The sequence below is a fragment of the Candidatus Bandiella woodruffii genome, from assembly GCF_034359465.1.
Classification (GTDB): Bacteria; Pseudomonadota; Alphaproteobacteria; order Rickettsiales; family Midichloriaceae; genus NDG2.
On record NZ_CP110820.1, the window covers coordinates 837557 to 894106 of the forward strand.

At 36.7% G+C, this 56550-nt stretch carries 64 protein-coding genes, 2 tRNA genes and 2 pseudogenes (1 of these 68 running past the window's edge); 32 read left to right on the top strand and 36 right to left on the bottom strand.

Translation table 11 applies throughout. The features are described 5' to 3' along the window. Window positions 1–40: 40 nt before the first annotated feature. Window positions 41–604, top strand: a complete 564-nt coding sequence (locus tag Bandiella_RS05140; protein WP_323732658.1) for a cell cycle transcriptional regulator TrcR — start codon at window positions 41–43, stop codon at window positions 602–604. A 91-nt stretch (window positions 605–695) separates the two neighbouring features. On the opposite strand, the gene Bandiella_RS07575 is transcribed toward Bandiella_RS05140, so the two are convergent. Further along, window positions 696–1076 carry an IS1 family transposase gene (locus tag Bandiella_RS07575; protein WP_407651267.1) on the bottom strand — a complete coding sequence of 127 codons (381 nt, stop codon included), beginning with the start codon at window positions 1074–1076 and terminating at the stop codon, window positions 696–698. Then, window positions 989–1414, bottom strand: a complete 426-nt coding sequence (locus Bandiella_RS05145) for an IS1/IS1595 family N-terminal zinc-binding domain-containing protein (RefSeq protein ID WP_323732659.1) — start codon at window positions 1412–1414, stop codon at window positions 989–991. The genes Bandiella_RS07575 and Bandiella_RS05145 overlap by 88 nt, the downstream gene beginning before the upstream one ends. A gap of 139 nt (window positions 1415–1553) precedes the next feature. Between Bandiella_RS05145 and Bandiella_RS05150 the strand changes: the two genes are divergently transcribed. Together Bandiella_RS05150 and gltX are read left to right on the top strand one after the other, a co-directional pair. Continuing rightward, window positions 1554–1630 (top strand) — tRNA-Ile (locus Bandiella_RS05150). A 143-nt stretch (window positions 1631–1773) separates the two neighbouring features. Continuing rightward, the gene (gene gltX, locus Bandiella_RS05155) at window positions 1774–3108 is read left to right on the top strand and encodes a glutamate--tRNA ligase (protein WP_323732660.1); all 1335 of its coding nucleotides are present in this window, start codon (window positions 1774–1776) and stop codon (window positions 3106–3108) included. Between the two features lie 312 nt (window positions 3109–3420). Here gltX and Bandiella_RS07580 read toward each other — a convergent pair whose 3' ends face one another. Next, window positions 3421–3801 (bottom strand): IS1 family transposase, encoded by a 381-nt coding sequence (locus Bandiella_RS07580; protein ID WP_407651267.1) that lies wholly within the window; start codon window positions 3799–3801, stop codon window positions 3421–3423. After that, on the bottom strand, window positions 3714–4139 hold the full coding sequence (locus Bandiella_RS05160; protein ID WP_323732464.1) for an IS1/IS1595 family N-terminal zinc-binding domain-containing protein: 426 nt from the start codon (window positions 4137–4139) through the stop codon (window positions 3714–3716). The genes Bandiella_RS07580 and Bandiella_RS05160 overlap by 88 nt, the downstream gene beginning before the upstream one ends. Before the next feature lie 177 nt (window positions 4140–4316). Between Bandiella_RS05160 and Bandiella_RS05165 the strand changes: the two genes are divergently transcribed. Further along, window positions 4317–5768 carry an amino acid permease gene (locus Bandiella_RS05165; RefSeq protein WP_323732661.1) on the top strand — a complete coding sequence of 484 codons (1452 nt, stop codon included), beginning with the start codon at window positions 4317–4319 and terminating at the stop codon, window positions 5766–5768. 407 nt (window positions 5769–6175) lie between these two features. Here Bandiella_RS05165 and Bandiella_RS05170 read toward each other — a convergent pair whose 3' ends face one another. Further along, window positions 6176–8344 (bottom strand): heavy metal translocating P-type ATPase, encoded by a 2169-nt coding sequence (locus tag Bandiella_RS05170; RefSeq protein ID WP_323732662.1) that lies wholly within the window; start codon window positions 8342–8344, stop codon window positions 6176–6178. Between the two features lie 180 nt (window positions 8345–8524). Beyond that, entirely contained in the window at window positions 8525–10423 is a 1899-nt protein-coding gene (locus tag Bandiella_RS05175) for a DUF3857 domain-containing protein (protein ID WP_323732663.1), read from the bottom strand. Window positions 10424–10613: 190 nt separating this feature from the next. Here Bandiella_RS05175 and acpP point away from each other — a divergent pair, with 190 nt between their 5' ends. Beyond that, a complete protein-coding gene (gene acpP, locus Bandiella_RS05180) occupies window positions 10614–10868 on the top strand; it encodes an acyl carrier protein (protein WP_323732664.1) in 255 nt (84 codons plus the stop codon). A gap of 24 nt (window positions 10869–10892) precedes the next feature. After that, window positions 10893–12155 (top strand): beta-ketoacyl-ACP synthase II, encoded by a 1263-nt coding sequence (gene fabF, locus Bandiella_RS05185; RefSeq protein ID WP_323732665.1) that lies wholly within the window; start codon window positions 10893–10895, stop codon window positions 12153–12155. 43 nt (window positions 12156–12198) lie between these two features. Here the strand turns inward: fabF and xseA are convergent, their stop codons facing one another. From xseA to Bandiella_RS05205, 4 genes are all read right to left on the bottom strand, one after another. Then, the gene (gene xseA, locus Bandiella_RS05190) at window positions 12199–13626 is read right to left on the bottom strand and encodes an exodeoxyribonuclease VII large subunit (RefSeq protein ID WP_323732666.1); all 1428 of its coding nucleotides are present in this window, start codon (window positions 13624–13626) and stop codon (window positions 12199–12201) included. A gap of 97 nt (window positions 13627–13723) precedes the next feature. After that, window positions 13724–14884: a cation:dicarboxylate symporter family transporter gene (locus Bandiella_RS05195; protein ID WP_323732667.1), complete on the bottom strand. Its 1161-nt coding sequence runs from the start codon at window positions 14882–14884 to the stop codon at window positions 13724–13726. A 303-nt stretch (window positions 14885–15187) separates the two neighbouring features. After that, on the bottom strand, window positions 15188–15574 hold the full coding sequence (locus tag Bandiella_RS05200) for an IS1 family transposase (protein ID WP_323732668.1): 387 nt from the start codon (window positions 15572–15574) through the stop codon (window positions 15188–15190). Continuing rightward, entirely contained in the window at window positions 15540–15905 is a 366-nt protein-coding gene (locus Bandiella_RS05205; protein WP_323732669.1) for an IS1/IS1595 family N-terminal zinc-binding domain-containing protein, read from the bottom strand. The genes Bandiella_RS05200 and Bandiella_RS05205 overlap by 35 nt, the downstream gene beginning before the upstream one ends. Before the next feature lie 159 nt (window positions 15906–16064). Here Bandiella_RS05205 and Bandiella_RS05210 point away from each other — a divergent pair, with 159 nt between their 5' ends. Together Bandiella_RS05210 and Bandiella_RS05215 are read left to right on the top strand one after the other, a co-directional pair. Continuing rightward, on the top strand, window positions 16065–16538 hold the full coding sequence (locus Bandiella_RS05210) for an IS1/IS1595 family N-terminal zinc-binding domain-containing protein (RefSeq protein ID WP_323732418.1): 474 nt from the start codon (window positions 16065–16067) through the stop codon (window positions 16536–16538). Then, on the top strand, window positions 16442–16810 hold the full coding sequence (locus Bandiella_RS05215) for an IS1 family transposase (RefSeq protein WP_323733407.1): 369 nt from the start codon (window positions 16442–16444) through the stop codon (window positions 16808–16810). The genes Bandiella_RS05210 and Bandiella_RS05215 overlap by 97 nt, the downstream gene beginning before the upstream one ends. Here the strand turns inward: Bandiella_RS05215 and Bandiella_RS05220 are convergent. After that, window positions 16807–17094: a DUF2497 domain-containing protein gene (locus Bandiella_RS05220; protein ID WP_323732670.1), complete on the bottom strand. Its 288-nt coding sequence runs from the start codon at window positions 17092–17094 to the stop codon at window positions 16807–16809. The genes Bandiella_RS05215 and Bandiella_RS05220 overlap by 4 nt on opposite strands. 523 nt (window positions 17095–17617) lie before the next feature. Here Bandiella_RS05220 and Bandiella_RS05225 point away from each other — a divergent pair. From Bandiella_RS05225 to Bandiella_RS05245, 5 genes are all read left to right on the top strand, one after another. Further along, complete coding sequence (locus Bandiella_RS05225) at window positions 17618–18829, top strand: DEAD/DEAH box helicase (RefSeq protein ID WP_323732671.1); 1212 nt, start codon at window positions 17618–17620, stop codon at window positions 18827–18829. 74 nt (window positions 18830–18903) lie between these two features. Continuing rightward, window positions 18904–19107 carry a hypothetical protein gene (locus Bandiella_RS05230; RefSeq protein ID WP_323732672.1) on the top strand — a complete coding sequence of 68 codons (204 nt, stop codon included), beginning with the start codon at window positions 18904–18906 and terminating at the stop codon, window positions 19105–19107. A gap of 278 nt (window positions 19108–19385) precedes the next feature. Then, entirely contained in the window at window positions 19386–20006 is a 621-nt protein-coding gene (locus Bandiella_RS05235) for a uroporphyrinogen-III synthase (RefSeq protein WP_323732673.1), read from the top strand. Next, window positions 20006–20899, top strand: a complete 894-nt coding sequence (gene miaA / locus Bandiella_RS05240) for a tRNA (adenosine(37)-N6)-dimethylallyltransferase MiaA (RefSeq protein ID WP_323732674.1) — start codon at window positions 20006–20008, stop codon at window positions 20897–20899. The genes Bandiella_RS05235 and miaA overlap by 1 nt, the downstream gene beginning before the upstream one ends. A gap of 72 nt (window positions 20900–20971) precedes the next feature. Beyond that, a protein-coding gene (locus tag Bandiella_RS05245; protein WP_323732675.1) for an IS5 family transposase occupies window positions 20972–21735 on the top strand; the annotation gives its coding sequence in 2 pieces (ribosomal slippage) (window positions 20972–21344 and window positions 21344–21735; 765 coding nt in all). A gap of 217 nt (window positions 21736–21952) precedes the next feature. Here the strand turns inward: Bandiella_RS05245 and rplQ are convergent. From rplQ to thiL, 5 genes are all read right to left on the bottom strand, one after another. Beyond that, complete coding sequence (rplQ, locus tag Bandiella_RS05250) at window positions 21953–22315, bottom strand: 50S ribosomal protein L17 (RefSeq protein WP_323732676.1); 363 nt, start codon at window positions 22313–22315, stop codon at window positions 21953–21955. Between the two features lie 15 nt (window positions 22316–22330). After that, window positions 22331–23368 carry a DNA-directed RNA polymerase subunit alpha gene (locus Bandiella_RS05255; RefSeq protein ID WP_323732677.1) on the bottom strand — a complete coding sequence of 346 codons (1038 nt, stop codon included), beginning with the start codon at window positions 23366–23368 and terminating at the stop codon, window positions 22331–22333. A 17-nt stretch (window positions 23369–23385) separates the two neighbouring features. Beyond that, window positions 23386–23778 (bottom strand): 30S ribosomal protein S11, encoded by a 393-nt coding sequence (gene rpsK, locus Bandiella_RS05260; RefSeq protein WP_323732678.1) that lies wholly within the window; start codon window positions 23776–23778, stop codon window positions 23386–23388. Window positions 23779–23797: 19 nt separating this feature from the next. Then, window positions 23798–24175, bottom strand: a complete 378-nt coding sequence (gene rpsM / locus Bandiella_RS05265; RefSeq protein WP_323732679.1) for a 30S ribosomal protein S13 — start codon at window positions 24173–24175, stop codon at window positions 23798–23800. A 115-nt stretch (window positions 24176–24290) separates the two neighbouring features. After that, window positions 24291–25334: a thiamine-phosphate kinase gene (gene thiL / locus Bandiella_RS05270; RefSeq protein ID WP_323733408.1), complete on the bottom strand. Its 1044-nt coding sequence runs from the start codon at window positions 25332–25334 to the stop codon at window positions 24291–24293. Window positions 25335–25601: 267 nt separating this feature from the next. Between thiL and Bandiella_RS05275 the strand changes: the two genes are divergently transcribed. Beyond that, a tRNA-Gly gene (locus Bandiella_RS05275) sits at window positions 25602–25675 on the top strand. A 41-nt stretch (window positions 25676–25716) separates the two neighbouring features. Beyond that, a complete protein-coding gene (tuf, locus tag Bandiella_RS05280) occupies window positions 25717–26895 on the top strand; it encodes an elongation factor Tu (protein ID WP_323732500.1) in 1179 nt (392 codons plus the stop codon). Window positions 26896–27363: 468 nt separating this feature from the next. Here tuf and recF read toward each other — a convergent pair whose 3' ends face one another. The 4 genes from recF to Bandiella_RS05300 form a co-directional block, all read right to left on the bottom strand. Continuing rightward, window positions 27364–28482 carry a DNA replication/repair protein RecF gene (recF, locus tag Bandiella_RS05285; RefSeq protein WP_323732680.1) on the bottom strand — a complete coding sequence of 373 codons (1119 nt, stop codon included), beginning with the start codon at window positions 28480–28482 and terminating at the stop codon, window positions 27364–27366. Between the two features lie 5 nt (window positions 28483–28487). Further along, window positions 28488–29612 (bottom strand): DNA polymerase III subunit beta, encoded by a 1125-nt coding sequence (gene dnaN, locus Bandiella_RS05290; protein WP_323732681.1) that lies wholly within the window; start codon window positions 29610–29612, stop codon window positions 28488–28490. Window positions 29613–30021: 409 nt separating this feature from the next. Then, a complete protein-coding gene (locus Bandiella_RS05295) occupies window positions 30022–30570 on the bottom strand; it encodes a c-type cytochrome (protein ID WP_323732682.1) in 549 nt (182 codons plus the stop codon). Between the two features lie 178 nt (window positions 30571–30748). Next, window positions 30749–31060 carry a hypothetical protein gene (locus Bandiella_RS05300; protein ID WP_323732683.1) on the bottom strand — a complete coding sequence of 104 codons (312 nt, stop codon included), beginning with the start codon at window positions 31058–31060 and terminating at the stop codon, window positions 30749–30751. A gap of 93 nt (window positions 31061–31153) precedes the next feature. Between Bandiella_RS05300 and Bandiella_RS05305 the strand changes: the two genes are divergently transcribed. From Bandiella_RS05305 to Bandiella_RS05315, 3 genes are read left to right on the top strand one after another with little or no spacing between them, the layout of a single operon-like run. Beyond that, entirely contained in the window at window positions 31154–31546 is a 393-nt protein-coding gene (locus Bandiella_RS05305; protein WP_323732684.1) for a transposase-like zinc-binding domain-containing protein, read from the top strand. Then, the gene (locus Bandiella_RS05310; protein WP_323732528.1) at window positions 31495–31626 is read left to right on the top strand and encodes a hypothetical protein; all 132 of its coding nucleotides are present in this window, start codon (window positions 31495–31497) and stop codon (window positions 31624–31626) included. Before Bandiella_RS05305 ends, Bandiella_RS05310 begins: the two co-directional genes overlap by 52 nt. Continuing rightward, the gene (locus Bandiella_RS05315; protein ID WP_323732685.1) at window positions 31575–31898 is read left to right on the top strand and encodes an IS1 family transposase; all 324 of its coding nucleotides are present in this window, start codon (window positions 31575–31577) and stop codon (window positions 31896–31898) included. Before Bandiella_RS05310 ends, Bandiella_RS05315 begins: the two co-directional genes overlap by 52 nt. Window positions 31899–31934: 36 nt before the next feature. Here Bandiella_RS05315 and Bandiella_RS05320 read toward each other — a convergent pair whose 3' ends face one another. Next, window positions 31935–33665 carry a heme lyase CcmF/NrfE family subunit gene (locus Bandiella_RS05320; protein ID WP_323732686.1) on the bottom strand — a complete coding sequence of 577 codons (1731 nt, stop codon included), beginning with the start codon at window positions 33663–33665 and terminating at the stop codon, window positions 31935–31937. A 165-nt stretch (window positions 33666–33830) separates the two neighbouring features. On the opposite strand from Bandiella_RS05320, the gene Bandiella_RS07585 reads away from it, so the two are divergent. Next, the gene (locus tag Bandiella_RS07585; protein WP_407651240.1) at window positions 33831–34175 is read left to right on the top strand and encodes a DUF6765 family protein; all 345 of its coding nucleotides are present in this window, start codon (window positions 33831–33833) and stop codon (window positions 34173–34175) included. Here the strand turns inward: Bandiella_RS07585 and Bandiella_RS05325 are convergent. The 3 genes from Bandiella_RS05325 to Bandiella_RS05335 all read right to left on the bottom strand — a co-directional run bounded on the left by Bandiella_RS05325 (window position 34137) and on the right by Bandiella_RS05335 (window position 35482). Continuing rightward, entirely contained in the window at window positions 34137–34385 is a 249-nt protein-coding gene (locus Bandiella_RS05325) for an IS1 family transposase (RefSeq protein ID WP_323733409.1), read from the bottom strand. The genes Bandiella_RS07585 and Bandiella_RS05325 overlap by 39 nt on opposite strands. A gap of 86 nt (window positions 34386–34471) precedes the next feature. Then, window positions 34472–34936, bottom strand: a complete 465-nt coding sequence (locus Bandiella_RS05330; protein ID WP_323732687.1) for a transposase — start codon at window positions 34934–34936, stop codon at window positions 34472–34474. Between the two features lie 183 nt (window positions 34937–35119). After that, entirely contained in the window at window positions 35120–35482 is a 363-nt protein-coding gene (locus tag Bandiella_RS05335; RefSeq protein ID WP_323732688.1) for an IS1/IS1595 family N-terminal zinc-binding domain-containing protein, read from the bottom strand. Between the two features lie 165 nt (window positions 35483–35647). Between Bandiella_RS05335 and rpmH the strand changes: the two genes are divergently transcribed. Genes rpmH through Bandiella_RS05375 form a run of 8 tightly spaced genes read left to right on the top strand, consistent with a single transcriptional unit; the run spans window position 35648 to window position 44464 of the window. Next, entirely contained in the window at window positions 35648–35788 is a 141-nt protein-coding gene (rpmH, locus tag Bandiella_RS05340) for a 50S ribosomal protein L34 (RefSeq protein ID WP_323732689.1), read from the top strand. A 15-nt stretch (window positions 35789–35803) separates the two neighbouring features. Next, window positions 35804–36175, top strand: a complete 372-nt coding sequence (gene rnpA / locus Bandiella_RS05345; protein WP_323732690.1) for a ribonuclease P protein component — start codon at window positions 35804–35806, stop codon at window positions 36173–36175. A 13-nt stretch (window positions 36176–36188) separates the two neighbouring features. Then, window positions 36189–36407, top strand: a complete 219-nt coding sequence (yidD, locus tag Bandiella_RS05350; RefSeq protein ID WP_407651280.1) for a membrane protein insertion efficiency factor YidD — start codon at window positions 36189–36191, stop codon at window positions 36405–36407. A gap of 20 nt (window positions 36408–36427) precedes the next feature. Beyond that, window positions 36428–38083, top strand: coding sequence for a membrane protein insertase YidC (yidC, locus tag Bandiella_RS05355; protein WP_323732691.1), 1656 nt, complete (start codon window positions 36428–36430; stop codon window positions 38081–38083). Beyond that, window positions 38080–39180 carry a tRNA 2-thiouridine(34) synthase MnmA gene (mnmA, locus tag Bandiella_RS05360; RefSeq protein WP_323733411.1) on the top strand — a complete coding sequence of 367 codons (1101 nt, stop codon included), beginning with the start codon at window positions 38080–38082 and terminating at the stop codon, window positions 39178–39180. The genes yidC and mnmA overlap by 4 nt, the downstream gene beginning before the upstream one ends. Before the next feature lie 6 nt (window positions 39181–39186). Further along, on the top strand, window positions 39187–40188 hold the full coding sequence (gene lpxK / locus Bandiella_RS05365) for a tetraacyldisaccharide 4'-kinase (RefSeq protein ID WP_323732692.1): 1002 nt from the start codon (window positions 39187–39189) through the stop codon (window positions 40186–40188). Beyond that, on the top strand, window positions 40181–41191 hold the full coding sequence (gene nuoH / locus Bandiella_RS05370; RefSeq protein WP_323732693.1) for an NADH-quinone oxidoreductase subunit NuoH: 1011 nt from the start codon (window positions 40181–40183) through the stop codon (window positions 41189–41191). Before lpxK ends, nuoH begins: the two co-directional genes overlap by 8 nt. A 24-nt stretch (window positions 41192–41215) precedes the next feature. After that, on the top strand, window positions 41216–44464 hold the full coding sequence (locus tag Bandiella_RS05375) for an FAD-dependent oxidoreductase (RefSeq protein ID WP_323732694.1): 3249 nt from the start codon (window positions 41216–41218) through the stop codon (window positions 44462–44464). 32 nt (window positions 44465–44496) lie between these two features. On the opposite strand, the pseudogene Bandiella_RS05380 reads toward Bandiella_RS05375, so the two are convergent. Together Bandiella_RS05380 and Bandiella_RS05385 are read right to left on the bottom strand one after the other, a co-directional pair. Next, a pseudogene (locus tag Bandiella_RS05380) lies at window positions 44497–44685 on the bottom strand (P-type DNA transfer ATPase VirB11); the annotation flags it as partial. Window positions 44686–44764: 79 nt separating this feature from the next. After that, complete coding sequence (locus Bandiella_RS05385) at window positions 44765–44953, bottom strand: IS1/IS1595 family N-terminal zinc-binding domain-containing protein (RefSeq protein WP_323732695.1); 189 nt, start codon at window positions 44951–44953, stop codon at window positions 44765–44767. Between the two features lie 240 nt (window positions 44954–45193). Between Bandiella_RS05385 and Bandiella_RS05390 the strand changes: the two genes are divergently transcribed. From Bandiella_RS05390 to Bandiella_RS05400, 3 genes are read left to right on the top strand one after another with little or no spacing between them, the layout of a single operon-like run. Beyond that, window positions 45194–45865: a phosphatidylserine decarboxylase gene (locus Bandiella_RS05390; RefSeq protein WP_323732696.1), complete on the top strand. Its 672-nt coding sequence runs from the start codon at window positions 45194–45196 to the stop codon at window positions 45863–45865. Between the two features lie 4 nt (window positions 45866–45869). Continuing rightward, entirely contained in the window at window positions 45870–46646 is a 777-nt protein-coding gene (gene pssA, locus Bandiella_RS05395; protein WP_323732697.1) for a CDP-diacylglycerol--serine O-phosphatidyltransferase, read from the top strand. Then, a complete protein-coding gene (locus tag Bandiella_RS05400) occupies window positions 46636–47331 on the top strand; it encodes a transglycosylase SLT domain-containing protein (protein ID WP_323732698.1) in 696 nt (231 codons plus the stop codon). Before pssA ends, Bandiella_RS05400 begins: the two co-directional genes overlap by 11 nt. A 361-nt stretch (window positions 47332–47692) precedes the next feature. On the opposite strand, the gene Bandiella_RS05405 is transcribed toward Bandiella_RS05400, so the two are convergent. The 5 genes from Bandiella_RS05405 to Bandiella_RS05425 form a co-directional block, all read right to left on the bottom strand. Further along, entirely contained in the window at window positions 47693–48277 is a 585-nt protein-coding gene (locus tag Bandiella_RS05405; protein WP_323733405.1) for an IS6 family transposase, read from the bottom strand. Between the two features lie 215 nt (window positions 48278–48492). Further along, a complete protein-coding gene (locus tag Bandiella_RS05410) occupies window positions 48493–49992 on the bottom strand; it encodes a peptidoglycan D,D-transpeptidase FtsI family protein (protein WP_323732699.1) in 1500 nt (499 codons plus the stop codon). A 194-nt stretch (window positions 49993–50186) separates the two neighbouring features. Continuing rightward, the gene (gene ftsL, locus Bandiella_RS05415; protein ID WP_323732700.1) at window positions 50187–50462 is read right to left on the bottom strand and encodes a cell division protein FtsL; all 276 of its coding nucleotides are present in this window, start codon (window positions 50460–50462) and stop codon (window positions 50187–50189) included. Continuing rightward, on the bottom strand, window positions 50459–51370 hold the full coding sequence (gene rsmH / locus Bandiella_RS05420) for a 16S rRNA (cytosine(1402)-N(4))-methyltransferase RsmH (protein ID WP_323732701.1): 912 nt from the start codon (window positions 51368–51370) through the stop codon (window positions 50459–50461). The genes ftsL and rsmH overlap by 4 nt, the downstream gene beginning before the upstream one ends. Beyond that, window positions 51357–51827 (bottom strand): division/cell wall cluster transcriptional repressor MraZ, encoded by a 471-nt coding sequence (locus tag Bandiella_RS05425; RefSeq protein ID WP_323732702.1) that lies wholly within the window; start codon window positions 51825–51827, stop codon window positions 51357–51359. Before Bandiella_RS05425 ends, rsmH begins: the two co-directional genes overlap by 14 nt. 474 nt (window positions 51828–52301) lie before the next feature. Here Bandiella_RS05425 and Bandiella_RS05430 point away from each other — a divergent pair. Together Bandiella_RS05430 and Bandiella_RS05435 are read left to right on the top strand one after the other, a co-directional pair. After that, window positions 52302–52787 (top strand): annotated as a pseudogene (locus Bandiella_RS05430) (IS6 family transposase); the annotation flags it as partial. A 73-nt stretch (window positions 52788–52860) separates the two neighbouring features. Further along, the gene (locus tag Bandiella_RS05435; RefSeq protein ID WP_323732703.1) at window positions 52861–53247 is read left to right on the top strand and encodes an IS1 family transposase; all 387 of its coding nucleotides are present in this window, start codon (window positions 52861–52863) and stop codon (window positions 53245–53247) included. Here Bandiella_RS05435 and Bandiella_RS05440 read toward each other — a convergent pair. The 5 genes from Bandiella_RS05440 to ribD all read right to left on the bottom strand — a co-directional run. Then, window positions 53234–53761: a thioredoxin domain-containing protein gene (locus tag Bandiella_RS05440; protein WP_323732704.1), complete on the bottom strand. Its 528-nt coding sequence runs from the start codon at window positions 53759–53761 to the stop codon at window positions 53234–53236. The genes Bandiella_RS05435 and Bandiella_RS05440 overlap by 14 nt on opposite strands. Before the next feature lie 29 nt (window positions 53762–53790). Further along, window positions 53791–54510, bottom strand: a complete 720-nt coding sequence (rph, locus tag Bandiella_RS05445) for a ribonuclease PH (protein WP_323732705.1) — start codon at window positions 54508–54510, stop codon at window positions 53791–53793. Further along, on the bottom strand, window positions 54507–55211 hold the full coding sequence (locus Bandiella_RS05450) for a protein-L-isoaspartate O-methyltransferase family protein (protein ID WP_323732706.1): 705 nt from the start codon (window positions 55209–55211) through the stop codon (window positions 54507–54509). The genes rph and Bandiella_RS05450 overlap by 4 nt, the downstream gene beginning before the upstream one ends. A 160-nt stretch (window positions 55212–55371) precedes the next feature. Beyond that, window positions 55372–56220, bottom strand: a complete 849-nt coding sequence (prmC, locus tag Bandiella_RS05455) for a peptide chain release factor N(5)-glutamine methyltransferase (protein WP_323732707.1) — start codon at window positions 56218–56220, stop codon at window positions 55372–55374. After that, window positions 56217–56550, bottom strand: partial view of a bifunctional diaminohydroxyphosphoribosylaminopyrimidine deaminase/5-amino-6-(5-phosphoribosylamino)uracil reductase RibD gene (ribD, locus tag Bandiella_RS05460; protein WP_323732708.1) — the final stretch only. 719 nt of this gene lie beyond the right edge of the window; only the last 334 of its 1053 coding nucleotides appear in the window; its start codon lies beyond the right edge, outside the window; it ends in the stop codon at window positions 56217–56219. The genes prmC and ribD overlap by 4 nt, the downstream gene beginning before the upstream one ends.

Genomic DNA, 56550 nt, shown 5'->3' on the forward strand with positions numbered 1-56550 from the left:
GCTATAAAAGTGTAGTCATAGATTTTTTATAGCTAATAAAATGAATTATCCTCTAATGCCTAAAGCAACGGCAGTGTGGTTGGTTGAAAACACAACGCTTACATTCAAGCAAATTGCAGATTTTTGTGATTTGCATGTGCTAGAAGTACAGGGTATAGCGGATGAAGAGGTAGCTAAAGGTATCAAAGGAATCGATCCAGTTGCGCATGGGCAGCTGACCAAAGAAGAGATCCAAAGATGCGAAGCTGATAGCGCTGCAATGTTAGTCCTGTCAAGGGAAACGGTTAAGCTAATGAAAGAGCAGGAAATAAGTGGTAAAAAAGGCAAATATATCCCCGTGGCAAGAAGGCAAGACAAACCTAATGCCATTGCTTGGTTGCTTAAAAATTGTCCTGAGATGTCTGATTCTCAAATATCCAAGTTGGTTGGTACCACTAAAAGTACGATCAGTCTCATCCGTGACAAGGCGCATTGGAACTATGCTAATTTACGCGCTAAAGACCCAGTTCTTTTAGGGCTTTGTACGCAAACAGACCTTAATTATGCTAACGAGTTAGCCAAAAAAAGAGCTGAAAACAAAAAAGACTCAAAGACAGTGCAGTAAGAGCTTGCAACTGCGAATACTGTGGGGTTTTCTGGGTAGCTGGATTGTGTTGCCGCTGTATTTTGAGTAGCGACCGTAATTTAGGGAGTGTTCATAAATAGATAGAAAGAGCTAAAGCTTTGTTAAAAAATAAAACAAGGGATAATCTTAGCATTTCAGAACACTTGCTAAAGCGTTTAGTCTTGCGATTTAATCTAGCAAGCATATCCCTTAAGGAGGAATTGAAGCTCTCAACCAAACAAGTTTCAGACTTTGTCTGCAGATGTATTTGAGCAATTTTATAATGACAATAGACCTCATACCCATCTGTACACATATAACGAATTTGGTATTTTTCTCCTAGCTCACGAGCTAAATCTACGTAATTTTCTTTATCACCTGAACCTACTTTAAACGCAACAGTTTTGAATCTGTCCCTATCGACAGCAGTCCATATTCTTGTTTTATTCTCTTTTTTTTGACGTATGTATATAGCTCATCCATCTCTAATATCTCTATACGCCTCTTATCTCCCTCTATCTTTTGATTCGTCACCATCTCATCTACTACTTTCCCTGCTTGTTTGATCCAATAAAATACTGTACTTAACGGGATATTTAATATGTGAGCTATCCTCCTAATTCCGCAGTTATTTAGATACATCTTTATCACCATGCTCCTCTCTTTATTACCATATTTCCAATTCTTCCTACCATCTCCTTCTGTAAAGTTTTTATTACAACTCTTACATTTGTATCTCTGCTTTTTCCTTGCATATCCATTTTTTGATACCCCTTTCCCTTTGCAATATTTACATTCTATTTTCTCCATTTTTCCCTTTCTTTTTTTTCCTTCCCTCTCCTTATATCACATTCTTTTCTTCTTTCCTATCCCTTTTAAAACACTCCCGTAATTTATGTAATTTTATTCTGGACATCGTAGCCACTTGTTGTTATATATGGAGTGGGTTGGGACTTTAGCTCAGTTGGTCAGAGCACGCCGCTCATAACGGTGTGGTCGCAGGTTCAAGTCCTGCAAGTCCCACCATCTCCTTATTATGTTATTTTATGGAACACAGATTTGATGGAGCAAACGTGCCTTTATCTCTCGAGAAATAATCAAGATGATTTAACATAGGAAGAGGTTAAAAGGTGAAATGTTTAGTTCTTAGAAATTAAAATACAGATTTTATGACCACAGTAACAAGGTTTGCACCATCACCAACTGGATTATTGCATGTTGGCAATTTAAGGACCGCCATCATGGCATGGATATATGCGAGAAAAAAAGGTGGGCAGTTCATATTGAGAATCGACGATACCGATACAGAAAGGTCTAAACAGGAGTATATAGATGCCTTAAAAGAAGACCTGGTTTGGCTGGGTATAAACTGGGATTTATCATTCAATCAATCAGACAGAATGGTCAAATATGAGGATGCAAAACAAAAACTTATTCGGTCTGGAAGGTTGTACCCATGTTACGAAACGGAAGAGGAGTTAAACTTAAAAAGGAAAAACCTGCTTAGCAGAAACTTGCCGCCAATTTATGATAGAGCAGCATTGAAGCTGACTTCGGGAGAAAGGCAAGATTTAGAGCAAAAAGGAATTATGCCTCATTGGAGATTTCTGCTAAAAGATGAAGACATAGTTTGGCAAGATAAAGTAAGGGGTGAGTTGAAATTTAGTGCAAAATATTTGAGTGATCCCGTTCTTGTGAGGGCAAATCAAACCCTAACTTATAGCTTAGCATCAGTGGTAGACGATGCGGAATATGGGGTGACAGACATCATACGTGGAGAAGATCACATTTCAAATAGTGCAGTTCACATACAGTTGTTTGAGGCAATGGGAGCTAAAGTTCCAGAATTTTCGCATATATCATTGCTCAGTACTAAAGAAAAAAAGTTATCCAAAAGAACAGGGGGGTTTGATGTAAAAAACCTAAGAAAAAATGGTATATTACCACTAGCGTTATTAATATTCCTCTCTAGGATTGGAACCTCTGATGCTGTTGATCCTGAAAAAAGAGTGCAGGACATAATGAAAGATTTTGAGTTCTATAAGCTGAACAAGGCGACTGTGCAGTATGATTATGAGGAGTTGGCGGGGTTTAACGTCAAGGTTATTCATTCACTGAGATATGAAGAGGTGAAGAATAAGTTAAATGATTTAGGTCTTAATGAGGTTTATGAAGAGTTTTGGGTTTTTATAAGGGGAAACATAGACAGATTGGAGGAAGTTGGACTATGGTGGAGTGTGTGTAAAGAAGATATTCAGACAGAGATATTAGATAAGGAATTAATCCAACTGGCAGCGGAGCAATTGCCGGAAGGGGAGTTGAAGAGTGAAACTTGGGATTTATGGATCAATAACATAAAAAGCTGTACTAAAAAAAGAGGGCAGGAGCTTTTTTTGCCAATGAGAGTTGCCTTAACAGGTCAGAGGAAAGGACCAGAACTCAGGGTTCTGCTGCCATTCATGGACAAATCACTCATTCTAAAAAGGTTAGGTGTTGCTAAATAAACATATATATACTCCGATAACTTGAAAAATTGGCCTCAAAATACTTCGGATTTCGCATAACGTTTAGGTACATATGTACGCGCCTCATGCTCATCGCTTGTATTCCTAGCTCTTTTCCAAGTTCTCTGTCGTCTATAAATTTGCCAACCCTTGATTTACTAGAGGTATATACAGCGTGTCTTTTAAAAGTTGGCGCCGTCATCTTCGCGTTCTCGCATTTAGTTGTGTACTTCTTTGTATGCTCATCATGATCGCCACTCAATTCCTTGCCAAATTTTGATTTACTGAGGTATGCTAAATTTTAGGGAGTGTTCATAAATAGATAGAAAGAGCTAAAGCTTTGTTAAAAAATAAAACAAGGGATAATCTTAGCATTTCAGAACACTTGCTAAAGCGTTTAGTCTTGCGATTTAATCTAGCAAGCATATCCCTTAAGGAGGAATTGAAGCTCTCAACCAAACAAGTTTCAGACTTTGTCTGCAGATGTATTTGAGCAATTTTATAATGACAATAGACCTCATACCCATCTGTACACATATAACGAATTTGGTATTTTTCTCCTAGCTCACGAGCTAAATCTACGTAATTTTCTTTATCACCTGAACCTACTTTAAACGCAACAGTTTTGAATCTGTCCCTATCGACAGCAGTCCATATTCTTGTTTTATTCTCTTTTTTTTGACGTATGTATATAGCTCATCCATCTCTAATATCTCTATACGCTTCTTATCTCCCTCTATCTTTTGATTCGTCACCATCTCATCTACTACTTTCCCTGCTTGTTTGATCCAATAAAATACTGTACTTAACGGGATATTTAATATGTGAGCTATCCTCCTAATTCCGCAGTTATTTAGATACATCTTTATCACCATGCTCCTCTCTTTATTACCATATTTCCAATTCTTCCTACCATCTCCTTCTGTAAAGTTTTTATTACAACTCTTACATTTGTATCTCTGCTTTTTCCTTGCATATCCATTTTTTGATACCCCTTTCCCTTTGCAATATTTACATTCTATTTTCTCCATTTTTCCCTTTCTTTTTTTTCCTTCCCTCTCCTTATATCACATTCTTTTCTTCTTTCCTATCCCTTTTAAAACACTCCCCAAATTTTATGCAGCAAAGTACAATTTCGACATTTTGTCTTGAATTTATGGGTTATTCCTCTATACTCTTGGCAATCGATATATTGACGCATTTAATAAATGAGTAATAAGAATAGAAGTTTAAACAATTTATTTAGAAAGAAACCAATAGATGATTTAGTAAAAGAGGCATCGTCATCTGGTGGTTTGGTAAGAAATTTAGGGGCGTTCCAATTGGTACTCTTGGGTATAGGTGCGATCATAGGGGGTGGAGTTTTTGTATTCACCGGAACTGCTGCAGCTCTACATGCTGGCCCCGCGGTTACGCTATCATTTGCTTTGTGTGGCTTTATTTGTATATGTGCTGGCTTGTGCTACGCTGAATTTGCCTCAATGCTCCCCGTTGCTGGCAGTTCCTATACTTATGCTTATGCCACCTTGGGAGAATTTCCTGCGTGGCTTATAGGTTGTTCTATGGTGCTGGCTTATTTTTTAGCAGCAGCATCTGTGGCTAATGGGTGGTCAAGTTACTTTGTTGGCCTTTTAGAATATTACGATATTTATTTGCCAGCAAGGTGGGTTCATGTAACAGGGGAAGAGATTCAGCAGGCGAATGGGGAAGTGACATACGCATTATTTAATCTGCCTGCATTTTTAATATCGTCGATCACGATGTTGGTATTATACAGAGGGACGCGTGAATCTGCGGTTATAAACGCTATTATGGTCACAATTAAGATGGTCGTTCTTTTTGCGTTTATTTTCGTTGGTCTCACAAAAATAGACTTTAGTAATTGGGTTCCGTTCATTCCAGAAAATAATGGAAAATTTGGAGAGTTTGGTGTATCTGGTATTGTTTCAGGGGCTTCGATACTATTTCTGGCTTTTAACGGGTTTGATTCCGTATGTACTGCTGCCCAGGAAACAAAAAACCCACAGAAAAATTTACCTATAGGGATAATTGGAGCTATATTGGTTTCAACTATTACTTATGTGCTTGTAGGAGCGCTGCTTACCGGAGTAGTAAATTATACTGAGCTAAATACAGCGCAACCCATTGCTATTGCAGCTCAAAAAATGGGAATCCCTATATTTACGATACTAGTAAAATTTGGAGCGGTCGCAGCGATTGCTTCTGTGGTACTAGTCCACCAGTATGCAATTATCAGAATGCTTTACTCTATGACAAAAGATGGGTTCTTACCAAGTGTTTTTAACAAGATTCACAAAAAATTTCACACTCCTTATATAAGTACTGTTTTAATAGGGTTATCAATGGGAGTTATAAGTGCAACTATAACGTTAGAAAAAATGGTAAAAATGAGCACTTTCTTTGTATTGATAACTATTGCGGTCATATGTTTTAGCACAGTATATCTGCGCTATAAACAACCTAATTTGCCTAGAAAATTTAGATGCCCTTTTGTTCCTTGGGTGCCAATAGCAGCGATATTGGCTGTGTTGCAGATTTTGTCCAGCTATTCAAGCGCGATATTATTGTATGCTGCTATGTGTCTATTTGCCTCTACGCTTCTTTATTTCTATATGAGTAGTAGGAAAATAGATTTCTAGTTCAGTGATTGGGTGATTACGTCAAAAGTGAGAAATTTGGAAAGCGCTCTGTGTAGAATTTTTCTAAAAAAATTGGCAAAATTTATTGCCGTGGTCGATTTTTACAAAATATACTCCGATAACTTGAAAAATTGGCGTCGTCATACTTCGGATTTCGCATAACGTTTAGGTACATATGTACGCGCCTCATGCTCATCGCTTGTATTCCTAGCTCTTTTCCAAGTTCTCTGTCGTCTATAAATTTGCCAACCCTTGATTTACCAGAGGTATATATTTAAAAAATAGGTTGGAGAAGGGGGGGATTGGAAATTTTGACAAATTTTTTGCGTAATTGGTCGTTGCCTGCTCTATTCTTCTCCACTTCTTCTTTCTATTATGCAGGAGTTTTTAGTGGTCGTATCTTTTGATCAATACCGTCTTAATGAATTGAAAATTACTGTAATGGACGACAAGGACATGAATATGGCTGCAATGATTGGGTTTGCCATTCCCATCATCGCTATGGGTATTGCAAGACAGTTGTAAATAACAGAAAGCACAAAGTTCTGCTTGATACGTATTATTGAGCTTCGAGCAACTTTTAAGATAGTTGAAATGCTATTTAAATTGCCATTGTACAAAGCATCAGTTGCGTTTTGAGATATAGCTATTGATGTTTTTGGAGAGATTGAAGCAAATGCAGTTTTTAATGCAAGAGCATCGTTTAGTCCATCTCCAACCATTAGCACTTTCCTGCCCTCAGAAGTTAGTTTCGCTATAAAAGCGTGTTTATCTTGGAAGTTCTTCTCTCCCCAGAATTGCTTTATACCAAGCACATTTGCAGTTTGTGTAACATTAAAATTTCTATCTCCTGAAAGCAGTATCACATCATATCTTTCTTTTAGAGCCTCTATTACTTTTTTCACCTCTTTTCTTAACTCATCTTTAAAAATTAATCTTCTTGGCTCTTCCTGATTTTTCCGATACCAAATTTCTAAATAGCTATCTTTGTTCTGTCCTTGATCTTCTATTTTACACCAGCTCTTCTTCCCCAACCAAAATTCATCATTACCACTTTTAGCGTATAGCCCTTCTCCCTTAACTTCAGTGACTTCCAGATCGAATATATCTTCATCAAATTTATCTGTAATGGCTTTGCATAAAATATGATTGCTTTTTGCTGCCATAGAAGCAACTATTCTCCTTGCTTCATTGCTGAAGTCATCGAAATTCAGTAATGTTGGAGCGCCAGCGGTTAGAGTGCCGGTTTTGTCAAAAACAATGGTATTAACCTGATTAAATCTTTCTAACGCATCAGAAGTTTTTAGAAATATCCCTTGTTTGATAAGCTTGGAGAAACTAACAATCTGTACCATCGGCACTGCAATGCCAATTGCACATGGGCACGTGATGATCAACAATGAAACCGCGTGGAGTGTTGAGTTAAAGAAATTATCATGATACTGAAAAAACCATATGCAAAATGTTAAGATTGCCAAAGAAATTATGGTGGGAGTGAAGTATTGAGAAATTTTATCAGCGATATTCACAAATTTTGATTTACTTTTCTCTATATTCTCAATCAATCTTAATATTTCAGCAACTGTGGTTTGGTCGCCAGTTTTTTCCACCTTGAGTTTAATACTGCGATTGAGGTTAATTGTTCCGGCATAAACATATGACCCTCTGCGGACATGGATTGGAGATGTTTCACCTGATATCAAACTATTGTCCACCTCACTTTCACCTTCTGTTATGGTTCCATCAACAGGAAACTTCTCTCCTGGCTTCACTAGGACTATGTCGTCCTCTTTAACAGCGTTAGCAGCTATACAAACTATATTTCCTTCTCTTACCACATATGCTATATTTGGTTGCTGGAACATAATCGCCCTAATGCCAGCCCTTGCTTTGTTTTTGGCTTTGAGGTCAAGATATCTGCCAACAAGCAATAAAAATGTTAGGCTCGCAGCTGCGTCGTAATATGCGTAGTTACTCATCCTTAGTGTCTCTTGCACACTAATTAAAAGCGTCGTGATAATACCGATTGAGATTGGGATGTCTATGTTCATTCTACGCTGCTTTATGCCGTTTAATGCAGATTGAATAAATGTTCTTGATGCATAAAGAATAGTTGGGATGGCAATAATCCCAGACACTATGTGTAAAAAACAACGGAGATACTCACCCATACTATGATTGTAGTTACCTATCCATACAGCCAGAGCCAAAGCCATGATTTGCGCGGTTGCAAAACCTGCTACCGCGATGGCTTTCAGCATATCTTTTTCTTTTTGCACCTCTTGATCATTTACCAATTCCAGATTGAATGGAGACACTTGATACCCAAGACGTGCGACTAGGTTCGCCATTTCCGTAACCAATTCTTTACTACCATCCCAGAGGATTTCTAGCCTATTGGTTGAAACTGTAATTCTTGCTGCTTTTATATATGGAATGGAGTTTAACGCATTTTCTATTAACCAAACGCAAGAGCCACAAAAAATCCCATCAACTAGAAGGTAAATCTTATGCCCACCCCCTTCGAGGTCAATGACGTTCTCTGCATAATTAATTTCATTTTTGTAACTTACCACTTTTGGCGGAGCAGTGTTATATGTTAGACGACAATATTGATAATACTCAGTGAGATTTAGTTTGTGGATTAAACTGTAAGCTGCTTTACAGCCTAAACAGCAGAATCTTTCGCCGATGATAACCAGACCTTGACCACAATGTAAGCATAAACTATTACTCATACAACCATATGTACAATATTAATCTTTTATTAGGGGGCTAAACAATAAAGCAACATTCTTATAATTCTTCTCCAACGCGGATTTTAGTGCCTTGTAATTTTCGCCATTTAGTTCTTCATTCGCTACGTATGATTTTAGTATCTCAAATTTATCGAAAATTTCCACTCCATCTCCAGCAGTTTTGCACTTTCTGGATAATTTGATCCAAGGTGTTGTCATGTCAAAATTAAGAGAGTTGATGTTTTTGATTTTTACCCCTTTTATTAGCGTCTTTTGTATTCTGGTCCTCTCATTGCCAATAAAATTATCTTGCACATTATTGTAAGAGGAATCCGTGAAATCTTTTAAGGTCATATAGGGGAAAGAAATTCCCTTGCCCAAATTGGTAATTAGGAAGTTATCTTTCTGATCATACTCAACTTCAAATCTCAAATTTTTTACTATTCTTGAATCAAGTTTTGGAATCACAGCTTTTTTCCTGTCAGAATCATCTACATCCTTACCTTCAACTGCACGATATAGTAAATCCACAAGAGCTTTGTCAGAAAGATAAAACCCCATACCGGTAAATGGCATTGCTTGTTCTCCAGAGAGATCGATTCTTATTTTTTTGTTTATACCGTCGGCATTTATGGTATAAACCCTATCTACAAAAGTCACTGAACTTTTATAATTTATCGCAGGGATTTTAGTATATTTTGAGTCTATCGTATCCAAAATTAATGCCCATCGATCCGCAATATCAGGGAAAATATACCCAGCCATACTCACCATATTAGTTGGATCAATCCAATATTCTTCACCACCCTTTCCAATTGCATGCACAATCGCATGATTAAAAACACGTGGTGAAGGCAAATTGATTTTATCGTTATCCACTATTAAGCCTCTTTCCACAATTGCAACTTTGGCTTGATATCCCAGTTTGCTTAGAATCGCAACTGTGCTAACAGCCATATCTTTACAATCTCCTAACTGTGTTTTTTCTATTGTTGCAAGGTCTCTTGGGTATACCCTTCCATTTACTGTTTTCCAATCCCCTAAATACTGAATTGCATCTTGTAAAAGTGAAGTAACCTTGTTAATCTGTTCTTTTTCACTTTTTTCTTTCGCGGCTAAATCTACAATGTTTTGAAACCTAAGCGGCAGTTCTGATGAAATTACCTTGTTATACCCCTTTGCAATTTCTTTACCAAGCTCAGACCAGTGGCTTAAACTTGAAACGGCAACCCAGGTTAAATGCTTGTCCTTGACTATACCGGGTCCAACCTCGTCTATGGGTTTGCTTGAAAATTCTTTCTTCAAACTAAGTTCAATACGCTTCGATAGTTTATCCCCATCTTTCTTAATATTCAAAACATGTTGCGGGTCATTTACCAAGATATGAAGAGGAATATCTGAATCTATTCTGACCATAACATTTTTTTCGTCTCCACTGGAACCAAAGTCATAAGCGCTAAAAAATTGGTTATCTACGGCAACTTTTTTTACTTTTAATTTAAATTTTAAATATATTTTGCTTCCTACCTCAACATTGGTGAATGGAATGAGTATTTGCCTTTTTTGATCGAATCCCTTAGTGCTACTTGCCAATGGCTTGTCCTCTATCTTTTTGTTCTCAACTTTATATTCTTCCCCCTTACTAATGGATTTTGCCTCGATGATCTTCACCTCATCACCGCCTTCATTATAACCAATCTTATACACCGTTAACTCCTCTCTGGCAGCTTCTTTTAACAATTCTTGTTCAAACTCGAAGATGGTTTCGTACGTTCCGTCTTTATTAATTTTTGTTACTTCATTATAAAAATTATAACGTTTCGTCGCATCTTCTTTCGTTGCCCATCTAGCTAAGGTTACTTGCGTCAGCAGAAAATATGCACAGATACAGCACAAAGATGTTTTGATAAGATTCATTGCGTCTATTAATGGATGTAGATTATAAGTTGATTGTACTACAAAGGGTTAAACATGCCAATTCTTTGTTTTTTATTCGTTAATTTTATTGCCTAATGGTCATATGGTTAAATTATGCTTTGAAAAAGTAAAAGTTTGTGATATTAAACATCAACAATCTTTAATTTTATAATTAACACAGGTATTTTTTATGAGTGATGGTATTAAAGACAGAGTACTCAAGGTAATAGACAAACAACTTAATAAGGATACTTCTAAGATTAAGTTGGATAGCAGCTTCGCTGAAGATCTTGGGGTTGATAGTCTAGATAGAGTTGAGTTAGTAATGGCTCTAGAAGAAGAATTTGGGGTAGAAATCACAGATGAAGAAGCCGAAAAAATCAAAACAATCCAAAACGCTATCGACTATGTGGAGAAACGCGCTGCTAACTCTCCTTCCTCCTAAGCAAATCAAAAACAAACGCTGTTTATGTATAAAGTTGCCGTAACAGGTGTTGGTTTAGTCACTCCTTTAGGAGTTACGGCCAGCCAAACGTGGAACAATATAATTAACTCTAAATCCGGGATACAAAAAATTCCGCATGACTTATTCCCCACAGAAGATTTAAAATGTAAGATAGCGGGATTGATCGCTTCAGGTGGAGAGGATGGGTTTGATATAGGGAAGTTCTTAGACTTCCCCGAGATCAAAAAAATGGATAAGTTCATTCATTACGCAATCGCTGCTGCTGAAGAAGCAATTGCAGATGCTAATTTGAAAGACTTATCTGATGAGACAAAGGATAACACTGGCGTTTTGGTAGGTTCTGGTATTGGGGGGCTTGCTACAATTGAAAGAAATGCTCACATTCTATCGAATGAAGGAGCAAGAAAAATTAGCCCCTTTTTTATTCCAGCAAGTTTGATTAATTTGGCTTCTGGGCATATCTCGATCCGACATGGTTATAGAGGACCTAATCATTCAGTGGTTACAGCTTGTTCAACGGGAACTCACGCTATAGGTGATGCAGCAAAAATGATCAGAGACGGTGACGCTAAGGTAATGATCTGCGGAGGCGCAGAGGGGGCAGTTTGTAGATTGGGGATTGCTGGGTTTGCCGCTGCTAGGGCGTTGTCTACAAATTTCAACGATCATCCAGAAGAAGCTTCCAGACCTTGGGATAAGGATAGGGATGGGTTTGTGATGGGAGAGGGGGCTGGTATATTGGTCCTTGAAGAGTATGAACACGCGAAGCAAAGAGGCGCGACTATTTATGGAGAAGTAGTAGGGTATGGTCTTTCTGGTGATGCTTATCATATCACAGCACCGGAACCTAATGGTCTTGGCGCTATAAAAGCCATGAGGATGGCATTGGATAAAGCTGGAATTAATTGTGAAGAAATCGATTATATAAATGCTCATGGAACTTCAACCCCCCTTGGTGACGTGATAGAAATCAACGCAACTAAGAAGGTTTTTCAAGGTCATGTTAATAATTTAGCCATTTCTTCTACTAAATCTGCTGTAGGTCATTTGCTTGGCGCAGCTGGCAGTGTTGAAGCGATTATATCTCTTTTAGCAATGCGAGACAGCGTATTACCTCCAACACTTAATCTGAATAACACAGATGAAAACTGCCAAAATATTAATCTTGTTCCACTTACTGCACAAAGTAAGCGAGTTAGGTATGCTATGTCCAATTCTTTTGGATTTGGTGGTACAAACTCTTCCCTAGTATTCAAAAAAACATAGACCTACGGAGTAACTTAGAAATATCTCTCTACCTCTGATAAACTTATAAAGGGAGTTTGTTCTGTTCCAAATTGTTCTCTGGTCTTGGTTTGGTAGGAGCTTTGGTATTTTTACTAAACATCCCCTTCACTTTCCCATTATAGAATTCTATTTGAATTAATTTGCTCTCTAGAATTGCATCTTTAGAGCGAATCAACTGGTTTTTATCATCACGTACGATTGAAAACCCACGTTTTAATATGTCTTGATGGCTGTACGAGATTAATAATTTTTTTAGTAATTTCACCTTGTTTTCCATGTTGGCAGCTTTGTTTTCATATAAACTTTTTATTTTCCATAAATGGTTGTCTAGCTTTTCGTGATTGATTTGTACAAGACGTCTTAAAGTCAAGACCGATAAATTCAAAGAACTGAGCTTCATTACGTTTTTTTGATATACATTGTTGAAACGTAACTTAAGCGTTTCTTTTAAGTTTTGTATCTTCATTTTCTGTTCCTGGAAGAACATCATTTTTTTATGCAACTGCATTGAAAGTCTTTCTAAATTCATCTGTTTTTGATTCACAAATACGGATAAAAACGTTTTCAAGGTGTGTGTTACTTTGGTCAACGCAGTTTTTTTCATTTCAATTCTGTCTGGAGTCGCAAATTCAGCTGCTGCTGTTGGTGTTGGTGCTCTTAAATCAGACACCAAGTCTATTAACGTGGTATCAGTCTCGTGCCCAACTGCTGAAATTATTGGTATTTTTGAATGGTAGACTGCTCTTATCACAAGCTCTTCGTTAAATGCCCATAAATCTTCAATTGAACCCCCACCTCTAGCTACGATTATCACATCAGGAGCCAATATATGTGCTGGTAAGTTATTCAGTCCTTCGATTGCTTCAGTAATATATCCAGCTGCTTCGTTCCCTTGGACTGGTACATCCCAAATTAAAACCTCTGTTGGGAACCTGTCTTCTATCCTGTGTAAAATATCCTTGATTACAGCTCCCTGTAGAGATGTAATTACCCCTATCTTTTTAGGTGTCTTTGGAAGTGGCTTTTTATGCTGTTCATCAAAAATCCCCTCTTTTGACAACCTATTTTTTCTCTCCTCAAGCATAGCAAGAAGCATGCCTTCTCCAGCCAACTTAATGCTTTGAATAATTATTTGATAGTTTGATCGCCCTGGATAAGTACTGATTCCCCCTTCGCAAATAACCTCCATTCCATCCTCTATTTGTACTGGCAGTTTCATTGCAACATTTCTCCAGCATATTGCGTTCAATACCGCATTTTCATCTTTTAGGGAGAAGTATAAATGTCCAGAACTAGCCATTTTTATCCCAGAAACTTCCCCTTTTACCACGATGTTTTTGAATGAAGTTTCTATAAATTGCTTAAGAACCAGAGAGATTTCAGTAACCGTGTAAGGCGCTTCTACCTCACCAGTTTGTTGGTTCACAACGTTTTCTTTTTGTGAAAACATTTGGTTTTAATACATAATTTCACTTATAGCCATACTATCCCTATAACTTATATCCTTCAAGGATTGTTTTTTATCTTAGTAGACCGGAAAATTTTGTTCAGACTTCTTTGCGTCCCAACAGTTTGCTTAAAGCTAAGCATAATGCTCCATTACCAAGCACATTCATAAACGCTAAAAATGGATCTAAAAGAAAGTATATCGTGGTTATCAACGATAACATATCTGGCGTAAAACTTAATTGACTTTGGAGGATCGGCATTATTGTTAAAACACCTCCTCCTGGGATTGTGATCACCGTAAACTTCATCAACACAAAATATGTCAGAAAGAATGCAAAGTCCATATAATCAATTTGGTGATTGAATAATTTAGCAACTATAAAAATACATGCTGGTATAAGAAAACAATCCCCAAGCAAATGCATATTTGTCACAGATGGAACTAAAGAAGTAGCAAGTTTGGAATTACTTTTTGTGTTTTTCTCCACAGCTCTGATTGTATAAGGTAAGGCAGCAGTGCTGGACATGGATATACATGCTGTTAGAGCAGCTGGCATCATATTGTAAACACTTTTACCAAACGCTTTTAAGTTCAATTTGTTGCTAACAAGATATGCGAGCAATATATATACAACGCCAATATATAATGCGTTTTTTATAACATTAAAATGATTCGCAACAATTAGTTCAAATATGTTATCTTGTTGCAATTTAAGTAAGAACCCTATTATGAATACGGGAATAATAGGAACAAAGACTGTATTTATAAACTTCATTACCACCGCAAATATCTTCTCTGATATCTCTTTTTCTTTCCGTCTTAATATATATGGAGCTAAAATCCCCAGCAATACACCTATGAATAAAGCTGTTCTGTTGGAGATAATTTGCTCTATATTAAGTTTCCACAAGGGCTTGAGAGTATCATTTAGCACAATCCCATCGATATTTGATAATCCACCTTCGCTTTGAGAATAAAAACTTAAATTAAAAGAAATAAAGGAAGCTATAAAGTTTGAGGCATAAATTAAACATGCAAAAAAAGCGATGAACTTGAAAGCTCTACCTTCAACAAGGACGATAGCTCTAAAAATAAAAATGACGATTATAAATGGCACAATTAACATTAAAGCACCTTGGATGCTTAGACTTACAGCATATAGGAAAGATTTAATGTCTGCAGGAATATACTGAGAAAATAAAATAGCGAAGAATAGCGATAATATTAACGTAATAGGAATTTTTTTAATTAGCTTCATATCTTTAGGTATTGAGATTGTGATTTAGCTTTTAGCATATTACACAAGTTTTTATTATTTAAAACTGTTGTGATTTTTTATTTTCTGTCCACATAGGAATGATTTAAAAAAACAACTAAATACAAAAAAATTATTGCTAATGCAAAAAAATGTATTTAGGATAGCCTCATAACGTAAATAGTAGTGGGCTTTATGATCTTAAAATTAAAAAACGTATTCTCAATCTTCTTGCTGTTCCTTTCTCTCAATTTGGCTCTGTCGCATCTGTAATATGATGCAAAAACTTTCAAATTATGGGAGTGTTCATAAATAGATAGAAAGAGCTAAAGCTTTGTTAAAAAATAAAACAAGGGATAATCTTAGCATTTCAGAACACTTGCTAAAGCGTTTAGTCTTGCGATTTAATCTAGCAAGCATATCCCTTAAGGAGGAATTGAAGCTCTCAACCAAACAAGTTTCAGACTTTGTCTGCAGATGTATTTGAGCAATTTTATAATGACAATAGACCTCATACCCATCTGTACGCATATAACGAATTTGGTATTTTTCTTCTAGCTCACGAGCTAAATCTACGTAATTTTCTTTATCACCTGAACCTACTTTAAACGCAACAGTTTTGAATCTGTCCCTATCGACAGCAGTCCATATTCTTGTTTTATTCTCTTTTTTTGACGTATGTATATAGCTCATCCATCTCTAATATCTCTATACGCTTCTTATCTCCCTCTATCTTTTGATTCGTCACCATCTCATCTACTACTTTCCCTGCTTGTTTGATCCAATAAAATACTGTACTTAACGGGATATTTAATATGTGAGCTATCCTCCTAATTCCGCAGTTATTTAGATACATCTTTATCACCATGCTCCTCTCTTTATTACCATATTTCCAATTCTTCCTACCATCTCCTTCTGTAAAGTTTTTATTACAACTCTTACATTTGTATCTCTGCTTTTTCCTTGCATATCCATTTTTTGATACCCCTTTCCCTTTGCAATATTTACATTCTATTTTCTCCATTTTTCCCTTTCTTTTTTTTCCTTCCCTCTCCTTATATCACATTCTTTTCTTCTTTCCTATCCCTTTTAAAACACTCCCCAAATTATTTGTATATTTTTCCATTAAGCAGTTAGTGAAAGAAATTTGGGAGTGTTGCCATAAGATAGATAAGATGCTAAAATGAATATAGCGAGCAACAAAGAAAATAGAAATATGAATACAGAGTGTAAAAAATGCAGTAGCAGTAAATACGTTAAGAATGGTAATATTAGGGGTATGCAAAGGTATAAATGCAAAGAGTGTGGATGTAATTTTACAAGCACTAAATTAAGAGGCTGTTCGCCAGAGATGAAGGCTCTGGCAGTGTTATTGTACAGCATGGGAAAAAGTAGCTTTAGATGGCTAGGGAAATTATTTAAAGTAGCTCATACTAGCGTATATAAGTGGATAATACTGTATGCTAAAAAGATACCAAGACCAACAGTGCCGGAAGAATTGAGAGAAGTTGAAATAGATGAGATGTGGCATTTTGTAGATTCAAAAAAAACAAATTATGGATATGGAAAGCCTATAGTAGGGAGCTCAAGAGAGTTGTTGCCTGGGTGGTTGGTAAGCGTAACGTTACAACCTTTAGAAAATTGTGGAAAATCATAAGTAGAGATAATTGCACTTATTACACAGACGCTTGGTCTGTTTATTCAGAGGTTATACCTCGCCATCAACATGTTGTTGGCAAACAACATACACTCTCAATTGAGTCCAATAACTCAAACACAAGGCACAGAATTGCAAGAATGACCAGAAAAACAAAGGTAGTTTCAAAATCTGAAGAAGTTGTCGATCTTACGATTAAGCTCTGGGTACATTTTGAGGATAACAATAATTTCCTAAGTGAGCAGGGCAATTTTATATCTATCTTTGGCTAACACTCTGTAATTTTCTTTATCTCTTGATCAACCGCATTTTTTACAATGGTCGGCAGGTTTTCGTTGAGCCATTTTTTCAACTCAGGCTTTAAAAGCTCTATAACTAGTTCGTTTACTGTTAGGTCTTTACTTTGTTGATGAATTGGCTTTTTATTCTTTGACGGATCAGACGACACCACATCTGTTAAATCCAGTGTATCAAAATTTACATTTTTAAGCTTATTATCAATTAAATAGTCCTTAATATCATCCAACTCTTGGGTAACTTTTCTATTGTTATTCAAATTTAACCTCTGTTTTTTGCATAAACGCTCAATTTGTACATACGATACTTCAAAAATCAAAGGTCTGTGACACGCCAAAATACACTGTGACCTGAGAAGCATAATTTCAAATGACAGCCCTTGAAATTATTTGGAGTATGTCCGCAATATCTTTTAATTATTATCAGCATTGTCGTGTTTAGTCTAGCTTATTTCTGTTATTTAAGAATTGCTATAACAAAAAAAGCCCCCTTTAAACTATTTTATTGTATTTGTACATATTGTTGAATGACACAGTTGACTTTTGCTTGCGCAAGTAGTATAGTCCCGTTTCACTAATCTTGCTGCGCACATAGCTTCGTTTGTTTATAGGTTAATGGGTTTATAGCAGGTGTTGGGAATGTGTTATCAATTTAACATTAAAACAAACGTCCTGCGGCCTTTTATAAAAGATGGTTGCAGTTTTAATAACAACCACTACTACATTCGAGAGTTATTTTTTACATAGCTGCCTTATGTAATAGCTTTTTATATAGGGTATCGTATGCAAAATTTTACATCACTAGATCTGCCTGACTCTCTGCTTAGTTCACTTAAAAGGTTAGGATTCACAACACCCACGCCGATTCAGGCTAAAGCAATTCCAGCAGCGCTTGAAGGGAAAGATATAATAGGTTCAGCTCAAACAGGAACTGGGAAAACCATGGCGTTTTTGATCCCAGTAATTGCCCAGCTTCTGTCATCAAGCAACAGCAAGGCGTTAATAATGACGCCAACCAGAGAACTTGCTGCCCAAGTGCAGAAAGTTATGGATGAGCTTCTTGTTGGAATGGGGAAAATTTCTTCTGTTTTGTTAATAGGTGGGGCGCCAATATTCAAACAAATGCAAAAACTTAAGAGTAATCCACGCATGATTGTTGGTACTCCTGGCAGGATTACGGACCATTTAATTCGTAAAAGTTTAACATTAAAAAACATAAGCTTCCTTGTTGTTGACGAGTCAGACCGCATGTTAGATATGGGGTTTAGTATTCAACTTGATAAGATTGTCGAGTATCTGCCTAAAGAGCGTCAAACATTAATGTTTTCTGCTACTTTTTCTCCAGAAGTTTTGTCTCTATCTAAGAAATACTTGTCTAATCCCGAGCGCATCTCTGTTGGGGAAGTGAATAAGGCTGCTCAACATATCAAACAAGAGACGCTACATACAAATGGCACTAAAAAATATGAGGACTTAATTGCAGAACTAGATAAAAGAGATGGTTCTATACTTGTTTTTGTAAACACCAAAATCGGTGCTGCTAAATTAACAGAGAAACTGGCAAGAAACAATCATAGCGTTGCAACTTTACACGGAGACATTGAACATCGCAAGCGCGAACGTGTGATAGGTGAATTTCGTGCAGGAAACTTCAGAATTATGGTTGCCACCGATGTTGCTTCTCGTGGCCTTGATATCTCTCACATCAAGCATGTAATCAATTATGACATACCAAGAAGCCATGAGGATTATATTCATCGCATAGGCAGAACTGCAAGAGCTGAGAGCACAGGAACAGCGCTGAACTTTATCTTGCCGGAAGAAATAAAGAAATGGAAAATCATTGAGCGTTTAATGAATCCAGGCAGCAATCCTGTAGCCGAGGGTAAACACATGAAGAAGCATTATAATCCATCGAAACGCAAACCTGGAAAGAAGAATTACACCTTCGCAAAACCAAGCTTTCCAAAGGCAAAGAGGACAAGTCATGCCTAGCAAATTTACATATTGACTAAGCTATGCTATTTTTGTTATATGATGAGTGAATGTAATTTTTAATTTTTAGTATTATGGCAGTAAAAAAGGGTTCCAAAAATAACGTCAGCAACCGCGGTAAAGGTGCAGAATTAAAGAAGTTAGATGGCAAAACAGTCAAGCCTATATTGTATAAAGGCGAAAGGTTAGGGCATGGGAATTATATGGCAGCAAAATTTGAGGATGGTAAGCTAGCAAGAGATGGAGAAGGTAGACCAATTCCTTACCAAATGGTTTGATATACTGCCAAAAATCCAAAATCTAGGTCTTTTTAATTGCTCTATTATACCTTACTAGAGGAGCGCATAAATTTAGCATCTTCTCTCTGTTGTGTCCTACTCACGTTGCAGATAGCGCAGAGTGCCTTTGAGATTTATTGATAGAAAATGGTGACACTTCTAATTTGCCAGATGTTGAAGATAAGTTAGCAGATGTTATTACTTACTGATACAATAAAATGACTATACTACTGACAAGGCCTTATGCTCTCTCTATAAACTCAAAACATCGTCTACTAATGCTTGGTAAGAACTCGGTGATTATTCCACTTATAAAGGTACAAAATATAGATATTCAAGTTATGGACGATAACTACGATGTAGTGATTCTTACTAGCCAAAACGCCGTTCATGCTGTTGAAAAAAGTTCCTGGATTAAGCGCAAACCTATATTTGTTGTGGGCAATAAAACCAAAGAAAAATTGCTTCAAATAGGCTGTGGCTGTGTCATGTCGAGCAATGGAACTGCACGTAATTTAGAGGAAACAATCGTAAATAACGTATCAAATACATTAAGAATACTATATTTGTCCGGTGATTATACCTCTTATGATTTGGACATTAAATTAAAATCAAGGGGGTATGATGTTACAAAAAAAACTGCGTATCGAGCGAATGCTGTTCAATCTCTTTCAAAACAGGAAATTGGTGTAATGAACACATCCGATACAATTCTTTTTTATTCTCCCAGAACAGCTAGTGTATTTACCAAGCTTGCATGGCAGTATAGTTTAAGGGGTAATGATAAAGTCGCAATTTGTATAAGCAATAATTGCGCTTCACTTATATCCGAATTAGTTTGGAAAGAGATTAGAATCGCAAATCGGCCTAATGAAAAAGCAATGTTTGCACTATTGTGATGCTGGATTTAAAAAAAGTCGAAGGTAAAATAATATGCATATATGGACCAACTGCGTCTTCTAAATCCAAATTGGCAATAGAGTTTGCTCAGAAAATTGGCGGGGTCATAATAAACGCGGACTCAATGCAAATATACAAAGATGTACCAATTCTAACATCTCAACCAACCGAACATGAAAAAGAAGCTTTAACACACCAACTTTATGGGATGGCTAACCTAACAACAAAATTCTCAGTTAATGAGTGGTTGAAACTTGCCATAAATCAAATCAACGCAACAAGAAAACTCGGATTATCACCGATATTAGTTGGGGGAACGGGGCTTTATTTTTTAAGTTTAATTAGGGGGATTGCTGAAATTCCGCAGATAGAGCAAACCACAAAAGATTATGTAAGGAGTTTAGCCGCAAAATCGCCCCAAGTTGGGGTGCATAAAATATTGATCGATTATGATTCTGAACTTGCTCAAAAGGTTTCTCCAAACGATACAGTAAGGGTGTTAAGGGGGCTTGAGGTTATGATCCAAACTGGTAAATCGATTTTAGAGTGGCAGAAAAATAACGCAAAGTTTTTTGCTGAAACCGAATTTTTTAAAGTTTATCTTTGTCCGCCAAGAGAAAAGTTGTATTCAAATATTAATCAAAGGTTTCTTCAGATGTTAACAAAAGGTGTTGAGGATGAAGTACGAGCTGTCTTTGTTAAACATGAGTACCAATCAATAGTACCTAAAATCATAGGTCTGTCCACTATCAGAGACTATATAATGCATCAAAAAGATTTAGGCACTATGATAAATGAGGTGCAGAAACTCACACGCAACTATGCTAAAAGACAGTACACATGGTTTAATAATCAGCTAAAACATGATGTAGTGGTTGACAACATATTTTGAATATCAATTCTAGATAGTGTCGTCATGAGATTTGTGGTATAATATGAAAGAAAAGATAAATCAGGAGTAAAAATGGATTTAGGGCTACATAGGCATGATATAACAGATAATATGTGGGATTTGATAAAGGATCATTTACCAGGAAGGGAAGGTACGTGGGGAGGTTTGGCACATAATAACAGAGGATTCATTAACGCAGTATTTTGGATATTAAGAACAGGTTCTCCCTGGAGAGATTTGCCTTCAGAATATGGAGGATGGAAAAATACACATAAAAGATTTTGCAGATGGAGAGACAAAAGGATATGGGAGGCTTTATTGGAGATATTTGTGAAAGAACCTGATATGGAATGGTTAATGATAGACGCAAGTCATAGTAAAGTGCATCCACATGCTTCAGGTGCAAAAGGCGGCAATCAAGATATGAGTCGTACAAAAGGGGGCTCAATACAAAGATTCACCTTGCCTTGGATTCACATGGTATGCCACTCAAAGTTATTGTCACAAAAGGCTCAGAAGCTGATTGCAAGCAGGCTGTTAATCTTATTGAAGAGATGAAAGCTGAGTACTTACTAGCCGACAGAGGGTACGATGCTAATTACATAATTGACCATGCCCAAGAATTGGGCATGAGAGTTGTTATTCCTCCTAAAAAGAACAGAATCACCCAGAGAAAATACGATAAAGATTTATACAAAATAAGGCATATTGTAGAAAACACCTTTCTTCATCTTAAAAGATGGAGGGGAATTGCAACCAGATATGCTAAAAATTCAGCTTCTTTTCTTGCCGCAATTCAGATTAGATGCTTATCTCTTTGGCTTAAAATCTCATGACGACATTATCTAGCTCGACAACTAACTTTCCCGTAAAACTGAATTTAGATGGCATGAGTTTTGGACAATGGTAAAAAAAAGTAAGTTCAGTCTCGCACTTGCGCGCAAGACTCTAAGACTTGGAATTTACTATCAAACCTATAGTATATAGGCAGAAGAAAAGCAACTTTTCAATCTATCAAGCTGCACTTAGATACCACACAATAGAATGTTGTAATTATTGTTGGTCGACAAATTGTATAAGAGCCATAGGAGCACAATCTCCTTGCCTAAACCCAGATTTTACAATTCTTGTATAACCACCGTTTCTATCTTTATACCTAGGAGACAAAACTTTAAGTATTTTATCAGCTTCCTGCAATCCGCCACCGAGTTTTGATATAACCATTCTTCTAGCGTGTAAAGAATCGTTTTTGCCAGCAGTTACCAACTTCTCAACCACTGACCTAAGGTCTTTTGCTTTGGGCAAAGTTGTGGTAATTTGCTCATGGTTTATCAAAGACTTGCAAAGATTTCTTATTAAGCTTGTTCTATGAGCACTTCTCCTTGAAAATTTTCTTTTGCTTTTTCTATGTATCACTAGTTTTACCCAAAATTAGTTATTGTCTTCAATATATGTTTTTGCTAATTCTTCCACATTTTTTGGTGGCCAATCTTTTATTTCCATGCCGAACTTTAGCCCCATTTCTGCTAAAATATCTCTAATTTCATAAAGAGATTTTTTCCCGAAATTAGGGATTTTTAACATTTGAGTTTCAGTTTTTGTGACTAAATCTCCAATATATATTATGTTATCATTTTTTAGGCAGTTTTGCGAACGTATGGATAACTCCATATCACAAACCTTTCTCAGTAAGTTTAGGTCGAAAGGAACTACCTTCTCTTTAGGTTTCTCCACTTCTTCGACTTCCCTAAAGTTAATGAAAACTTGTAGCTGTTCCTGAAATATCTTAGCAGCGAAAGCTAATGCTAAATCACTCTTAATCGCGCCGTTTGTTTCTATAGTAAGAAGCAACTTATCATACTCGGTTTTAGAACCAACGCGACTATTTTCTACTTTAAACGAACATCTCAAGACAGGAGAAAAGATTGAATCTATAGCTATGAAGTTGCTTCCGTAACTGAAGTCTTGCTGTTCACTTGCAACCCTATACCCCTTCCCAGATGTTACTATAAACTCCATTTCCAATTTGGTTTCTTTAGTAATATTACAAATTACTAAGTCTGGATTAGTGATTTGAAATCCATCGGACACCTTTATCATACCTGCAGTCACTGGACCGCTTTTAGAAACACTTAAAGTGAACTTTTTATTGTCGAATCCAGCGCTTCCACTAATGATAACCGATTTTAAATTTAATATAATTTCAACAACATCTTCTTTGACTCCTTCAATTGTTGAATATTCATGCTCCACACCACTGATTCTAACAGCGGATATTGCAGTGCCTTGTAATGAAGACAGCAATATTCTTCTTAATGCATTACCAAGCGTAACACCGAATCCCCTCTCTAGAGGTTCTATACTAAAAACACCAACATTATCTGTAGACTTTTCCACAGAATAGCTTGCTGGTTTTATTAAACTAACCCAATTCAAAGAAATATTTGCCCCTTGTGTCGCTTCCTGCATTTAAATACCCTGATAAATTATACTCTTCTTCTTTTAGGTGGTCTAGGACCATTGTGTGGGATTGGGGTGATATCCTTAATGACCGTAAGGTTAATTCCCGTTGAAACTAGCCCCCTTATTGCTGACTCTCTTCCGTTACCAGCTCCTTGTATTTTGACTGACATGGTCTGCATACCAAACTCCAAGGCTTTTTTTCCAGCTATCTCCGCTGTTATTTGCGCTGCGTATGGAGTAGATTTACGAGAACCTTTGAAGCCATTACATCCAGCTGAAGACCATGCTATTACAGCTCCATGCAAATCCGAGATGGTTACTATAGTGTTATTAAAGCTTGCCAATATATGTGCAATCCCAATAGTTACGTTTCTTTTTTTCTTGTTAGCTGTGCTAGATGTAGTTTTTTTATTCATACCTAATCTTTATTTCTAATTATTTAGCAACTTTTTTCTTGCCAGCAATAGCAATTGCTTTACCTTTTCTTGTTCTTGCATTGGTATGCGTTCTTTGTCCACGTACAGGCAATTTCTTCACATGTCTAATGCCCCTATAGCATTTGATATCGATAAGATCTTTAATATTCATAGAGACTTCCATTCGCAAATCACCTTCAACAGCGTACGAAGAGTCTATAACCTCTCTTAATTTCCTTACTTCTTCGTCAGAGAGTTTCATAACCCTTAAATTTGGGTCTATGTTTGCTTTTTCGCATATATTCATTGCTCTATGGTTACCTATGCCATAGATATACGTCAAAGCTGTACTAACTTTCTTGGATGTCGGGATGTTTACACCTGCTATACGCGCCACAGAAAAACCTCTTTATAATATTATTAGTAGTTTCGATTTTAAGGATTCTATAGATTTAAATCGCTAAGTCAAGCACTGAAGTTAAATTTTTGGGGCTACTGAAGAAATTTATGGATTAAAACTCAGTTGATTCTCCAAAATGTGAAAATGGCTTCAGTTTTTTGTTTTTCCATAAGCCATTATTTACAAAACAGATACCACTGCCATTTGTGATATACCCAATGCGCTTCATCGGATAACCAAAAATTTTAGCAAAATCTTTGGCAAAACAATGGAGTTTTTCAACATCTATCGCACATAAAAGGCCATAATCCTCACCCCCTGTGAGCATGACGTCCATACAGTCAAGTCCTAATATGGCACAATCTTCTCTGAAAGCAATAGAGGGGTTTAAAAGTTCTAAATCTATTACCCCCTTGGCGTCAGAAGCTTTGCACAGTTTGCGTAAATCAACCAGCAAACCATCAGAAATGTCCATCATGCATGTTACTGCATCTTGCTCCGCGAGCCAAATCCCTTCCTTTGTTTTTGCTGTTGGGCGCAAAAATGGTTTTTTGTACAGTCCAAACTCGCTCAAAGATTTTTCACAGGCAATCAATCCTAGGTGGGCGTAGCCCAACTCGCCAACTACACAAATTATGTTGGTTGGTTTTGCTGTGCACCTATATTTGATAGCTTTGGTTCTTGCGACCCCAATGATCGTGACACTGATGAATATTCTATCTCTTGATGCGGTTATATCTCCTCCAATAAGTTTAATACCTGTATTTTCACACATGTCGGCAAAATTATGGAGAAATTCTTTTGCATACTCTTGATGCAGCATCGGGATTGAAATGCCACCCAACACAAAAAGAGGAGTAGCTCCCATGGCTGCAACGTCACTTAAATTAACGTGTAGCGCTTTGTGTGCCAGGCTCAATGGGTCGAAGTAAGATGTGCAAAAGTGGACGTCCTCCACAATTATGTCTTTTGTTACAATGTAACTTTGCTCATCTGTAAACTGAATTACCGCAGCATCATCGCCTATATGCGATGGGAATCTGTTTTTAAGCTTGGCGATTAAATCAAGTTCGCTTAACTTAGTATTTTTAATAAAGTAACATTTAGTTCGCTTAACATTTGCGGTGTAAATACATAACTGCGGTTGCCAACTAATTTACGATCATACAAAAAAGAGTAGATAAGTCAAACTATAGCGCAATAACTTTGATTTTGCTGCACTGATCAAGGCGCAAAGTGTGGTAAACCCGCATGAACAACAAGCGAAGTAGCAACAAGTTTAAAGCTATCCAGCTATAACACTTTCAAAATGGTATCAGTGCCCTTAACGCAGGCCTTAAAAATAAAGTTTTATTGTTCAAAATTATTGACATCAAAACAAACTCATTGTAGAGTCTCCCCTAGAATTAGTTACGCTTTTTTAGCGGATGTAGCTCAATGGTAGAGTTCCAGCCTTCCAAGCTGGCTGTGTGGGTTCGATTCCCGTCATCCGCTCCAATATAAGCTATAAAACAAACAAAAATAAAGGAGAAAAAGAAATGGCAGAAGGTAAATTCGAAAGAACCAAACCGCACGTAAACACAGGTACGATAGGACACGTTGACCATGGAAAAACAACTTTAACTGCTGCAATTACGAAGTATTTTAGTAAAAAAGCAGTTAAGTATGATGAGATAGACAAGGCTCCAGAAGAAAAAGAAAGGGGTATAACCATCAACTCTGCGCATGTGGAGTATGAAACTGAAGCAAGGCACTACGCACACGTGGATTGTCCTGGCCACGCCGATTATGTAAAAAACATGATCACAGGTGCGGCACAGATGGATGGTGCGATATTAGTTGTAAGCGCAGTTGACGGACCAATGCCACAAACAAGAGAGCATATCCTACTGGCAAAACAGGTTGGAATAAAAGTGTTGGTAGTGTTTTTAAATAAGGTCGACATGGTAGCTGACGAAGAATTGCTGGAGTTGGTTGAAATCGAAATAAGAGAGTTGTTAACCAAGTATGGATTTGATGGAGACAATACAGTAATAGTTAGGGGGTCTGCGTTAAAGGCATTAACTGAAGAAGGTAGTGATCTGGGTGAAAAATCAATAAGAGAGCTAATGAAGGCTGTTGATGAAAAAATAGAAATGCCTGCTAGGGAGTTAGACAAGCCGTTCTTGATGTCTATTGAAGATGTGTTTTCAATCTCAGGGAGGGGAACCGTGGTAACAGGAAGGATAGAACAAGGTAAAATTAAAGTGGGAGAAGAGATAGAGATAGTTGGAATAAGGCCTAGTCGTAAGAGTGTGGTCACAGGTGTGGAGATGTTTAAGAAAGAGTTGGAGCAAGGAATGGCAGGAGATAATGCCGGACTATTGCTTAGGGGTGTTGCGAAAGAAGAAGTGGAAAGAGGGCAAGTACTGTCGAAGCCTGGTAGCATAACACCGCACACAAGATTTAAGGCGGAGATATATGTGTTGAAAAAAGATGAAGGGGGAAGGCACACGCCGTTCTTCAAGAATTATAGGCCGCAGTTTTATTTTAGAACAACAGACGTTACAGGAGCTGTTGAGCTAAAAGACGGGGTGGAAATGGTAATGCCTGGGGACAACACGGAGATCGTGGTTGAATTGATAGCCCCAATTGCAATGGACAAAGGTTTGAAATTTGCGATCAGAGAAGGCGGCAAGACCGTTGGTGCTGGAGTTGTTACTGAAATTATTAAATAACGTTATATTATCAAATCAATATCCCTGTACTTAGAAAGGTGGTTGGATGTGGCTTGTAACCTTGTATTACAAGCCATGTTTATGTACGTATATTCTGCATCTTTTAAAAGTTGGCATCGTCATTTTTGCGCTCTCGCATTTCGTCACGTACTTTTGTACGCTCCTTATGCTCAGCACTAAATTCCTTGCCAATTCTAAAAATAACTTTGAGTATATACCTCTAGTAAATCAAGAGTTGATGAAATTTATAGACGACAGAGAACTTGGAAAAGAGCGAGAAATACCAGTGATGAGCATAAGGAGCGTACAAAAGTACGTGACGAAATGCGAAGTCCGAAGTATTTTGACGCCAATTTTTCAAGTTATCGGAGTATATATGATCCCTCCGTCAAAATGAGTGAATATTTTAATCTTTTTTAATTCACCACAGCCCTTTTATTCTAATTTAGTTATAGTTTTGAATTGAGGTTAAAATTGGATTTTGGTTGCATTTCCGATTAACCTATCAAGCTCTGTATCAGTGCTACTGATCCAAATTTGGGAAGGAGTTTGACTTAATTCTGCGATTAGATCTGCCTTTCTTCTTTCATCCAAATGTGCGAATATCTCATCCAATAATAAAATTGGAGCGATATTGCTGTGTTGATATATTGCATGAGATTGACCAAGGAGTAAGGCTATGATCATAGATTTTTGTTCACCTGTTGAACATAAATTGGCATGTCGATTTTGCTCTTTATCCATAACAACAACTTCGCTTTTATGGGCACCTATCCCACATTTTTGGATTCTTGAATCATTTAGCCTGTTGCGCTTTAGCTTCTCCATGATAAAATCGCTCACTTTGATTGGATTGCTTGTTTCCAATTGGCTCTCTACTTCTCCTTTCATAAAGAATACGGGCCTGAGGTAAGTCTTGCTAAATGTACTCAAAAATGAGTTTATGATATTTAGGCATTTCTGCCTGTTATCTACAATTTTCACACTCAAATCCGCTATCCTCTGTTCGATTTGGGTCAACCATTTTTCATCCCATCCAACATCACTTAAAATCTTGTTTCTTGACTGCAAAAAATATTCATGTTCTATGACCTGTTTAGCATGTTCTGGGAAAAAATTAAACGTCATCCTATCTATAAATCTTCTTCTTACACTTGGAGATTCTAAAAATAGGTTCTCCATTTGAGGTGTAAGCCAAACAATCCTGAGGAAGTTCAGAATATCAGTTTTTTTTCCAATCTCTTCTTCATCAATTTTAAGAATTTTTTTCCCATTAGAAGAGGTATGTTTAAAATTACATCCAAATAATATTTTTTTACTTGACTCTAAATGCTGATAATAAGCGATTACAGCCCACTCTGCTAAATTTTTGTCAAAGTTAGTTATGATATCACTGTTTGTACTGTTTCTCATCCCCCTGCCTGCATTCAATATGGAAACTGCCTCAAGTACATTAGTTTTCCCAGAACCATTCTTACCCAAAATAAGCACGAATTTTCCGTTAGAATTAACAGCAAGATTTTCATGATTACGAAAATTATGCAGAACTAACTGTGATATATAAGAGCGTGTATTGCCTATGACCAAAACGTTTATATTTTTAAAGGCATTAATACAAATTTACAATTAGAGTCACTTCCACTTTCAACTAACACAGCTCTATCACTTGAATTGAGTTTAAAAACCACCTTCTCACCAGTAAGATTGTCTAGAATATCAAGAATATATCTTGAGTTGAAAGCAGTTGTTATTTCTTCATTTTCATATGAAGCAGGTATATCTATCGTTCCAGAAGCACTTATCTTATCATTTGCATGCAGTGTTATCCTACTTTGATGTATTTTTAGTTTTATCGCCTTGACCTTCTCACTAGAAATTGCTGTGACTAGGTCTATGGCATTTGATAGTTGGTCGATAGAAGCTTCAAGAACCTTGAAGTTATCGTAAGGAATTGCTTTATTATAATCAGGGAACTTCCCATCAATTAGCTTTGAAACCAGAGTTGTATTGCCAATAATAGCAGTGATCTTATTCGGTGAACCCCCTAACGTAATATCGCCCTGGTAGCCTTCAATAAGCTTTAATAATTCAACTGCTGTCTTTCTTGGCAATATGATCTCTGGTAATAACGCTGCATTACTTGGCAAAGTTACTTCTGCCATGGCAAGCCTGTGAACATCAGTTGCAACAGCTCTCAAAACTTTCACCCCATCATCTTCCACAACATGTAAAAAGATGCCGTTTAGATAATATTTTGTATCATCGTACGAAATCGCATGCTTCGTAGCTGAAATTAAATAACTCAAATCACTGCAAGAAATTTTAAACTCACAATCGTGCCGTCCCTCTTCAAAATCTGGAAACTCTTCGGCAGAAAGGCAAGGTAGGATAAATTCGCTCAAACCAGACTTTATCAACATTTTAACTGGTTTTTCAGAAGGCTCAAAAATCAATTGCACCTTTTGATCACTCCCAATCTTTCTCAGCACATCATAAAATGTGTGGATAGGTGTTGTTGTGGTTAAATCACCAGCAACACTGGCTTCAATAACTTCCTTGGCAAAAATCTCTAAATCTGTTGTATAAAATGACATTTTATTTTTCTTTGTGCTAATTTTGACATTAGACAAAATGGGTTTTGCATTCCTCTTCTCTACAATTGACTGAATATGCCCTAAAGCTTCTAACAACTCACTACTATTTACCTGTACTTTCATGCGATATAATTGCTAAATATCAAAATTAACTACCAAGATAATAAATTAAGTTTATAAATTTGCAAGCAAAGCCTTGCATCCTGACCCTGTTATTAACATTTATACTCCGCATCACATTTTGGATTTTATGTTTTGAGCATCTCTTTGTACGCTTCTCATGCCCATTACCTATATCCCTAGCTTTTTAGGAGTTATAGATCATCTGTAAATTTTGTTAAAGTTTAATTAACTTATCAAAGATATATACCTCTCGTAAATCAAGAGTTGATGAAATTTATAGACGACAGAGAACTTGGAAAAGAGCGAGGAATACGAGTGATGAGCATGAGGAGCGTACAAAAGTACGTGACGAAATGCGAAGTCCGAAGTATGACGACGCCAATTTTTCAAGTTATCGGAGTATACACCATTATGGTCGACTTTTTGGCGTATCGTCATGAGTGCGTAAAAACTCAATTAAGTCCACCCTATCCTGAATAACTTTGATTCCAGCAAATGCCATTTTTGTCCCAGGCACATGCTTTTTCGGAGACTTGAGATAGGCGATTAATTCCTGATAGCTCCACACATCGCCTGCTTTTCCTTTGTTCGCCATTGCATCTGAATAAGCGAAAGTTTGCTTAGATGCCACTTTACTTCCCACAACACCCCATAAATTAGGTCCTACTTTGTTCGCTTCTCCCTTATTAATCGTGTGACAAATTGCACATTTTTTAAATGTAGACTCTCCGCTGGTATAATTAGCTTGTGCGAAAAGGGCTTTAATGTCGATTTTCGTCTCGTCAACCTCTTCTTGTTTTATATCCTCGGGTCCTGTTGCTATTTCAACTTTATACCCCTTTTTTTCAATTCTAATTTCTGGATAGTATATTAAATTTCCAATATTAATTGAAAATATGACGGCAAAAATTGCAAGGGCAATTGAAATTGCCATTTTATCAAACTCGTAGTTATTCATTTTTCATCGTCATGACTTCTATTCCGGGAACTAAACCAGCATCATTGTACAAAATATCAGACTATATTCAACTATAATTTTCCAGCTTTGGTTGCTGAGAAATGGACTATGGTTGAAACAACATAAAAAACAAAGGTGTATTTTATGTTGCTTCAACTGTAATTGAGGAATGATGTTTTTAACGCTCTGTGCTCCCACATGTGGATTGATAACAGTGATCCTCAAGATAAAGAATTGGGGAGGAGATATCTGGCATTATGTCTGAAGCATCGTAAATGATTGGATCAGAAGCGTTATTGACCTGATTACTTATCACAAAACTCTCCTCATCCATATTTCCTGGGATATTGCCCGGTTGTAGCAGAATCTTCCTTACATCCTCTCCTAACTCTTTTACCAAAGCTTCGACATGGTGTGAATATAGTTTAGAAAAATCAAACCCAGCCTCATTCAAAGGTTTTATAGATTCAATCCCTAATTCTTTTACCAAACCTACGGTATAGTATGGATAAGAATTGAGTATAGAGAAATCAACCCCCAACTCTTTCAGGGAGTGTTGCCATAAGATAGATAAGATGCTAAAATGAATATAGCGAGCAACAAAGAAAATAGAAATATGAATACAGAGTGTAAAAAATGCAGTAGCAGTAAATACGTTAAGAATGGTAATATTAGGGGTATGCAAAGGTATAAATGCAAAGAGTGTGGATGTAATTTTACAAGCACTAAATTAAGAGGCTGTTCGCCAGAGATGAAGGCTCTGGCAGTGTTATTGTACAGCATGGAAAAAAGTAGCTTTAGATGGCTAGGGAAATTATTTAAAGTAGCTCATACTAGCGTATATAAGTGGATAATACTGTATGCTAAAAAGATACCAAGACCAACAGTGCCGGAAGAATTGAGAGAAGTTGAAATAGATGAGATGTGGCATTTTGTAGATTCAAAAAAACAAATTATGGATATGGAAAGCCTATAGTAGGGAGCTCAAGAGAGTTGTTGCCTGGGTGGTTGGTAAGCGTAACGTTACAACCTTTAGAAAATTGTGGAAAATCATAAGTAGAGATAATTGCACTTATTACACAGACGCTTGGTCTGTTTATTCAGAGGTTATACCTCGCCATCAACATGTTGTTGGCAAACAACATACACTCTCAATTGAGTCCAATAACTCAAACACAAGGCACAGAATTGCAAGAATGACCAGAAAAACAAAGGTAGTTTCAAAATCTGAAGAAGTTGTCGATCTTACGATTAAGCTCTGGGTACATTTTGAGGATAACAATAATTTCCTAAGTGAGCAGGGCAATTTTATATCTATCTTTGGCTAACACTCTGATACTGTGGAAATATGACAACGCCAATTTTTAAAAAACCCTGGATATAACGCGTTTTTTGACAATGCTGCATACCCCAGCTAAAAATATCAACAGACAGCTAATCCATATCAAGTTAACCATAGGATTAAATTGCACGTTCAATATCACACTTTGGGAATTATTGGGTGAATTTATGGAAAAGTATAAATCGTAAAAGAAATTCCTAATAATGCCGACCTCAGCAGTCTGCTGTTGCTCAATTGGAAAGAATCTGATTTCTGGATATACTTTGGCTCCGTTGCCAACCTCTATTACTGCCGTTTTAGTAAAATAATTTTCCATGGTGCGATATTGTATGTCTCTTAGTGTGATTGGCGTATTTCTAAAACTGACGGTTTCTTGGATGTTGATGTTTACCTGGAGTTCTTCTCTCAAGTTATAATACAAAGAAACCGATAAAACCAAAAAGCCAAACCCACAATGCGCCAATAACATTGGTAATTTACTGAAATTTCTTGTTCTCATCCATTTGATCAACGTAATGAGAATTAGGTATAATGAAACAACAACCCCAAAAACAGCATAAGTATAGCTTCTTGTTGAAACTCCAATAAGCAGTGTGGAGCCTATAAAACTCACAACAAGAGAACCAATTGTTAATCTACCAAAATTAAATTTACGTTCTTTTTCAGCATATGTGCACAAAAAGACAAGTCCTATAACCAAAGGTGGAACAACCGCATTGTAATATTCCACGCTTGTTGACACACTTTGTTTAAAAAATACTTCAAGTATTATTGGATAGATGGTGCCCAAAGCAATAACAGCCGCTATAATTGACAGAATTATGTTGTTTAGTAATATCAGTTTATTACTATGCAACTCCTTAACTACAAGCTTTTTAAAGTTCAGCATATATAAAAATAGCGAAATAGCAGTTATAAAAAAGATCGATAGCAATATTAAAACTCCTCTTTTTGAATCTTGAGCAAAGGAATGAACTGAGGTGATAACGCCTGAGCGCACTATAAATGCTCCAAGCATTACTAAAGTAAAGGTAATTATACTAAGTAAAATCGCCCAATTCAGTTGAGTGCGTGATTTGCCTGCAATCATCAAAGAGTGTATCAATGCTGAAGAAGTGATCCAAGGCATTAACGAAGCGTTTTCCACAGGGTCCCAAAACCAAAATCCTCCCCATCCCAGCTCTCTATATGCCCACCATGCGCCTGTTGCAATCCCAGCGGTTAAAAAACTCCAAGCGAACATAACCCAAGGTTTTATTGACTTCGCCCAGTCTGATGTATCTTTCGTGATTAGAACTGCTAAGCTTGCAGAAAAAGGCAATGAAAAACCAACATATCCCAGGTATAAAATTGGTGGATGGAAAGAAACGCCGATATCCTGTAAAAGTGGATTCATTCCTAATCCGTTTAAAGGTGCTGGTATCATTCTTTCAAAGGGGTTAGAAGTAAAGATTGTAAATAAAACAAAGCCAGCAGCCAGTAATGCCTGTATCACCAAAGTAATATTTCGATTTGGGCCGTGGCTTGTGCAAAAAATTCCGTAAAAAGCTGAAGGTATACATATCGCTAACGTCCAAAGTAGCATTGACCCCTCATGGTTGCTCCATGCCCCTGCTATTTTATATAACAATGGTTTTAGTTTATGCGAGTGATATGCTACGTTTAGCACAGAAAAGTCCGACGTAATATGGCAAATAATCAGTGAACAAAAACTGAAAGCCACTGCAGTCAAAACAATTAGCCATAAAGTCACTATTATCCTGCCCCTATTTTTGGGTGGATATAAATTGCAGAATATAATCGCAACCAAACTTACTAGCGATATATGCAGAGAAAGATTTCCAATTTCAGCGAACATTTTATTTATTTTGTTACTTACGCATAATCAACACCTGATCTATGCTTCATATCACATAACATGAAATATTTACAAGTGGATATAGAATATCATTATTACATTACGTATCTAATTGCAAACATATCTGGGTTTCAACTTCAGGAGTCTTATATAATTGCTCATAGCTCACAATATGTGGACGATAATGACTTGGAGTTGGATGTATATAATTGCAAAAAAACAGCCCAGCCCTATAGAAATATGGCCAGCTCCTTAAAAGACCTCTCCTGCGACAAAAAGAAGATGGAGAATATGCTTATGGCTTTCCATTTCTTGCCAGGTGATACGATAAGCAATAGGAAGGATGGACAAGAGCATAGCAGAGTGTTAGCCAAAGATAGATATAAAATTGCCCTGCTCACTTAGGAAATTATTGTTATCCTCAAAATGTACCCAGAGCTTAATCGTAAGATCGACAACTTCTTCAGATTTTGAAACTACCTTTGTTTTTCTGGTCATTCTTGCAATTCTGTGCCTTGTGTTTGAGTTATTGGACTCAATTGAGAGTGTATGTTGTTTGCCAACAACATGTTGATGGCGAGGTATAACCTCTGGTTCTGTCGCATCTGTGAAAATTCAGTGCAAAAAGTGAAAAGTGAAAATTTCAAAGTGCGGAAAATCGGGAGTTAAAAATTCTTAATTTTTACTTTTTATTTCAAAAATTAACAGATGCGACAGAACCGACTTGCATCAACAAAAGTAAATACCTCGCTCATATATCCTTGAGATTTTAGTTGATCTCTAAAAATGGCAAAGATTTTTGATAACAAATTTGTTCCTATCTTTGAGCGGATTCTACTAAAAACGCTATAATCAGGTGTGGCTTCGGTTAAATCAAAATCACAAAACCACTTGGCTGCAACACTGTCACTCAAATATCTTTCTAGTTCACGATCTGACAAATCTTCCATAAACTGTAACAACAAGCATTTAAATAAACGTAAAACACCATATCCCTTATAATTAGCAGGAGATTCAATTCCCTTCAGCTCTTGCTCTGCTGCCCCAAAATTAAACAGCTCCTTAAATTTGCGATATTGATGCTCACTACCAACCAATTGATCCAAACATACCATTATTATTTGATGCGCTGATGACATTTTTCTCTTCTTTATTCTGTAATCCACTCCACTATACCTTTCTTTATTCCATCTTGCAACACTCCCATAATAACAGAAGATTCATTAACGCAGTATTTTGGGTTCTGTCGCATCTGTTAATTTTTGAAATAAAAAGTAAAAATTAAGAATTTTTAACTCCCGATTTTCCGCACTTTGAAATTTTCACTTTTCACTTTTTGCACTGAATTTTCACAGATGCGACAGAACCGTATATAGCTCATCCATCTCTAATATCTCTATACGCCTCTTATCTCCCTCTATCTTTTGATTCGTCACCATCTCATCTACTACTTTCCCTGCTTGTTTGATCCAATAAAATACTGTACTTAACGGGATATTTAATATGTGAGCTATCCTCCTAATTCCGCAGTTATTTAGATACATCTTTATCACCATGCTCCTCTCTTTATTACCATATTTCCAATTCTTCCTACCATCTCCTTCTGTAAAGTTTTTATTACAACTCTTACATTTGTATCTCTGCTTTTTCCTTGCATATCCATTTTTTGATACCTCTTTCCCTTTGCAATATTTACATTCTATTTTCTCCATTTTTCCCTTTCTTTTTTTTCCTTCCCTCTCCTTATATCACATTCTTTTCTTCTTTCCTATCCTTTTTAAAACACTCCCAATTTGGTTATTGTTGGCGATGTTGACTTTGCGTTATATTTGAGCTAAAAAGTAAGCTGAGATTTAATGTAATTAAGTATATAAAAGATGGCAACGAAAAGGACATATCAACCAAGTAACTTAGTGCGTAAAAAAAGGCATGGGTTTAGAGCGAGGATGGCTACCGTTGGTGGTAGAAAAGTTATTAACAACAGAAGAAGGCAAGGTAGAAAAGAATTGTCAGCATAGGTTGTACTATTGCATTTGAAAGATTTTAAGATTACCAAAAAAGCTGAGTATCAAAAGTTATTCAGTGAAGCTAATAAGGTAATTAGTAAGTACTTCATTGTGCTCTACCAGCCCCCTGAACCGAGCGAATTGCGCAAGTTTAGATACGGTATAACCGCGAGTAAAAAAGTGGGAAATGCGGTTGAACGGAACAGATGTAAGAGGATCGTTAGAGTTTTAATGAAAGATATTTGTGCAAGGGCTATTGACGAGAACATAAACATCAACATCAATGTAATTGCACGCAAATTTGTTACAGGTAAAAGTTTCTCTAGTATAAAAAGTGATTTTATGTTTTGTTTAAACAAAATATTTAGCAATGAAAGACGCAGTATCAAAGATAATTAAAGGTTTGTGCCTGATGTTTTTGGCGGTGTACCAAAACATGATATCACCATATATGGCACCTTCTTGCAGGTATTATCCTAGTTGTTCTAACTATGCTAAAGAAGCCGTAAAAGAATTTGGGATAAAGGGAATATTTCTAACATTTAAGAGAATACTAAGATGTAGCCCGTTTTCCAAAGGGGGATATGACCCTATCCCACAAAAGTCTGCAAAGACTGATAAATATAAATAAGTAATTAATTGATTAGTTAAATGAGTAATAATCTTAGAACAGTGTTAGTTTCGGTGTTATCTATGTTGGTTCTGATTTTTTGGCAGATATATTTTGTAAAGAAAGAAGCCCCAGCTCCTGTTGCGCCACAACAAAATGTCCAAAAACTTGAAGGACACGATTTTTTAGCGGCTAAAGATAACACAAGCCAGGGAGAAGAATCAAAGGGAGCCAGAGTCATTTTTCAAAATGGTGCGATTACTGGTTCAATTAACTTAGTTGGGGCGAAAATAGATGACTTGACTCTATTACGTTATCAAAAGACTGTTCAGGAAGACAGTGAAGATGTGGTGTTGTTATCACCAGTACATACAAAAGAGGTATATTATGCTGAGTTTGGCTGGTTATCAGGTGATAGAAATGTGAAATTACCAGACAATAAAACTGTCTGGAGTGCAGATAAACATGAGTTGAAGCCAAATGATAAAGTAAAGCTTACGTGGAAGAATGTAGATGGCTTGAGATTCGTAATAACAATAACAATGGATGAAAATTACATGTTTACCATTGAACAAAGTGTTTCTGGCAAACAAGGCTTTGACCTAAAACCATATGCTGCCTTAAGTAGAGGTAAACATGGGAATGGAGAAAGTCAAATGTTAATCCATGAAGGTGGGGTTGGAGTGTTTGAAAACAAACTACAGGAAGTAACTTTTGACGATTTAAACGATAAAAAATTATATAAATTTTCCGATGCAAATAACGGTTGGTTTGGCTTTTCTGATAAGTACTGGCTCACTGCAATTATTCCAGAAAAGTCTGGATTGTCAGCTAGATTTATCGAATATACTTCTGGTCAAGAACAAAGGTACCAAGCAGATGGTGTAATGGATGGGCAAAGTTTGGACGGTGAAGCAAATGGTGTTAGGTTCAGATTTTTTGCCGGCGCAAAAGAATTAAAGTTACTTGATGAATATGAGCAAAAATATAATATTAAACTTTTTGATAGGGCGGTTGATTTTGGGGTTTTATATTTTATCACGAAGCCTATATTTCTTGCTCTGAATTTTTTTCATTCCTTGGTTGGTAATTTTGGTGTTGCAATCATTTTACTTACGGTATTTATCAAACTGCTACTCTTCCCTTTGGCTTATAAAGGATTCAAAGGAATGAATAGGCTGAAAGATCTTCAGCCTGAAATGGCAAGGTTAAAAAAAGTCTGCGGTGATGATAACGTCAAGCTACAAAAAGCTATGGTAGAATTATATAAGAAAGAAAAAGTTAACCCTGTTAGTGGTTGTCTACCTTTGTTACTTCAAATGCCTGTGTTCTTTGCTCTTTATAAAGTTCTTTACGTTACTTTAGAAATGAGGCACGCAGAGTTTTATGGATGGATTAATGACTTATCTGCTCTGGATCCGACGAATATTTTTACTTTATTCGGTTTAATACCTTGGAGTCCACCAAGCTTCCTTCATATTGGTGTTTTGCCAATAGTTATGTCATTAACATTATTCTTACAACAAGGGTTGAACCCGCAACCAACTGACCCAACCCAAGCTAAAGTTATGAAGCTATTGCCGTTGATATTTTTATTTATGTTTGCTTCTTTTCCTTCTGGTTTGGTATTATATTGGTCGTGGAGTAATATTCTTTCCATTATTCAACAGATTTTAATTAAGAGAATTACAAAATAGTGAGCACGAAGAGACACAAGGGTAAAATAGTTGTTGCCATGTCTGGCGGGGTTGATAGTTCCACCGTTGCTGCAATGCTTCATGAAGAAAATTATGAAGTAATAGGGGTCACCCTGCAACTTTATGATGTTGGAGAAATGGCATTAAAAACTAAGGCGTGTTGCGCAGGACAAGACATATATGATGCGAAGAATGCTGCAGATATAATCGGCATACCGCATTATGTCTTGAATTATGAGAATCTTTTTAGCCAAAAAGTTATAGAAGATTTTGTGGACAGTTATGTTGCTGGAGAAACGCCAATTCCATGTGTTAAATGCAATCAAAAGGTAAAATTTGAAGACCTATACAAAATGGCCAAAGACTTGGGGGCTAAAGCACTTGCAACCGGACATTACGTGAGGAAGGAAAGAGCTAATGGTGAAGATATGCTTTTGAAGGGGGTTGATGCCAATAAAGACCAAAGCTATTTTTTATTTGCTACAACGAAGGAGCAACTTAATTTCTTAGAATTCCCATTGGGTGGTTTAGTGAAAGAAGAAACAAGAGCCCTTGCCATAAAATATGGTTTGAACGTTGCAAATAAAGCCGAAAGCCAGGATATCTGTTTTGTACCGAATGGTAATTATTCAGAGGTTATCAGAAAATTAAGACCACAGTCCTATCAACCAGGGAACATTGTTTCCAAGGATGGGATTGTTTTGGGGCACCATGATGGCATAGTCAACTTCACTGTTGGTCAACGAAAAGGGATAGGGATCGCCCATAAAACACCTCTTTATGTAATACAAATTGATGCCAAGAACAACCAAGTTGTTGTGGGTGAAAAAGATGATCTGAAATCTGCTCGCTTAAAAATCAAAGAAGTGAATTGGTTAGCCCAAGATGCGGACTTACAAAAAGAATTTAGATGCTCAGTGCGACTGCGCTCCAACCACGAAGAAATCAACGCCACCGTAAAATATTTGGGAAATGGTTATGCAGATGTTACACTTGATTCTTTTTACTATGGGATCACCCCGGGGCAAGCATGCGTTATGTATGATGGTGATAGGGTTCTTGGGGGTGGGTGGATAATGAAAAATAGTATGGAGTAAAATTTAGTGCGCACAATAGATAAATTAGCCAACTATATACAGAGCACCTTGTGGTTTAGGGTTACGTTAATTAACTATCTATTATTGCCTTTCTCTCTGGTATACAGCTTAATACGAAACCTGAGATATTATTTTTTTCAGACCCCAGTACATTTTAAAAGCAAGGTAATCTGTGTGGGCAATTCTGTATCTGGTGGTGCCGGGAAAACCCCTGTTGTTATAAGATTAGCCATTTTGTTAAAAGAAGGTGACAAAAAGGTTGCTGTGGTTGCAAGAGGATACAAAGGTGTTTTAAGCAATTCAAAAGAAGCTATAAAGGTGGATTTGGACAAGCACTCATATAGAGAAGTTGGTGATGAGACCATGCTTGTAGCAAAATATGCTGATGTTTTTATTTCAGCTAACAGGGCTTTAGCAATAAAAGAGGCGCAAAAATATGGGGCTGAAATTATAATATTGGATGATGGTTTCCAGGATAATACGATACATAAAGATTTATCTATACTGGTGATCAGCTCAGCCGAAATTAAAAATAAGTTCTTAATTCCAGCTGGTCCAATGAGGGAGAGTCTGAATACAAGTTTAAAAAAAGCTGACATTGTAATTGTTCCTGAAAATAAGCAATATGCGTTGCAAGGAAAATATCTGGTTGGAAAGGAGGTTTTAAAGCAAGGGCAGGTTATCAGTAACGCAAAAGAACTGGAGGGAAACCAATACATACTTTTGTGTGCTATTGCTCAGCCTGATAGGGTGGTAACAACTGCTAGAGAGTTAGGTGCAATAATTAAGAAGAAGCATTTCTATCCAGACCACTATAGTTTTTCTGAAAGGGAATTGAAAGTGATTTATAAACAAGCCCAAAAATATAACTGCAAAGTTTTGACAACAACAAAAGATTATGTAAGACTACCCCAAGATTACCTTGAAGATACTGCTGTGTTAAAGTATTACGTTGAGTTTGATGATGAGGAGAAGTTAAGGGAGAAGATATATAACCTTTTTGATTGAAAATATGTTTGAAGCCATTCAAGAAATAATAATTATCATTCTACCCATATTAGCTAAAATACTGATGTTTTTAATACCATTGCTTTTATGTGTGGCATATTTGACTTTAGCAGAAAGAAAGATTATAGGTTGGATGCAATTGAGGGTAGGGCCAAGTAGGGTTGGGTTTTTGGGACTGTTACAACCAATTGCTGATGTGGTAAAGCTAATTTTTAAAGAGCCGATAATCCCAAACTCAGCTGATAGAGTACTATTTTTGTTGGCCCCAATAATCACTTTTTCATTAGCAATGATTGGTTGGGCAGTCATTCCAATTGATAATTTTGTTATTGCAGATTTAAGTATTGGTGTGATGTATGTGTTGGCAGTCTCTTCTTTGGGGGTGTATGGTATTATAGTCGCTGGCTGGGCTAGTAACTCAAGGTATGCATTCTTTGGTGCCATCAGATCAGCAGCACAAATGATTTCCTACGAAGTGGCAATTGGGCTTTGCGTTGTGTGTGTTTTGCTGGCTACTGGGTCATTAAATCTCACTGAGGTTGTGAATGCGCAAAAAAACATGCCACTACACATGGAATTGCTACTCTTCCCAATGTCGGTTGTGTTTTTTATTTCCATATTGGCAGAGACAAACAGACATCCTTTTGATTTGCCAGAGGCGGAATCTGAATTGGTTGCTGGGTATAACGTTGAGTACTCATCCATGTCTTTCGCTCTGTTTTTTTTAGGTGAATACGCCAATATGATATTAATGAGTGCCTTTATGGTGCTATTGTTTATGGGGGGTTGGTTACCACCATTTAACTTGGGATTTTTAGGCTTTGTTCCTGGTATGGTATGGTTTGTTTTAAAAGTAATGTTTTGCTTGTTTATTTTCATTTGGATCAGAGCATCGATCCCAAGATTCAGGTATGATCAGCTAATGAGGCTTGGTTGGAAGGTGTTTTTACCTTTCACGTTGGTTTGGACAGTTGTGATTGCTGCTGTTGTTGTGTATACCTAATTATCAAAAAGCTCATTCAGCCGCATGCTCAATTTTGGAATTACTTTTAAAGATTTATATTCATACGTGGGGCTTGAGAAACTTGATGAGACTTTCTTGAAATATTTGGGGGAGAATAACCAAAGTTTATTGCAGAAATTACTGGTTTACAGATTAGAGGGTGGTTTTCAATCTGACATAACGATTGAACTTGCCCCATTTTTAGAAAGTTTTTTGATTGCGTTGTTTAAACTTGATTATAATGCTGAGAAAAATTTTAATTACCATAAAAGACTTGGCTTATTATTTGAATGCAGAAGAAAATTCATACAAAGAAGAGTAAGGCGAGATGATTATGATCAAGCTAAATTTAATGACGCTATAACAGCGTTAAAAAATTCTAAGGTTGACCTTGATGATGAAGTGTCCATTGCAGAGAACATTTTGAGGTGGCTTGACGAGGATAATGAAGCGATGTTGTTGGCATCCAAAATCTATGCCTCATGGGTACTTTATGATGAAATTGGTCAGAAGAAATATAAGGACGGAGTATTGTTTAAACTGCCTAAAAAACTGCATTTCGACAAACTGATTGAGTACGCAACAGATATAAGTGGAGCAAAATATTTCAAAGCTGATAAACTTCGCCATAGAGAAGGTTTCGATTGCACAGATTCTAAGCTAAGTCAGGAAAAGGCAATAACACATGCAAATTATTGCATACATTGTCATCACCAAAATAAAGATTCTTGCTCCAAAGGTCTTTACAAAAAGAATGAAGAGGTTGAAACTAACCAGTTAGGAACAGAGCTCAAAGGCTGCCCTTTGGGAGAAAAAATTTCCGAGATGAACTTTCTTAAAAAAGAAGGAATTGTTTTGGGTGCCTTTGCAACTGCGATTATCGATAACCCAATGGTTGCAGGAACCGGGCATAGAATCTGCAATGATTGTATGAAGTCCTGTATATATCAAAAACAAGAACCAGTCGATATACCATTAATTGAAACAAAAATATTAGACGATGTACTAAAGTTGGATTGGGGATTTGAGATATATAGCCTACTGACCAGATGGAATCCTTTAAAATCAGATGGATATTTACCAAAAAGACCCAACAATAATAAAGTATTGGTAGTTGGACTAGGGCCTGCAGGTTTTACTTTAGCACATTACTTAATTAATGAGGGATTCACAGTTGTAGGAATAGAGGGGCTAAAAATTGAGCCCATGGATCAGAACATCACTGGAATAACACAAGACGGTGATCGGGTTGACTTCAAACCCATAAAGCACCTATCAGAGATAGAGGAACCACTCAGCGAGAGAAAAGCTTATGGCTTTGGTGGTGTTGTCGAGTATGGCATTACTGTGAGATGGAACAAGAATTACCTCACTATATTAAGACTGCTTTTGGAAAGACGCGAAAATTTCAGAATGTATGGCGGAATAAGGTTTGGTAGCACAATCACCTATAATTCAGCAAAAGAGCTTGGGTTTAGCCACGTTGCACTTGCAGTTGGAGCTGGTAAACCACTTGTTCCTGATATCCCAAATATTTTGGTCAAGGGGGTAAAGACTGCCTCTGACTTTCTTATGTCTCTTCACACACTTGGTCCTGCAAGAAAAAATAGTTTGGCTAATTTACAAATAAGGCTGCCGATAGTTGTGATAGGCGGAGGACTTACTTCAATTGACACGGCAACTGAAAGTTTGGCTTATTACCCCATTATGGTAGAAAAGTTATTGTGTGAATATGAAAAGATTTCGACCAAGTTATATGAAAAGCTGGATGAGGAAGAGAAAGAAATTGCAGCAGAATTTATTCATCACGCCCAAGAACTACGCAAACATCCAAGCAAAAAGCTTGAGTTATTAAGGAAGTGGGGTGGAGCAAAAATAATATACAGAAAAAGATTGGAAGAGTCACCAGCCTACAGGCTTAGCCACGAAGAACTGGAAAAAGCTCTTGAAGAAGGGGTTGAATTTGTGGATAAGACTTATCCAATTGAAGTAACCGTGGATAAATATGGACACTGCAAATCGGTTATCTGTAACTCTAAAGATATTCAAGCAAGAACCATTTTTATTGCAACCGGGACTGCGCCTAACACAACGTTGTCCAGGGAAGATGTTGAACATTTTGTATTGGATTGGAAGTACTTTAAAATTCAAAATGATGAATTTTTTACAAGAATAGAAAAGGATTTTAGTATGAGTGTTTTAGGTGATGCACATCCAAAATATGCAGGAAGTGTTGTAAAAGCCATGGCGAGTGCAAAGAATAGCTATAAAAAAATTGCACAACAAGTTTTGTTGGCGTGCCAAAGCAACTTGCAAAAAGCGTCAGACTTTTTTGCCTCACTGGATGGATTGTTGATGTCCAAGGTTGTTGAGGTTAAGAGGTTGACTCCAAATGTTGTTGAACTTCTGATCAAAGCTCCATTATCTGCCCGTGAATTCCAACCAGGACAGTTTTACAGGCTTCAAAATTACGAATCAAATGTTCAAAACGTTAAAGCAATGGAACCTTTAGCATTGACTGGTGCGATGGTGGATAAGGAGAAAGGGGTTGTTTCGTTCATAGTATTGGAAATTGGGGCTTCTTCTAATATTTGCCAACACCTGAAAACTGGTGAGATTGTCAGCTTGATGGGACCGACTGGTTCTCCAACTTATATACCCAAAAAAGAGATGGTTATATTAGTAGGCGGAGGGTTGGGAAACGCCGTACTATTTTCTATAGGCAAAGCGTTGAGGGATAACGGGTGTTATGTTTTATATTTTGCGGGCTATAAAAAATATACCGACGTTTTTAAAGTTCAAGAAATAGAGGGGGCAGCTGATAAAATTATTTGGTGTTGTGACGAAAAAGAACTAACCCCATCTAGGAGTCAGGACAGCTCATTCCATGGCAACATAGTCGCTGCATTCTCAGAATATAACCGAAAATTTTGCGTGTCGAGTGACTTTGCACTAAATAAATTTGATAGGTTGATCACTATTGGTTCGGACTCCATGATGAAAGCTGTGGCTTATGCAATTCAGAGTAACTTGAGACATTTGTTTAGTCCAAGGCTGAAAGCCATTGCATCTATAAACTCGCCAATGCAGTGCATGATGAAGGAAATATGTGCCCAGTGCTTGCAAAAGCACATTGATCCAAAAACCCAAAAGATTAGTTATGTGTACAGCTGCTTTAATCAAGATCAGGAGTTGGCATTAGTGGATTTTGAGCATCTAAGCTGTAGATTGAAACAAAATAGCTTGCTTGAGAAGGTGCCTCAAACAATTTAAACGTTGGTACAATTTATAGACGACAGATAATTTTATGGTTTAAAATATATCTCTGAGACATATCTTCGGCCTTTTTCACCTCTTTTAAGCTGTACTATAATGTTGATTACTTGCATAATATACTCTTTAATCTGCTCTGCAGGCAATCCCAGTCCTGCTTGCATTACCATCAGTTTCAACTGCTCGATAGCCATCAGAGGAGAATCCGCGGGTTCTGTCGCATCTGTTAATTTTTGAAATAAAAAGTAAAAATTAAGAATTTTTAACTCCCGATTTTCCGCACTTTGAAATTTTCACTTTTCACTTTTTGCACTGAATTTTCACAGATGCGACAGAACCCTCTTTATTACCATATTTCCAATTCTTCCTACCATCTCCTTCTGTAAAGTTTTTATTACAACTCTTACATTTGTATCTCTGCTTTTTCCTTGCATATCCATTTTTTGATACCTCTTTCCCTTTGCAATATTTACATTCTATTTTCTCCATTTTTCCCTTTCTTTTCTCCTTCCCTCTCCTTATATCACATTCTTTTCTTCTTTCCTATCCCTTTTAAAACACTCCCTAAAACAAAGCCCCATTACAAATAAAAATATCCGCATAAAACCTTAAGTACTTTTTAAGTGTGTTACTTTTTATCAACATTGCTAGGAAAAGTAAATGTAAAATTTTTAATTTAAGTTAAACATTATATGTGCTATAAGGTTATGGAATTATTTTTATAAAACTATGTTTGAATCTATAAGGGACTTTATGCCAGGCATTCACAGAGAGGGTTATTTTTTTATTAGCATATTTGTTATCGTTACTGTTGTGTTTTTTGCGTTATCTGCCCCTTTGGGCTGGATGGGCGTTGTGCCAACAGCATGGTGCATTTTTTTCTTCCGTGATCCAGAAAGAGTTATACCTACTCAAGAAAACTTATTGATCAGCCCAGCTGACGGCGTTGTGCAAAGAATCACAAAATCCAAACTACCAAAAGAAATAGCGGATACAGATGAAGAAATGACAAGGGTGAGTATATTTCTTAATGTATTTAATGTACATGTAAATAGAATTCCAACAAATGGAGTGGTAAAGAAATTGCACTACCATCATGGTAAATTCTTTAATGCTTCTCTGGATAAAGCCAGTGAGCATAATGAAAGACAGTCCGTACTAATCGAAACAAAAGATGGCCAGAAAATAGGGGTTGTGCAAATTGCAGGATTAATAGCAAGAAGGATAGTATGTGATTTGGAGGATAATCAAGAAGTTGAAACTGGTGCAAGATTTGGCATTATAAGATTTGGAAGCCGGGTTGATGTTTACTTACCAAGCCAACTTGAAGTGAAAGTTTTAGAAGGACAGACAATGATAGGTGGAGAGACAGTAATTGCCCAGTTGCAAAAGAGCAAATAAATAGATGAGTAAAACAACAAAGAAGCTTACAATCCCAATACAAAAGCTAATACCGTCAATCGTCACGATATTGGCCTTGTGTTTGGGAATTACATCAATCCGATATTCTTTAGATGGCAAGTTTCACATAGCAGTGGCACTTATTGCTGTTGCTGCTTTTTTTGATGGTATTGATGGTAGGATTGCAAGATTATTAAACTCAACAAGCGAATTTGGTGCGCAGTTGGATTCATTAGCAGATTTGTGTAGCTTTGGCGTTGCTCCAGGTCTTGCGGTTTATCTTTGGTCTTTAAAAATGATCCCATATAAGGGTGCCGGTTGGGCGATTGTCTTGTTTTACATAACGTGTTCAGCGCTTAGGCTAGCAAGATTCAACGTACAAGCATCTTTGGAACGTCAAGCAGATAAAGAAAGAAACGATAGTAACTTCTTCGTTGGTGTGCCGATGCCAGTTGCAGCTGGATTATTGCTTGTGCCCATGATGTTTACATTTGAAATCCTTGAAAAATGCCTCTTTATTGCGTCTTATTGGTTTGTGGCTCCTTATATGGTGTTGATAGGGTTTTTGATGGTCAGTAGGTTGCCGATTTATTCAGCGAAAAAGATTAATATATCAAAAGAGAAGGTGAACATTATATTGGTGATTATAGGAATGATATTCACAGGTATTATATTAGAGCCATGGATACTGTTGCCTATTATAGGGATTTGTTATATAATACTTATACCGGTCGGGGTTTATTTTTATTACAAGAAGAAAGGAAAATCAGATGCTGAATAGTAGTAAGAAGTATATATTAGCGTTTATTGCTATTTTTTGCATTGCTGCGCATAATAATTCCTTTGCTGCAGTTACTAGCGACTCTGAATCTTTGCATTGTCTAAGGGCGATACATCACTTTGAAAAAAAGTATAATATTCCATCTAATTTTTTATACCTTATTGCTTTGGTAGAATCTGGTCAGTGGGATAAAAACTTTAAAATGCTCCAACCTTACCCTTGGACGCTGAACCTGGCTGGGAAGTCGATGGTGTTCAAAAACAAACGTGAGATGTTGATAGCTTTGAAGGCGAATATAGCGAATGGCCGAACGAACATAGATATTGGCTGTGGTCAAATAAATTATCAACATCATAAAAAGCATTTTAGTAATCTTGAGCAAATGGTTAATCCTTACTATAATGTTGAGTACTCTGCACGCTATCTATCTCGAAACTTTAAAGAAACAAAAGATTGGGGTAGAGCTATAGCGTTATACCATTCACGTAACCCAACACATAGCAGTGCATATATAAAAAAGATTAAAAGCAAAGTTAAAAACGGCCCTAACTTACAACTTGCACTCAACACTGAGGTCAATAACAGACTGGGAATTATTGCAAGCAAAGCCCCTAGTGGAGGAGGAGTGGTGTTAAAGAAACATTCCAGAGATGGAATTATGGTTTATAATGCCAATAATCGTTAGTCATATTTTTGGGATCGTAAGAACGAAATTTTAAATCTCCAGATTATAAAATATGCTTAATATGAAAAACAGCCTCCATAGTCTTAAGCTTGGTAACCAAAAAAATTTTTATCACTTTGTAAAATGGCGGTTAACTAGAAAAGAACCAAAATGGCCAAAAATCATTAAAGAACCAAATCAATATGATATACCTCCAAACACTGTGGATGGTGATTCATTTAGGGTGAGTATGGTTGGGCACTCGACCTTACTAATACAGACCCATGGATTGAACATATTAACCGATCCAATTTGGTCAGATCGTGCAAGGGCACCGTCAAGTTAATGGAGGTAAGGGCGTGACAGAGCATCTTTTTGAAAATTATGCAGCAGCTATGGATTGAGCGGCGTGATCCCAAATAGATTTAGCTTCGAAAAACATTTCTTTTTGCTTGCTAGAACTGTTAATATACCTGCCCACATCTACTGAAAATATGTTCCTTATTTTTCCCATCAAAGAAAGAGTTTGCTGTACCCCAGAAGGAGATTTGAATTTTATTAGGCATTTCTCTTTCCTGCGTGTTGGTTGGTGTGCATTTTCAACCCTATTATTTAATCCTTTATGGCGCCTATGCTCTGTTTTAGGGCACATTTCTTTTATAGGTTTGGTATAGCTTTTTAATTTATCTGTCACGATTACTCTGGGTACTGGATTTGATTGTAATAATCTTGATAAAAACCTTATCGCAGACTTTTTATTACGTCTGGTCTGTAGGAAGACATCTATCTCATATCCATCTTCATCTACAGCTCTCCACAAAATAAAATATTTACCGTTAATTTTAATGCTCATCTCATCCAAATGCCATTTATCCTTTACTTTCCTCTGCTTCTTCTTGATTATATCTAAAAACCTTTTTCCAAATTTAATACACCATGCTCTTATCGTTTCATGGCTTACTTCTATACCCCTTTATAACAACTCTTCTGCTACGTCTCTATAACTCAAATTAAATCTGTGGTACAACCAAACTGCATGTCCTATTATCACCATTGGATATCTGTATCTGCTCGCTCTTTCTTCCATTGTTTTTCTATTATTTTTTATTTTGCTCCAATTTACTATTTTTTCCCTCTTCTCTCAATACCTTTTGCACCTCAACTTTTTTAACTTGACGGTGCCTATCTGGCATCAGCATATCTTTTATACATCGGTTGATAGTCTATGTATAATGCTTCAATAATTTTTGGATCTGTTGTGTCAATAGGAGCTATATTTAATATTGGTGCAATTCTTGAGACAATATTGGATATTACTGGTGCCGAGACTTGGCCACCTGTTGCGAATCCAAAATTTATCTTATTGGGCTTGGGCTCGTCTATCAACACCAAGATTGAATATTTAGGATCGTTTATGGGGAATGCTCCCGCGCACAATGCTATATTCAAATTTTTGTTATACCTACCGTTGATTATTTTTTCTGCAGTTCCGGTTTTTGCTCCAACTAAATAATCGTTAAATGATGCTTTTTTTGCCGAACCATCTTCTGCGGTACGCCTTAGCATTTTGTTCATAAGAGCAGAAGTATTTGATGAGAAGACTTTCCTCCCTTCAATCTCGTCGTTATTTCCCTTTATTAAAGTTGCCTTTCTAAAAATCCCTTTATTAACTATCGCTGAAAAAGCTTGAACTAAGTGAACTGGTGTCATTGATATCCCGTGTCCAAAGCTTATTGTGGCTGAGCTTAGCTCTTTCCATCTTGCATCGCTTGGGTATATTGGGCTGGAAGTCTCTGGGATTTCAAGACTTATCTTCGAAAGTAACCCCAGCTTCTTGAGGTACTCCTTCTGTTTTTTTACTCCAACTTTGCGGATCATCTGTACCACCCCTCTATTTGAAGAATACATTAAAACTTCTGGTACGGAAAGAAAACCACCTTTTCCCCTATAATCATTAATTTGATAATGGTTTATTTTTAAAGGTGTTGAAACATCAAAATGCTCACGTATGTTAATTTTCCCAGAATCAAGAGCCATAGCTAAAGTCATGGGCTTTAAAACTGACCCCATCTCATAAACACCAAGTGTTGCTTGGTTAAACAGTTTTTTGCTGTTTATATTGCCAATATTAGAGGGATCAAAATCTGGCAAACTCACAATACTAATTAACTCTCCAGTATGAACATCCATAACAATAGCAGTTCCACCTATAGCACTGTGCGTGGTAATTGCATTTTCAAGCTCTTGCTTGACTATGTATTGAATCTTGGAATCTAAACTGATTTGAACTGCTTGTTCATTAGGGTCTTGTAGAGACTTATTAAATGAAGACTCTATCCCTGATATCCCATTGTTGTCTATATCAACCAAGCCTATTATATGTGAAAATAAATTTTTATGTGGATATATCCTTTTTTGATCTTTCACAAAGTATACACCAGGCATTCCTAAATTATGCAGCTTTTGTTGCTCATGAGGTGTTATGTGTCTTTTAAGCCAGATAAAATTTTTACTAATACGTAGTTTTTCCCTTATTTCTTTTTGGTTAACGTCTATCTCCCGAGCAATCATTGATAACGACTCTTCTGGGTTTATAAAATGTGTTGGGTTGATGTAAGCAGATGCTGTTGGCAAGGTAGACGCCAGTATAATACCATTTCTATCAACAATATTATTCCTCATATGTAGACTTTTACTATATGAGCTGGATGTGTGGTGAAACTCACCAAAATTGAAAATCGAAAGATCGCAAATTCTTAAAACTAAAGTAAGCATTACAGTGAGTACCGCGCAAAATACAATCTGCACCCTTCTGCGACTTATCCTAAGCATTTCGCAGTCAAGTTGCTCTTTTACGTGTATTATCTTAAAGCCGGTCATTTCCCATCAAATTTTTCAAGTTGATCTTTGCTTATATTTATAAGATGAAGATGTTTCGCTTGAAGGGCGTTGATTCTTTCTGGGGTAAGCAAATAAGCCAGTTCAGTTTTTAATACCAAAATATCGTTTTCTTCTTGAGATATTTGCTTTTGCATGCGGGTTAATTCCTTATTTTTTTCTATCACCCTGGACTTAACTGAAAACAAAAAAATAATGCTTCCAATAAGAAGTGCAATGTAGATGGCAGATAATGTTGAGAACTTTAATTTCATAACACCCTTCTCACTCCTCTTAACTTAGCTGATCGAGCTCTTGGATTTTTTCTGATTTCTTGATAGTTTGGGGTGACCACTTTTTTGTTAATTCTTTCAAAAAGATTACCACTTGAATCCTGCGATATCTCTTTAAAAAAATCCTTTACGATTTTATCTTCAAGGGAATGGAAGGTAACTATAGCCATTGTAGCTTGAGGGCCCAATAGCTGGGGCAGCTTTCTCAATGTTAGTTTTAAAGTCTCAAGCTCATTGTTCACCATAATTCTAAGCGCTTGGAACGTTCTGGTTGCAAAATGAATGTTATCTTGGTAACTCCTGGCATTGGGGTTCATTGCCTCCACTAGCTTGGCAGTTGTGAGAATTCTTTCTCTTTGCCTAAATTGCACGATGTTTTTTGCTATTGACCTTGACTTTCTTTCTCCGCCGTAGTTATAAATCAAATCAGCCAACTCTTTCTCGTAAAGCTCATTAACCAGCTTTTCTGCGGTGGTTGTCAACCTGTTATCCATTCTCATATCCAATGGACCGTTTCCGCTGAAAGAAAACCCCCTTTCTTTATTATCCAATTGCATGGATGAAACACCTAAGTCAAATACTATACCATCTACACTGTTGATATTTAAGTTCTTCAAAATTTCATCTATGTTGATAAAATTATCATTCACAAAATGGAACTTATTCCTAAACTTCTCACCTATAGCTTCTGCGTATTTTTGAGCATTACTATCACAATCAATTGCAATGACTGTGCAATTAGCTTTGTTTAATATGGCTTTTGTATAACCACCTGCACCAAACGTTGCATCAATATAAACTTTATTATCTTGTGGCTGCAGCATTTCGAGAGCTTCTGCAAGCAATACAGGAGTGTGATCTTGTTTTGTTATAAGTTCATTGACCTGCATCTGCCCTCTTTTGTAAAAGTGATGTTTCTTTAGCCATTGCTCTAGCTTTTTGATAATAGCTATTAAACTTTTCTTTATCCCATATCTCAAAAGTAACTCCTTTCCCAACAAAAAGGAGTTTTTTGTTAACCCCCACCAAGTTCACCAGCCTTTCGGGCAGAGACACCCTACCTTTTGAATCCGGTTGCATAGGCTCACAATCTGCAAGAACTGCAGTTGCTATCGCATCACGTTTGCCGGAAAAAATATCCATGCCGTCTAAAAAGTTTTGTAATTTGCTAATCCTTTCAAAAGTGCAGACTTCTATACATTCGTTAATAAACGAACTGTATGCATAAATTTCCTTAGTAGCTTTGTAGTCCAAAACATTTCTAAAGCTCGCAGGTATTGAAATTCTGTTTTTATCATCTATCTTCCCTTCATAGGTTGAAAGAAACATAGTGCTTCCATGTGTCATTGACAATATCAATAAATTAACAACAAATAGCCTTTTCACCCGTATAACACATTTTAATGGGATAACATAGCATTATTTTGGGATGATTAGGGGAGTGTTGCAAGATGGAATAAAGAAAGGTATAGTGGAGTGGATTACAGAATAAAGAAGAGAAAAATGGGCACCGTCAAGTTAAAAAAGTTGAGGTGCAAAAGGTATTGAGAGAAGAGGGAAAAAATAGTAAATTGGAGCAAAATAAAAAATAATAGAAAAACAATGGAAGAAAGAGCGAGCAGATACAGATATCCAATGGTGATAATAGGACATGCAGTTTGGTTGTACCACAGATTTAATTTGAGTTATAGAGACGTAGCAGAAGAGTTGTTATAAAGGGGTATAGAAGTAAGCCATGAAACGATAAGAGCATGGTGTATTAAATTTGGAAAAAGGTTTTTAGATATAATCAAGAAGAAGTAGAGGAAAGCAAAGGATAAATGGCATTTGGATGAGATGAGCATTAAAATTAACGGTAAATATTTTATTTTGTGGAGAGCTGTAGATGAAGATGGATATGAGATAGATGTCTTCCTACAGACCAGACGTAATAAAAAGTCTGCGATAAGGTTTTTATCAAGATTATTACAATCAAATCCAGTACCCAGAGTAATCGTGACAGATAAATTAAAAAGCTATACCAAACCTATAAAAGAAATGTGCCCTAAAACAGAGCATAGGCGCCATAAAGGATTAAATAATAGGGTTGAAAATGCACACCAACCAACACGCAGGAAAGAGAAATGCCTAATAAAATTCAAATCTCCTTCTGGGGTACAGCAAACTCTTTCTTTGATGGGAAAAATAAGGAACATATTTTCAGTAGATGTGGGCAGGTATATTAACAGTTCTAGCAAGCAAAAAGAAATGTTTTTCGAAGCTAAATCTATTTGGGATCACGCCGCTCAATCCATAGCTGCTGCATAATTTTCAAAAAGATGCTCTGTCACGCCCTTACCTCCATTAACTTGACGGTGCCGTATAGAGATATTAGAGATGGATGAGCTATATACATACGTCAAAAAAAGAGAATAAAACAAGAATATGGACTGCTGTCGATAGGGACAGATTCAAAACTGTTGCGTTTAAAGTAGGTTCAGGTGATAAAGAAAATTACGTAGATTTAGCTCGTGAGCTAGGAGAAAAATACCAAATTCGTTATATGTGTACAGATGGGTATGAGGTCTATTGTCATTATAAAATTGCTCAAATACATCTGCAGACAAAGTCTGAAACTTGTTTGGTTGAGAGCTTCAATTCCTCCTTAAGGGATATGCTTGCTAGATTAAATCGCAAGACTAAACGCTTTAGCAAGTGTTCTGAAATGCTAAGATTATCCCTTGTTTTATTTTTTAACAAAGCTTTAGCTCTTTCTATCTATTTATGAACACTCCCAATAAAAAAGTAGGGGTATGGTTAATTTCCAACACCTTCATTGATGTATAGGACTTCGCAAGTATTAAATTAGCCATATCTTTATTCTCAAAACATTGTTTTAACTTTATTGGATTTAGCCCGCTTAACCTTGAAATGTTCTGCAACACTTTTTTGAAGTCTTTTCTAAATGCCCAACTATTTTGTGAATTAAATAGGACATCGATAATTCTAAAATATTCTTGTGGGAAACAATTGGCCAAAATTGCACCATATAGTGCCGGCTCGTTCGCTGGATAATCGCGCAATATGTAGAGTACTTCGCCTGAGTCTATGTAGTGTTCTTTAATTTTTGGAAAAACATCTCTATGAAAAGATGCACATCCAGGACAAGATAAAGCTGAATATTCAATCAACACAACTTTTGCTTTTACGTTGCCAATATAGTGATCTTGCTCATTAAAACGCAAAACTTCTGATCTATCTGGGTAATCTTCAGCCCAAACTTTTGTAAAAAATACTACCAAAAAACAGAAGAAACAAATAAAATTCCTTATCATGCAATATTCAGAACTTCATTCTGTTTTTTTATCAATTCCCCAATGCCAGAGTCAGCTAGCGCATACATTTGGGAAAGCTCTTCTTGGGAAAACGTTTTTCGCTCAGCAGTTGCCTGAATTTCCACAATTTTTTTGCTTTTGGTCATAACAAAGTTTGCATCCACTTGAGCAAGGCTATCCTCACTATAATCCAAATCTAACAAGATGTTTCCACCAATTATGCCACAAGAAATGGCTGCTACTTGCTCTTTTATAGGGAAAATATTAACTCCGCCTTGTTTGTGGAGTTTTTGCAAAGCTAGGTAAAGCGCAACGTAAGCTCCAGTTATAGATGCAGTTCTTGTACCTCCATCTGCCTGGATTACATCACAATCCACAATAATCTGCCTTTCTTTTAATGCGACTAGATTCACAGCTGTTCGCAAAGTCCTGCCAATCAATCTTTGAATTTCCTGAGTTCGTCCACTCGCCTTTCCTTTTGTCACTTCTCTTTGCATTCTTGAGTTGGTTGAACCTGGCAACATTCCATATTCAGCAGTAACCCAACCAGAACCAGTGCCCTTTAAAAATCTGGGAACCGTTTCATCAACATTCGCGATACAGATAACATGAGTATTTCCAATCTGTACAAAGCATGAACCATCGGCAAATTTATTGCAATTAACTTCCAATTTTACCTTTCTTAATTGGCCAAACAATCTTCCGTCATTTCTCATACTAAGCTACCATTTAGATCCATATAAACATTAAGCCTATAGTCAGCATCAACGTTAAACAAAACCTCCCTAATCAAGTTGCCACGATGTTTAACATACTTTACCGCTTGCGCGAGATGATTTTTCTTTTCAATTAATGTCAAACGACCATTCTCCAATAAACGCGATTTTAAAAATTCAGGAATTTGATTGAGTATGCCATTAACAAAAATCAAATCAAATCTCGCTCCATCAGAATTATGCTTAAATTCCATTGTAACATAAAACTCTATTTTCTTTTCCGCATGCATAAGTAAAACATGACCTAAAGCAGTTTTAAGAATTCTCCTATCCACATCAATTGCGACTACATTTTGTGCAATAGTTGAGATAATAATAGACGAATAGCCACTATTCACCCCTACATCAAGGACCGTGGAATTGCTATTGATTTCGCCAGCTTGCAACATTTTTGCAAACACCATAGGTGTCATTAGGTATCTATTATCATCAATAAATGTCTGCGTATCCCTGATTGGGAGTATAGAATCTACATACGCAACATCCCTCCATTTATTATCAACAAATTTATGCCGGAATACTTTCAACATCGCATCGATGATGTTTTTATCGGTAACGCCATTTGGTACTAGTTGGTTGTAGACCATATTATATCTAGCCTTCTCAAAATATTTATTGCCTAGATTTTCTAACTTTTGCAACGCGTTATAACGATTTTATTTCTGCTTACCATTTATTATCGCATTAATTAATTAATTGCAGCAAATATTTGCTTCACTATAACATTTTCTACATAACATCAGCGATATACACTCCTTTAACTTGAAAAATTGGCATCGTTATATTTTATCGCGCGTTTTTTTATACTGAATATACAACACGGTTTATGCCCTGCAAGTCTTTGTAAAATTCGAATTTATATCCCGCACACTCCAATATGTTACTTATGGCATCGCTTTGATTATAGCCAATTTCCAATACCATAGCACCGCCTTTTTTAAGAAAATTTTTAGCATTATGCACGATCATTTCATAATTTTCAAAGCCATGGGAAAAGTCAGTTAAAGCAATGCTTGGTTCAAAATTTTTGACATTCGGTTTCAAATTATCCCATTCACACTTTGGTATATAAGGTGGGTTTGCAACAATAATGTCGAATTTTTTCCACCTATTTAGTGCATAAAACCAGTTGCTTTTCACAAATTTCACTCTTTGGTTTCGTTGGTTGATGTTTGCGTTGACTGCAGCTATCTCTAATGCTTTTTCTGACACATCAACCCCAATACCAATGGAGTTTTTAAATTCGTCCAACAGTGATAAAATAATGCATCCACTTCCCGTGCCCAAATCAAGTATATGCAAGTTTTCAAGTTTTTTATGCCCCAGCTTTTTTAGAACAACATCTATCATAAGTTCCGTTTCTGGCCTTGGAATTAAAACATTGTGGTTAACTTTAAAGATGCGTTTCCAAAAACACTTATATCCAACTATATACGCTATTGGTTCGAAAGCTAACCTCCTATTTACCAAGGACGTAAATCTATCGTGGACATCCTGTGATATTCTGCTATGCAGTTTAAAAATTATTTCCTGTGGCTGCTCCAGGCCCATACAATGCGCCAACAAAATTTTTGCATCCAACATGGATGTTTCTATCCCAACAGCTTTAAACGACTCCTCAGCTTGTTTAACAAGGTCAATAATAATCATGCATCGTTCTCCCCTATCACTATTGTATTGAACTGTGGGCAATCACTGATGTTTGGAATGTTCATATCCCCTATGCCACTTATTCCATCAGCTCCAATGATTTTATTTGATTGGAATATCACAAGCTTATCCGGCAATTTAGCCTTTATAAATGATGTACTAACTTTTTGCCCAGCTTCTATGAGTAAGTTATTCACACCTAAAACCGCCAGCTTTGCAAGCACATCAGCAAGACATAAACCGTCTTTATCAGCACGCACCTTAATTACTTCAATGTTTTTATAAGGATTTTGCCCCTCGCTTACAGCGGTGAAGATAATGGTCCTTATG

What these genes read in the sequence shown, in the direction of transcription:
- Bandiella_RS05140 (WP_323732658.1), top strand. Translation starts at nt 41, where the DNA reads ATGAATTATCCTCTAATGCCTAAAGCAACGGCAGTGTGGTTGGTTGAA.
- Bandiella_RS05145 (WP_323732659.1), bottom strand. Translation starts at nt 1,414, where the DNA reads ATGGAGAAAATAGAATGTAAATATTGCAAAGGGAAAGGGGTATCAAAA.
- gltX (WP_323732660.1), top strand. Translation starts at nt 1,774, where the DNA reads ATGACCACAGTAACAAGGTTTGCACCATCACCAACTGGATTATTGCAT.
- Bandiella_RS05160 (WP_323732464.1), bottom strand. Translation starts at nt 4,139, where the DNA reads ATGGAGAAAATAGAATGTAAATATTGCAAAGGGAAAGGGGTATCAAAA.
- Bandiella_RS05165 (WP_323732661.1), top strand. Translation starts at nt 4,317, where the DNA reads ATGAGTAATAAGAATAGAAGTTTAAACAATTTATTTAGAAAGAAACCA.
- Bandiella_RS05175 (WP_323732663.1), bottom strand. Translation starts at nt 10,423, where the DNA reads ATGAATCTTATCAAAACATCTTTGTGCTGTATCTGTGCATATTTTCTG.
- acpP (WP_323732664.1), top strand. Translation starts at nt 10,614, where the DNA reads ATGAGTGATGGTATTAAAGACAGAGTACTCAAGGTAATAGACAAACAA.
- fabF (WP_323732665.1), top strand. Translation starts at nt 10,893, where the DNA reads ATGTATAAAGTTGCCGTAACAGGTGTTGGTTTAGTCACTCCTTTAGGA.
- xseA (WP_323732666.1), bottom strand. Translation starts at nt 13,626, where the DNA reads ATGTTTTCACAAAAAGAAAACGTTGTGAACCAACAAACTGGTGAGGTA.
- Bandiella_RS05195 (WP_323732667.1), bottom strand. Translation starts at nt 14,884, where the DNA reads ATGAAGCTAATTAAAAAAATTCCTATTACGTTAATATTATCGCTATTC.
- Bandiella_RS05200 (WP_323732668.1), bottom strand. Translation starts at nt 15,574, where the DNA reads ATGAGCTATATACATACGTCAAAAAAAGAGAATAAAACAAGAATATGG.
- Bandiella_RS05205 (WP_323732669.1), bottom strand. Translation starts at nt 15,905, where the DNA reads ATGGAGAAAATAGAATGTAAATATTGCAAAGGGAAAGGGGTATCAAAA.
- Bandiella_RS05210 (WP_323732418.1), top strand. Translation starts at nt 16,065, where the DNA reads ATGAATATAGCGAGCAACAAAGAAAATAGAAATATGAATACAGAGTGT.
- Bandiella_RS05225 (WP_323732671.1), top strand. Translation starts at nt 17,618, where the DNA reads ATGCAAAATTTTACATCACTAGATCTGCCTGACTCTCTGCTTAGTTCA.
- Bandiella_RS05230 (WP_323732672.1), top strand. Translation starts at nt 18,904, where the DNA reads ATGGCAGTAAAAAAGGGTTCCAAAAATAACGTCAGCAACCGCGGTAAA.
- Bandiella_RS05235 (WP_323732673.1), top strand. Translation starts at nt 19,386, where the DNA reads ATGCTTGGTAAGAACTCGGTGATTATTCCACTTATAAAGGTACAAAAT.
- miaA (WP_323732674.1), top strand. Translation starts at nt 20,006, where the DNA reads ATGCTGGATTTAAAAAAAGTCGAAGGTAAAATAATATGCATATATGGA.
- Bandiella_RS05255 (WP_323732677.1), bottom strand. Translation starts at nt 23,368, where the DNA reads ATGCAGGAAGCGACACAAGGGGCAAATATTTCTTTGAATTGGGTTAGT.
- rpsK (WP_323732678.1), bottom strand. Translation starts at nt 23,778, where the DNA reads ATGAATAAAAAAACTACATCTAGCACAGCTAACAAGAAAAAAAGAAAC.
- tuf (WP_323732500.1), top strand. Translation starts at nt 25,717, where the DNA reads ATGGCAGAAGGTAAATTCGAAAGAACCAAACCGCACGTAAACACAGGT.
- dnaN (WP_323732681.1), bottom strand. Translation starts at nt 29,612, where the DNA reads ATGAAAGTACAGGTAAATAGTAGTGAGTTGTTAGAAGCTTTAGGGCAT.
- Bandiella_RS05295 (WP_323732682.1), bottom strand. Translation starts at nt 30,570, where the DNA reads ATGAATAACTACGAGTTTGATAAAATGGCAATTTCAATTGCCCTTGCA.
- Bandiella_RS05305 (WP_323732684.1), top strand. Translation starts at nt 31,154, where the DNA reads ATGAATATAGCGAGCAACAAAGAAAATAGAAATATGAATACAGAGTGT.
- Bandiella_RS07585 (WP_407651240.1), top strand. Translation starts at nt 33,831, where the DNA reads ATGAAATATTTACAAGTGGATATAGAATATCATTATTACATTACGTAT.
- Bandiella_RS05335 (WP_323732688.1), bottom strand. Translation starts at nt 35,482, where the DNA reads ATGGAGAAAATAGAATGTAAATATTGCAAAGGGAAAGAGGTATCAAAA.
- rpmH (WP_323732689.1), top strand. Translation starts at nt 35,648, where the DNA reads ATGGCAACGAAAAGGACATATCAACCAAGTAACTTAGTGCGTAAAAAA.
- yidD (WP_407651280.1), top strand. Translation starts at nt 36,189, where the DNA reads ATGTTTTTGGCGGTGTACCAAAACATGATATCACCATATATGGCACCT.
- yidC (WP_323732691.1), top strand. Translation starts at nt 36,428, where the DNA reads ATGAGTAATAATCTTAGAACAGTGTTAGTTTCGGTGTTATCTATGTTG.
- Bandiella_RS05375 (WP_323732694.1), top strand. Translation starts at nt 41,216, where the DNA reads ATGCTCAATTTTGGAATTACTTTTAAAGATTTATATTCATACGTGGGG.
- Bandiella_RS05385 (WP_323732695.1), bottom strand. Translation starts at nt 44,953, where the DNA reads ATGGAGAAAATAGAATGTAAATATTGCAAAGGGAAAGAGGTATCAAAA.
- Bandiella_RS05390 (WP_323732696.1), top strand. Translation starts at nt 45,194, where the DNA reads ATGTTTGAATCTATAAGGGACTTTATGCCAGGCATTCACAGAGAGGGT.
- pssA (WP_323732697.1), top strand. Translation starts at nt 45,870, where the DNA reads ATGAGTAAAACAACAAAGAAGCTTACAATCCCAATACAAAAGCTAATA.
- Bandiella_RS05400 (WP_323732698.1), top strand. Translation starts at nt 46,636, where the DNA reads ATGCTGAATAGTAGTAAGAAGTATATATTAGCGTTTATTGCTATTTTT.
- Bandiella_RS05410 (WP_323732699.1), bottom strand. Translation starts at nt 49,992, where the DNA reads ATGAGGAATAATATTGTTGATAGAAATGGTATTATACTGGCGTCTACC.
- ftsL (WP_323732700.1), bottom strand. Translation starts at nt 50,462, where the DNA reads ATGAAATTAAAGTTCTCAACATTATCTGCCATCTACATTGCACTTCTT.
- rsmH (WP_323732701.1), bottom strand. Translation starts at nt 51,370, where the DNA reads ATGCAGGTCAATGAACTTATAACAAAACAAGATCACACTCCTGTATTG.
- Bandiella_RS05425 (WP_323732702.1), bottom strand. Translation starts at nt 51,827, where the DNA reads ATGACACATGGAAGCACTATGTTTCTTTCAACCTATGAAGGGAAGATA.
- Bandiella_RS05435 (WP_323732703.1), top strand. Translation starts at nt 52,861, where the DNA reads ATGAGCTATATACATACGTCAAAAAAAGAGAATAAAACAAGAATATGG.
- rph (WP_323732705.1), bottom strand. Translation starts at nt 54,510, where the DNA reads ATGAGAAATGACGGAAGATTGTTTGGCCAATTAAGAAAGGTAAAATTG.
- prmC (WP_323732707.1), bottom strand. Translation starts at nt 56,220, where the DNA reads ATGATTATTATTGACCTTGTTAAACAAGCTGAGGAGTCGTTTAAAGCT.